This window comes from Photorhabdus thracensis, from assembly GCF_001010285.1.
Classification (GTDB): Bacteria; Pseudomonadota; Gammaproteobacteria; order Enterobacterales; family Enterobacteriaceae; genus Photorhabdus; species Photorhabdus temperata.
Window position 1 is genome coordinate 1,841,856 of sequence record NZ_CP011104.1, and the last position, 57,671, is coordinate 1,899,526.

Consider the following 57,671-nt stretch of genomic DNA (forward strand, 5'->3'; position numbering starts at 1 on the left):
GCCGTAGAACGTATCCGCGAGCTGTTTGCTGTCAGCCTGGGTTATGCTAAACCCGCAGAGCTGGGCGATTATGGTATTGCCCGTCACTTTTTAAAGCAGCAATCAGAAAATCAAGGTGATTATCTGGTTTTTCTCCATGCCACTACCCGTGATGAAAAACACTGGCCGGAAAGCCATTGGCGTCAGCTTATTGCTGAAATTCAGCCGACTGGCATGCGAATTAAACTTCCCTGGGGAGCAGAACATGAGCACCAACGTGCATTGAGGCTGGCGGAAGATCTCCCTCATGTGGAAGTTCTGCCAAAACTGACTTTGGCACAAGTCGCTCAGGAATTAGCTGGAGCACAAGCCGTTGTCTCTGTTGATACTGGCCTGAGCCACCTCACCGCCGCACTGGATCGCCCTAATATTACGCTGTTTGGCCCAACCGATCCGGGCCTGATCGGAGGATACGGTAAGGAACAGATGTCCTTGAAAGCCGAGGATGGAAATATCAAAAGTATTACGCCATCGAAAGTACTCTCCTATCTCCGGCAAAAAATATAAAATTAATTTCAAAATACTGGCTAAATGCACCCTTTAACCAGTATTCAATCTTTTTTAATTTTATATATTTTTCTAACAAAGATTTTCCATAATATATTTTTAATCTTTACAGAAAAGGGCCTTCTTTTCCTTATTTCTTTCCAAATTTTTCCTGCCTTAATATTATGCTCACTATCCCGCCCCGATATGGTTGTATTAACAGCATCCTCACTTTCTGTAACCAAAGCGGGCACTGTACAACATAATTTTATAACGCCATTTTCCCTGAAAAATTCCCAGCGATCTGCAACCAACCATACAGGATAAAGGAAAGCAATGAGGTTTTTAGCTGCCTGATTATTCAATATATAACCACAAGCTAATGTGGCGTCTAATACCGATTTAATATCCACACCACAAGAAAGATTATATTTAGAATGTTCAAAATATTGACTGGCTTCACTCAAAAGAATAGCAGAAGGGGCTATTATCTTTTCTTGCTGAATTTCATTTAAGAATTCAGGCAAACGTTCATTTAAGATAACATCATCCTCTAATATTAATGCCATAGGAATATTATTTTCAACGATATTCCTGTAGATTTTTATATGACTTAAAGCACACCCAATCTCACCAGGCGTTATAGCATCACTTAATTCTCTTGTTTGCCTCTGTAACTCCTCCTGTGATAACAGGCGGCCATCAACAGCCTCAATAAATTCATAATCTAAGTTTAGTTTAATACATTGTTCTGCTATTCTTTTCCTTCTCTCTGTAGAATGTTTAAGATTAATAATAAAAGTTTTCATATCCTGTGCTAATGCTCCATTATTCGATTAAGGAAAAATCACTCTTTGTAAGTTGTCTCTATTGCACCACCTATTTTTATATTCAAATGTTGGCCGCCCGAAACTAAATCTCATCTCCAAATTATTTTCACGGCTGTATTCAATAGCATCCTTAACATTAACCCATGTAGAAACCGTTCCTAGCGATAGATTTGGATAGCTCAAATCCATTCCGCTATTAACATAGTCATAGCAAATCCATTTTTCACATTGTTTTTTAACAATAAATTGCATTGCGCAAGGATTTCCTTCTAACCATAAAATATTACCAAAATTTATAGCGGGTATTTCTTCAAGAATTTCCTGCATTTCATTTTTATATGCATGTTCATTCCTGCGTTTAAAATAGAGATAATCATAAATATCTGTTAATTCTTTCGCATCATAATGATCAACATTAACAACACTCCCCCCACTTTTTATAAAACGATTCAACTCTCTATTTCTTGTTTCTCTTGTTTTTCTAGAGATATCCTTAACCAGACAGATCTGTCTTTTAGAATTTAATTTTTCCGAACAGTTAATAGTATTAACTTTATTTTTCGACGACATAAACTTTGATTTAAATGGAATAATAGATCTAACATCCGTTCTAATCGGCAATATTATCTCATCAAAATTAAGTGGATACTTATTAATTCCTTCTTTAATGACAATTTTCTGCTCACCAGCGAGGTAGCGATCTCTCCAGCTACAGATACCACCAATGATATTCCCTGAACCATCTCTTTTTATATAGAATTTCTCATTTAGCTGAAAACGCTTATGGAAAAATTCCAAGATTTTTGGAGAAGTGATCACACTTCCCCCGTATAAATTATAAGCCTCTTGATAATCATCAAAGGAACCTAATTTCCAACCAAAATTTAGTAGCATCAATTAATCCTGTCAGTTTTATTTTTTCAATTATTACGACTTCTTTAACTGGTAATATTCAGCCAATGTCATCCCTTGAACCCGCGATTTCAAATAGTTAAATAATCCCTCCAAATCCTGATAAAGACTCTCAATTTGTTCTTCATTTTTAAATGTCGGGCTACCACCAGGCATAAATTCAGATGAATGCAGCATAAATTCAACATAATCACAGCCTTCTGCCAATGTTTGCTGAATAACTTTCTTCATTTGCTCCAGATTACCACCTTTTGGCCGTAACCAGTTAACAGAAGGAGAACGCGGCTTTCCGCGCAAATTATCGTATTTCTGTTTCAGGGAATTCATCAACGGCGAGTGCTTATATTGGATGCTCATTGGTACTTCCAGCAAAGAAGAACCGCCTTCTTTGGAGATATCCTGCAAATCCATAAAATAGGCATAAGATGGAAAGTGGCTATAATCAGTTCCACCGTTACCATTAGGATCACCTTTTGTGAAACGCCAATTAACCCGCGGCGTTACCGAACAATCGACTTGATAGCCATATTCCACCAACAATTCAGCATAATATTCATTAAATGCCCAACGACCCGCCCGATGGCTTAACATTTTAGTTTGCAGTTTATCTTCTAATAACTGAGTCATTAGACTAACTTTGGCTCTGACTTGTTCTTTTGGAAATTCAATCAGATAAGGTTTATAGCGCATATCATCGTCGGTAAGAGGAGCAAGAGGTGGATTATTCCAGGCATGTAAATGCATACCTATTTCACCTTGACCTCTGGCAATAACATCTTTAGCAAAGTCAATGTATAAATCATCCATAGCCATCTCATAGTTCGTCAACCAAACTGGTTTAAAACCAAAACGTTCGCATAGACTCTGAAATCTTGGTAAATAACGCGTATTTTCTGTCGAAATCTGACTGTGGTTTTGCCACAGGTCATCACCTTCAGTATCAATCGTAATAATAAATGCGGGTAAAGTCATTAGAGATGTGCCCAAAACAGACCCAAAATAATGGCGTTATGGTACGCAGGTCAGCGATACAGCGCAATTAACTTATCGCTAAAAGAGTAGCTATGTGCAACTTTATTTACTCATAGTAAACAATGAGTTAGCTTATTCAGCTTTACAAAGATAAATATTTTGCCAAAACAATATCTAAATCAAACTTCTTATACATATCCTCTGTGATGGCAGGAGATTCCTGATAAACAAACCTCATTTTTTCTGCAAGTGAGTCAACTGTCAGTTCTGATTTATATTTTTCCAATTCACCGACCATAATTTCATTCACACCACCCGGACATGCCACACTGATAATTGGAGTATCGCAAATCAATGATTCAATCAGTACATTACCCAGCCCTTCACTGTCAGAACTCAAGACAACCGCTTTAGCTCCACGAATAACAGGTAATGGGTTTTCGAGGAATCCGGTTAGGATGACTTTAGATTGTAAGTTTAAATCCACAATCTTTTGTTTTATCTGTTGAGTAATAGACTCATCGCCATGTCCAACAATCAATAACTTACATGGCAGAGCTGCTTTCGCAAAAGCCTCTAATAAACGATCATGCCGCTTAACCTGATGAAATCGGCCAACATGTAATAAATACGTTTCATCCGAATAAGGATTATTTTGCAAAGATTTTTCTTTAATGTCAGGAATGTTGAAAGGATTATAAATTGTCACCATTTTCTTAGACATGAGTGACAGATTAATGGCTAAATCTTTCCCAACGGCATCAGATACACAAATTAGATTTCGGTTATTATATGTCCATTTAATTTTCTGTTTCTTGATCCAACGGGGTAATCCGCTTTTATTGCCAAGGTACGAACTCGAGAACACACCATGAATACAAAACCACACATTTAATCCCGCCAGTACCTTTGATTTCACGACAATGCGATCGGTTTTATGCAAATTTGATACAATCAATGAGGGGATTCCCTTCCGAAGAAATATTTTTTCTAAAACCTTATCCATAGATTTAGCCCTACGGCAAATCTCAGTCTGTCTTCTGAAAGGCCCATTGTACTCGTCAGCATCAATAATCAGTTCAATACCACCAGGCACTAAATACTCACATTTTTCCGCCAGAGAAAGCAGCGTAATATCATACCCTTTCTGTTGCAGACCATCACAAAGCCGGATAGTGACATTTTCTGCACCTCCACCAGGTAATCCATCAATGATAAATAATATGTGTCCTTTCATGATGAGAGCACCCTTTCGTATAGTCCAATCAGCTGTTGTGATAAATGTTCCGGTGTATAAGGCAGTACCTTAGTTCTCGCTAATTCCGACATTTTATTATTCAAATGATCAGAAGGCGTATTTTGAATCGCTTCTGTAATATCCCGGATATTCAAAGCATCACATATAAACCCGTTACTTCCAGAGGTAACAAATTCAGCACCACCGCATGTTGTACTAGTTATGACCGGAAGCCCACAAGCCATTGCCTCCAATATCACATTTGGGAATGGATCATATAAGGTAGGCAACAATAAGCCATCTGCAATCTGATAAAAAGGCAGTGTCTTTTTCTGAATGCCCATAAATCTGATTCGCTCATTGCACCCCAGAGAATTGGCTAATTGCTTATATTTCTTCTCTTCTTTATCCTGACCCACAACAATTAAATATGCATCAGTAGCACTCACTGCTTGAATCGCTACTCTTAGCCCCTTTCGCTCAAACCCGGAACCGACATAAACGAAACATTTCGCCTGTTGGGGAAGATCATATTCTTTCCTTAACAACATTCTCTGAGATTCTATTGCCGGAAAAAATTGCTTATGGTCTATCGCATTATAAATAACCGATATTTTTTTCTCCGAAAGGCCAAAATCCGCCATGACTTCCCGTTTTACCATTTCCGAGTTACAAATAACCATTTTTAGTTCTGGCGCCGAATACATTTTTTGCTCAGCATCCATAACATAACGATGGTAACGACTCGCAAAAAGTAATTTGCCTCTCCAAGAGGATAAAACCCGGGCACGCTGCTGCAACCACCGCTGATGAACACCATCACCCGCACGGTAAATATCGCAACCAGCAATGCGTTCGTGACTTTGAACAAGATCAAATTGCTCTTTTTCCCATACTGCTCTGGCCGCTTTAGCAAATCCTCTCTCACGGCTGATTCTTCCCCATTTATGAGGATTTGCTAAATGAACATACCAGTCAGGGCTAATGTCTCCCTGCCAAGAACGAGTAATAACATTAAGCTCCAGATTTTCATTACCTAAAGCTTCTAAGGCGCGGGAGACAAAACGTTCTGCACCACCATCCGGGCGATATTTCTGCCGAACAATAGCAAGACGTACTGATTTCATAATAAATTTCTCCGGGCAGCAGCAATAACTACATCACTGGGAATGACATTCAGATAACGTATGCCCGTTTTAGTATCAACATCATCAGGATCAGGTAAATCACCATAATCACCAGCCCAAATTACTTCACCCTTCGCTTCCCATGGGTGCCAGAATACTAACTTTGATGGCCCAAATAAAGCAATACAAGGTGTTTTCAATGCTGCGGCCATATGCATAGAAATAGAGTCTACCCCTATGAATAAATTAGCTTCATCAATCAGCGCTGCAAGTTGAGGCAAGGTTAATAGGCCAGCAAAAGAAATAACGCTTTCTTTTGGGCAGCTTGATAAAATAGTCTCGACCATATCTTCTTCCTTACGATCTGGCCCGGAGGTAACAACAATTGTCCAACCATCAGACTGTAACGCACTAATCGTTTCACCCATCTTTTTCTCATCCCAACATTTGAAAAACCAGCGGGATGTTGGCTGCACCACAATATATTTTTGACTCACCCCGTGCTGCTCAAGAAGTGCCCGGACAGCGTCTCTATCCTCCTGACGGTAACTCATTGTCACTTTAGTACTGGTCGATGGAAGATTTAACAGCGAAAGAGTTGACAAATTTTGCTCAACAACATGCAAAAATTCACTATGCTCTGTCGGCACTAGATTTGTGAAACATTTTTTCCAAAACAGGCTTCGTCGTTTTGCTAAATCAAACCCAATACGTACTTTTGCTCTGGTAAATCGTGTCACAAACGCACTATACCATTGATCAGAGAGATTAATAACTATGTCATATTTACGATTCCTTAATTGTTTAAGTAGTCTCCATTCATGACTAAAATGTGCTCTAGCGCCTTGCTTCTTCCATTGCCTGTCCATAGAAAATATATTCGCCACAGAAGAAAAATTAGCCAGTATCGGTTCTGTTTCTTTGTAGAGTAAAACATCAATTTCTACTGAGGGATAATTATCCTTCAGAGTATTAATAACAGGTGTCACTAATAGCACATCACCATGATGTCGTAACTTTATTATCAGAATACGGCTAAATTGAGTTGGTAATTTACTCATGGCATTCCCAGTATAAAGATACAGATAATAAGGAAAAAGCTGTCTCTATATGTTCGGAAGCTGCAAGAAACTCCTGCTACTTTTATATATAATAGAAGCACAATTTTACCCCAAAAACCTAATTTACCGTTCCTATTCTGTTCAGATTCTAGAAGCCATACGCATTTTCATACTTTCTTTGAAGCAGTGTGGTACTATTGGCGCTAATTTATATAAATGAATTTGATAGAATGTTACTGCGTTTATATCAGGTACTTCTCTACCTTATCCAACCTCTGATTTGGTTGCGCTTATTACTTCGCAGCCGCAAGGCTCCTGCTTACCGTAAACGTTGGGGTGAACGTTATGGTTTCTGTGCCGGTAAAGTTGCCGCTGGGGGCATTCTGCTTCACTCAGTGTCCGTCGGTGAGACATTGGCTGCAATCCCTTTAGTTAGAGCTTTACGCCATCATTACCCTTTTTTACCGATTACGGTGACGACGATGACACCAACGGGTTCAGAAAGAGTCCTCTCCGCGTTGGGAAATGATGTCAATCACGTCTATTTGCCATACGATCTTCCCGGCTCCATGGAGCGTTTTCTCAATCAAGTTAATCCAAAGTTAGTCATCATTATGGAAACAGAACTTTGGCCTAATCTGATTTTTCAACTCCATCGACGTAACATTCCTCTGGTTATTGCCAATGCCCGTTTATCTGCACGTTCAGCAGCGGGATACCAGAAAGTCGGTAATTTCGTAAAAATAATTTTACGAAAAATTACCCTGATTGCGGCGCAGAATCAGGAAGATAGCGAACGTTTTATTGAACTGGGTTTGCGGCGCTCTCAACTGGCTGTCACCGGTAGTTTGAAATTCGATATCTCAGTAACACCTGAATTGGCCGCTAAGGCCGTAACATTACGACGCCAATGGGCTGCTCGCCGTCCTGTCTGGATAGCGACCAGTACTCATGATGGAGAAGAGAGCATTATTCTGGATGCTCATTGCAAGTTACTAAAACAATGTCCAAATCTGCTGCTGATCCTGGTGCCACGCCATCCTGAACGTTTTGCTAAAGCTGAAGAATTAACAAAGAAAGCCGGGCTAAGTTATATCCTTCGCAGCTCCGATAAAATTCCTGACGCCAATATTCAGGTTGTTATCGGCGATACTATGGGTGAGCTAATGCTGCTCTATGGTATTGCTGATCTGGCTTTTGTTGGTGGCAGCCTGGTTGAACGCGGTGGGCATAACCCACTGGAAGCCGCAGCTCATGCCATTCCAGTGTTGATGGGCCCACATACCTTTAACTTTAAAGATATCTGCGCCAAACTGGATCAGGCTAATGGTCTGATTACCGTTACGGATAGCCAGTCTTTGTTCACCGAAATCAATAGCTTACTGACTGACGAAGATTATCGCCTGTATTATGGCCGCCACGCAGCGGAAGTATTACATGAAAATCAGGGAGCGCTTCAGCGTCTGCTTAAATTACTGGAACCCTACCTCCCATCCCGGAGTCACTAAATGAATGAGAGAAAGCGCCTTTCCGTTGTAATGATTGCTAAGAACTCAGCGGATCTGATAGCAGATTGCCTGGCCTCAATCAGTTGGGCTGATGAGATCATCGTGCTTGATTCTGGCAGTTCAGACGATACCTGCCAGATAGCACAGGCAATGGGGGCAAAAGTATTCTCTAATATTCACTGGCCGGGGTTTGGTCGTCAGCGTCAACTGGCTCAGCAATATGCTTCTGGCGATTATATTTTTATGATTGATACCGATGAGCGTGTGACGCCAGAACTGAGAGTATCCATAGAGCAGGTTCTGGCACATGCTGATGACAACAAGGTCTATAGTTGCGCCCGCCGGAATCTGTTTCTTGGCCGCTTTATGCAACACAGCGGCTGGTACCCGGATCGAGTTATTCGCCTCTACGCCCGCAATCGTTATCAATATAATGATAATCAGGTTCATGAATCCCTTGAATCTCATGGAGTTCCAATTGTTATTTTGAAAGGGGATTTACGCCATCTTACTTGCCGTAATCTGATTGAGTTTCAGACAAAACAGCTGAATTACGCTAAAGCATGGGCAAAACAGCGTTATGAACAAGGTAAACAGTGCAGTTATTTTTCGATTTTCAGTCATACTTTTGGGGCTTTCTTTAAAACTTGGCTGTTGCGTGCTGGCTTTCTTGATGGTAAACAGGGATTAGTGCTGGCTATCGTTAACGCTCAATATACGTTTAATAAGTATGTTGCGTTGTGGGAAAAGAGATTGCAAAAGGGTAAAAATTGATGACAACCAAAGCTATTTATCCCGGAACATTTGATCCTGTTACCTATGGGCATATTGACATCGTTACCCGCGCTGCAAATATGTTTGACCACGTCTTATTTGCTATCGCCAATAGCGCCAGAAAGAACCCAATGTTTACTCTGGATGAGCGCATTACCCTGGCGAAAGAGGTGACCTCACATCTGGATAATGTAGAAGTGGTCGGTTTTTGTGAGCTGATGGCTAATTTCGCCAAAAAACAACAGGTCAATGTTCTTATCCGTGGTCTTCGTTCAGTATCTGATTTTGAGTATGAATGGCAGCTCGCCAATATGAACCGCCACTTTATGCCTGAGTTAGAAAGTGTCTTTTTATTGCCATCACAAAATCTCTCGTTTGTATCTTCATCCTTGATTAAAGATGTCGCCCGCCACGATGGCGATATCTCATCATTTCTGCCAGAACCTGTTGCACAAGCCATGCTAAAAAAACTCGGCAAGTAATTTACTGAGCTTACTGGGAGCGACGCACAGTAGGATCTCTCCCTATGCTACGCCTCCCCAAGTTTCCGGTATCAACTAAGACTGACAGCGACGACAAAAGAAAGTACTGCGCTGCCCAAGTTTAATACTCTCTATTTTCTCACCACAAATCCGGCATGGCTCTCCTGCCCTGCCATACACAAACAGTTCCTGAGCAAAATACCCCGGTTTACCATCAGATTGCAGGAAATCCCTGAGTGTTGTCCCTCCCTGCTCAATAGATCGTTGCAGGACCTTTTTAATCGTTTCTGCCAATAAATCCGCCTCACGCTCAGTCAACGTATGTGCCGGGCGATCAGGCCGAATATGAGCAGTAAACAACGCTTCATTCGCATAGATATTACCGACACCGACAACCAGTTTATTATCCATTAACCAAGGCTTAATCAATGTTCTTTTACTATTTGATCGAGTGTAGAGATAAGCACCGTTAAAATCATTAGAAAGTGGTTCAGGCCCCAAATGCGTTAATACTGAACACTGATTGAGATCATCACTCCATAGCCACGCTCCAAACCGTCTTGGGTCGGTATAACGCAAAACCTTGCCGTCTGCCATGACTAAATCCACATGATCATGTTTCTCCGCAGGGCGTTCCTCCAACAAGATCCGCAAACTGCCCGACATGCCCAAATGGACAATAATCCAACCATCTGCCAATTCAATCAGCAAATATTTGGCCCGGCGTTGAACACTGAGCACAAGCTGATCACTCAGCTTCATAATTTCTTCCGCTACCGGCCAACGTAACCTCCCATTCCGGACTAGCGCATGTTGGATCACGTTCCCTACCAGATGTGGTTCTATCCCTCTCCGGCTGGTTTCTACCTCTGGTAGTTCTGGCATGATAATAACTCCTGTATTATGTCTGTTTGTTTCAACTCTATTGCATCTCAGCAGATTAAGATAATCTTTTCATGTATCATTTCCAACCAAGTTCAACCGAAATGAAAACAGATTGATGAATATGTTTAATCTTAGAAATTGTAATAAAAAATCATTATGGAATTTATCCCTTATTGGGATTTATATAGCCCTTGTTTATCTGCCTGATATAACAAGATATAAAAACCTGGTTATTATCCTGATTGGCATTACCGCGCTGACCTATCTGGTAACAGATTTTCGTCAGGTAATGCACTCTATGCGTAATTCGCTATTCCTATCTATTTTGCTGTTCATCTTAGCAATGTTCTATTCAATCGCGATTTCAGTCGATCCCGCATTGAGTTTTCAAGAGATGAATAAACCTATTCTAAATGGATTGCTGCTGTTCAGTTTTACTTTTCCGGTTGTATTGTACAAAGAGAATAAAGAAAGCATTGCCAAGATGATTCTGTTCTCATTCGCCATTGGGATGCTGGCAATATGCCTGACTGATATCGGTAGATACATTATTAACTACAATCGGGGTGAAATGCCTTTTACCGACTACAACCACCGGGAATTTTCTTACGGTTTTATTTTCTATTTCCCAATATTACTTTGCACCTGGGCATTGTGGAAAAAGCACACCTTAGTTAGCTGGCTGATATTGGCTGTTGCTTCGGCTATCAGCCTGTTTCTGTTGTTAGGCACCTTAACCCGTGGTGCCTGGGTAGCTGCTGTTGTTATAACGACCTTTATCATCACTATTAACCGGGAATGGAAACTAATTATAGTGGCAGGTTTAAGCCTTAGTCTTTTGGCCGGAGTTAGCCACCTCACTATGACAGATAATGCAAATACCAAATTACTATTTAAACTTACCCAAACAGATAGTAGCCACCGCTATACCAACGGCACCCAAGGAGCTGCTTTTGCTTTAATTCTAGAAAATCCAATTAAAGGTTACGGTTATGGCAATAAAGTCTACCATAAGGTCTACAATGAACGAGTTAATGACTATCCAGACTGGATATTTCGCACGTCTATCGGCCCCCATAATATCTTTCTGGCGCTCTGGTTTGCAGGTGGAATCATCGGCCTAATCACAACTTTATTGATGACTATCTCAGCGCTGTACACCGGTAGTCATATTATCACCCGTAACAGCGGAAGGATAAAGCAGGCAGGCATTATTCTACTGACCGGGTTTATCGGGCTATTTATTGTCCGTGGCGCCTTTGAAAATACCTATATCAATGAAATAGGTATTTTATTTGGCTTGATGATTGCGCTGTATAAAAAGAAAAGTGACTAGCAAAATATCCCAGCTATATCATCAGTGGCTGTATATCGCCTATCTCTACACCGATTATTATGCAGAAATATCCTTTGATATCGTCTGCATAATAAGCCTGGCCCGTCTATCCCAGTTAAGATGCTCTGTTACCAGCATTTTTGCATAACCGACTTGCGCTTTAACTCTCTCTGAGTTGTCTCTCAATAACTGGATTTGCTGAGCAAAACTTTCCGCATTCTCACTGTCAGCAAAACTGACCGCGTTTTCATCAACCACATCACGAATAGAAGGAAAATCGGAAATAACCACAGGTTTCCCCATCGCCATATACTCAAATAGCTTCAGTGGTGAGGTATAGCGGCTACCAATACTGGTTTTAGTTAATGGCAACAGACAAATATCATTATCTGCAATTATCTGGAAACGCAATTTAGGCTGAATAAACCCAAGAAAATTGACTCGGTCACAAACACCAATCTGCTGAGCAATCTGCCGTAACTGTTGAATCTGTTCTGGTTCACCACCCGCAATATTCAGTACTGCATCTTCAAGATGACTCATCGCCTTAATCGCCGTCGGAACCCCCTTCCAACGATGCAAACTTCCCAGATAAAGAATTTGGGTTGGTAATTTGTGGTTAGTTGATGCGAGTTTATTTGATGATATCGACTCTACTGCCAGCATATCTACACCATCTGGCGTAACAACAATAGATGTATCGACATGATATTCATTGATAATGTCATCACGCAGTAGCGACGTCAGAACAAAAACAACCCTGGACTGACTATAAACAAGATGTTCAGTTTCTCTTAACTTCTCATATTTATGCTGATCTTTATTTTTACTCAAATCATGTGACTCTTTAAACGACTGAGCAAAAACCTCATGACTTTCGAAAAAAAGAGGAATTTCTGGATGTTTACATAAGAGATACTTCGCCATTTTCAAATTACGGGTAAAAACGGCATCTACCCTGTTCTTTTTCAACCAACTGGAAACCTGAAAATAGAACATCTTTTGGGTATTCAACGGAAAGTACCATTTACGCCGGATATTGCGTAATGATATCAATTTAGCCGATGATGATAATGAGCGTCCAAGAATCTCCTCTGCGGTATTTTTACCTTCAGGCGTAACCAGATATACATCAGCCCCCTGTCGAGCAAACGCATCAACATTCTGCAAAATTTGTAATGATGCAACCCGATAGTCAGGAACCGGATAAGGATCAATATAGGCAATCTTCATTGTTTATTGCTTTCAGTAAACGATTTGCTGAATGTTCCCAGGTATACATTGTTTCAATCCGCTGGCGGGCTTCTTTTCCCATTCTTTGCCCTCTGTCTGGCTGAGACAATAAAAAATTAACTGCATCGACAATGGCTGAAGCATCCCCTGGCGTGACCAAAATACCTGACTTATTCTCGTTACCGACAACTTCCGGTATGCCTCCGATATAACTGGCAATAACAGGTCTGCCACACGCCATAGCTTCCGCGATCGTTATTCCAAACGCTTCATCACCAATACTTGGGAAGATCCCCGCATCACCAGCAACATAATATTCAGGCAATTGATCATGTCCTACAGGTGGGTGAAAAATTACCTGCTTTTCCAATCGCAGTACCGCAACCCGTTTTTCCAGACGTTTCAGGTCTTCACCCGCTCCGATAATCAGTAATTTAACATCTTTATCCTGTAGCTGAGCCATTGCATCAACCGCCACATGCATACCTTTCCAACCAACCAAACGCCCGGCAAAGGTCAGTAAAAATGTTTTATCACTGATTCCAAGACGAGTTCTGACAGAAGAGTCAGTCGGCCTGAATTTATTAATATCAACTCCGTTGTAAATAACCTTTGGGAATTGTTTAAAATGGTGCTGAATCTGCCAGGCATTAAAATGACTGCATGCCACCCAGGCTGAAATTCGTTTACTCAGCGTTCTGTCACCCTTGAAGAAACTGGTACCACCGCTCATATAACAAAACTTAGTACGACTCCCTTTTGGCATCATTCGTGGCCAGAGAAAATCAAATGGTTTAGTCAGAATAATCCAATCAAAATCTTCAGTAATAACCGTATTACGGGCATGGCGGGCAAACGAGTAGCGCTCAATAATACGCTGAAAACGCCGGCCGATATTAATCACTTTCTCTCTGGGAGTGAATGGAAAAGTATGAATCTGTATTGTTCTCCCATTTAGCTCTGGCCGGACATCACCCGTCCCCCCCAAAATATGTATCTCATGACCAGCATCAGTCAACGCTTTCGCAAGTTCCCAGACTGCCGTCTGAATTCCACCGTAAGACATAGTCACAGTGACATCAATTAAACCTATTTTCATCTGTCTATTACCCTGCTGACCTGGTTGCCAATAATTTCTGAGTTGCCTGCCAGACTTGTTCAACAGATATAGCAGACATCGGATCTTCACGTGTGGCTTGCATATAATGAACAGGATGCTCAATCACTACCAAATGTGCATGCTGTTGAGGCGCTAAAAAACGGCCCGGATGAAAACTGTGATACATCGCAACCATCGGGATACCTAATGCGCCTGCTAAATGTGTCGGCCCAGTATCAACGCCAACGTACAAATCAAGTTTGCTCATCATTGCCGCATTTTGTCGCATTGTCAGTCTCCCTACCAGCGAAGTACATTTTTCAGCACCGAGTCTTTCTGCCAATGATTGAGCCACAATTTCACCATCAGTGCTGCCTAATAACATAATATGCGAATGTGGATAACCGCGATAAATGCATTGCGCTAATTTATAAAAATGTTCAACCGGCCAGTCACGATAAGCTTTTGCCGGGAAGCTTTGTAACTGAAAACCAATCAGGATCTTATTATTCAAATGATGCTGCCGCATAAAATCATCGGCAAAACGGAGTTCCCCTTCACTAACACAATAATTCAACCGCCAATCACTCACCTCAACATCTACCGCATTAGCCAGCATCGCCCGCTCCTGCTGAGCTGGCATCAATACTTCTGGCTTTTTCACTGCCATCCAACCCGATTGCAACGAAGATTCATCTGAAAATGAAACTGTTAAACGTGATTTGCGTTTTGCATACTGTAATAATGGCTTATCGTCGCTATATACTAAAGCCAAATCATAATGTCTACCGGTAAACCAACCACACCACTTTGCTTTACCTTTTGAAAAAGCAGTCAATCTATTGATATCACTTATATTTTCAAGGATCTGTTTGGTTCTTTTATGCGCCATAACATCAATATTCGCACCAGGCCATTTCTGCTTTAAAGCACGAAGTACCGGTGTCACCAGTAAGGTATCACCGAAACGCGCTATGACAATGACCAGAATATTTTGGATTTGCATAAGACAATTATCTGATTAATCTGCTATAAAATTCAACAAAATATACAACAAAGCTTTTTTGTATGCTATCGTTCGGGATAGGATAATTAAACTACAATCAACTTTATAGCCATTTAATATCAACAAGTTATTTTTCGTCCAGAACCATAAATCAAAGGATAGCACCGAGAATAATCTTAAAGAATGTTAATGCTTTTTACCTTTAATGCTGTGAAAAAAGATCTTTTCCATTTTATCCAGCATATTATCCATTCCAAATAAAGCAATTGCCCGCTCTAATGAAGAATGACTGAATTGCAAGCGCAGTTCATTATTATGAATCAACAACGCTAAACTTTCTGTCAATAGCTCTACGTTTCTGGGTTCCACGATATAACCCGTTTCACCATCAACTACTGCCTCGGTAATCGCGCCAACCGAGGTTGATACAACAGGTATCCCACACGCCATTGCCTGCATAATCCCTTGTGGCACGCCTTCATTACCAAAAGAAGGTAATGCAAATAAATCCATCGCATTCAGGCAATCAGGAACATCCTGACGGTTACCTAAAAAAATGACACTATCCGACAAACCTTCTCGCTTCACCAACGGTTCCAGTGACTTACGTTGTGGACCATCACCAACAAACAAAAGCTGCCAGTCAGGATATTTCTGGTGCAGAACTTTCCAACTTTCTAACAGATAACGATGCCCTTTCCAGGTTCTCATCGTCGCAACGACACCTAATGTCGGTTTATCCTTAATACCAATCCGCTGACGGCAAACCTTCTTATCTTCCGGCCGAAAACGATCCAAGTTGATACCGGTGGGTACCGATGTCATATGTTGTAATGGATAACGATTATTGGCATGCAAATGCTGGCGTAGTTTTTCACCTGTAGTCGCAATATGCCGGCATGCTTTCAGATACAACCAACGGGTTGTCATTGAATTAGAAACCTGGGTTGAGACATGCCGGGTTCTGATCATCGGCGGCATATACCTTAACGTTGCACAAGCCAAAGCAACCAACCATGAATCTGTCGAGCTATGGGTATTAATAACGTCAAACTGACGGCCTTCTTTTTTCAACCAGTTACGCATAGCAAGAAAGCTGGACCGCCGTTTTTTCTCAATAGGCAAGGCTACAACTGGCACACCATAAGATTTTGCTTCACGGTAGATGTTAGAATTTGGACAGCAAACAATAACCACCTTGTGCCCACGTTTTATCATTCCCTGGGATTCCGTCAGAATACGAATTTCCTGACCTCCCCAACCACAAGAAGATTCTGTATGTAAAATATTCAGTTTTTCTTTAGCCATTTCGGCTCCATATCCAGCCTGCCGGAAGACGTTAGTATAGCGAAACAGCATCTTACGTCTATGAATAACCGGATATATATGAAACGTTGAGAAGAATGAGTGAATATCGACTATAAAATCTATAGGCAACAAAAAACCCGGCCTAAGCCGGGTTTTTTATCAAATCAGCCAAAGTTATTTAATCTTAGCTTCTTTGTACATTACATGCTGACGAACAACTGGATCAAACTTTTTCATTTCCAGTTTCTCAGGCATAGTGCGCTTGTTCTTCGTAGTGGTATAGAAGTGACCAGTACCAGCTGAAGAAACCAGCTTGATTTTATCGCGAATACCTTTAGCCATTTTTCAGCTCCTTAGTACTTCTCACCACGGGTACGAAGTTCAGCCAAAACTGCATCGATACCCTTCTTATCAATCACACGCATACCTTTAGCAGATACACGCAGAGTTACAAAGCGCTTCTCGGACTCAACCCAGAAACGGTGGGAATGCAGGTTAGGCAGAAAACGACGCTTAGTCGCATTCAATGCGTGAGAGCGGTTGTTACCACTCATCGGGCGTTTGCCAGTAACTTGGCAGACTCGGGACATGTCTATTCTCCAAAAATCAAATCAGCTCGAGCTTTGTATTGGGTATGGCCGCCTCGTCAGGCTTAGGAGCCCATCTCAGCAAATTCTACTGAAAAGACTCACACTTACTCAGAAAATGTGCTGAGATAGGCTCTTCTCGCCAAACCAAAGATCCTCAAAGGTGGCGTAGTATACGCCCTCAATCGCTGACGCTCAAGTCCCGCACAACTAAAGATCCCCAAGGAGCTTGAAAAAGTTGGCTAAATCCAGCCTCGTTCAGCAAATGAGACACAACATTGCCGACCAATAACCAGATGATCCAGCACTTGTACACCAACCAAATTGCAGGCATCAATGACTTTGTCTGTAACAATTTTATCCGCCAAGCTAGGCTCCGCATGACCAGATGGGTGATTATGCGCCAAAATAATAGATGAAGCATTTACCTTTATCGCCGATCTGACAATTTCACGAGGATGAACTTCAACTTTATTGATTGTGCCTTTAAACATCTCCTCATGACAGATGACCTTATTTTGATTATTGAGAAACAACACAACAAATACTTCCCTGTCACGCCCTGATAACAAGTTTTGCAAATACTCTTGGGTCACACTTGGGCTGCTCATAATATCTTCATGAACGAACTGACTGGAGAAAAAACGCTTTGCCAATTCTGCAATAGCCTGCAATTGTGCATATTTGGCTAATCCCATCCCTTTATGAGAACAGAAAGTGTCATAATCAGCAGAGAGTAAATGGTACAGAGAGCCAAATTCTTTCAGCAAAAATTCAGCCATCCGTAAAACTGGAATCCCTCTGGTCCCGGTACGCAGAAAAATAGCCAGTAGCTCCACATCCGTTAGAGAAACTGAACCATATGCCAGTAATTTTTCTCTGGGAGCTAAATTTGAATATATTTCTTCTGTATTTTCAGCAATGCCAACTTCCATATATTCATCTCCCTGCCCCTGTTTCATCTGATACAAACAGTATTCCATGCCTTAACAATAAGGACGAACGTCATATTCATAAGCTGCGTAGCCGCTCGCAAACTTACCCTTTTTCACTATCAAAGTTCAGACTATCCTCAACTCTGTAATCTCTTGTGATAAAATCCAGAACCCTTGCAACTTAATATTCGGACAACCACGATGGCAGGACTTTCCGGCAAACAGATTGTGCTCGGTATTAGCGGAGGGATCGCCGCTTACAAAACACCCGAACTGGTACGCCGCCTGCGTGGTCGCGGCGCACAGGTACGTGTAGTGATGACACCGGCAGCAGAAGTGTTTATTACCCCACTGACGTTGCAGGCAGTTTCCGGTTACCCCGTCTCCGACAACCTGTTAGATCCGGCCGCGGAAGCTGCTATGGGGCATATAGAACTTGGCAAATGGGCTGATCTCATTATTCTCGCCCCAGCTACGGCTGATTTACTGGCTCGTCTGGTAGTTGGTATGACAAATGATCTGGTGACAACTGTCTGTCTGGCTTCCGCGGCACCCATTGCCGTGTTACCTGCAATGAATCAACAAATGTTTCGTGCTCAAGCAACACAACACAATCTCAAGATTCTTGAAGAGCGAGGGGTTTTCCTGTGGGGTCCGGACAGTGGCAATCAGGCTTGCGGTGACGTTGGCCTTGGAAGAATGCTGGAGCCAATGGCGATTGTTGAACTGGCTGAAAAACATTTTCAAGCAAGCCACGATTTAGCTCACCTAAAACTTGCTATTACCGCCGGACCAACCCGTGAAGCACTGGATCCTGTCCGTTTTATCAGCAATCACAGCTCCGGCAAAATGGGGTTTGCCATCGCCCAAGCCGCAGCGGCACGTGGCGCAGAAGTCACCCTTATCACAGGCCCCGTCAATTTACCGACCCCACCGGGTATCAAACGAATCGACGTAACCAGCGCCTTGGAAATGAATGAACAAGTACAGGCAGTAGCCGGTTCACAGGACATTTTTATTGGTTGTGCTGCGGTTGCAGATTACCGCGCTAAACAAATTGCCCCAGAAAAAATTAAAAAACAGGGGGAAGAAATTACTTTTACTCTGATTAAAAACCCGGACATTGTTGCCAATGTAGCCACAATGCAAGAAAATCGCCCTTTTGTTGTTGGATTTGCGGCTGAAACCCAGAATGTGGAAGAATACGCACGTAAAAAACTGGACCAAAAACATTTGGATCTGATTTGTGCGAATGATGTATCCCTTACTGGTCACGGCTTTAACAGTGATACTAATGCACTACATTTGTTCTGGCATGAGGGGGATATCCGCTTACCTCATAGTAATAAGTTATTACTCAGCCACCATTTATTAGATGAGATAGTCAGACGCTATGATGAAAAAAATCGACGTTAAAATCCTTGATCCACGTATTGGGCAGGAATTTCCTCTGCCAACTTACGCGACTCCCGGTTCCGCAGGTTTAGATTTGCGGGCTTGCCTCGACAACGCGGTAGAACTAGCTCCAGGACAAACTGAACTTCTTCCAACCGGGCTTGCTATTCATATTGGCGATGAGCAACTGGCAGCGGTTATTCTGCCCCGTTCAGGCCTTGGACATAAACATGGCGTCGTTCTGGGTAATCTGGTTGGTTTGATTGATTCTGATTACCAAGGTCAGCTGATGGTTTCGGTCTGGAACCGTGGTGATAAAACTTTCACTATCGAGCCAGGCGAACGTATCGCTCAGATGGTTTTTGTACCCGTCGTTCAGGCTGAATTCAATCTGGTGGAAGATTTTGAAACCAGCGAAAGAGGCAACGGTGGTTTTGGTCATTCCGGTCGCCAATAAATCTCTGTAAAACCTAATATCATTAACCAATTATCATATTCTTTGCTCAAAATACCCTTGGGCAAAGAATTGCTGATTTGTTTATTTTACTGTTCTTAGCAGAGGTCTTGTCAGACATGGCAGAAAACGAAAATACGAAGAAAAGAAACAGGCGCGAGGAGATTTTGCAGGCCCTTGCGCATATGTTGCAATCCAGTGATGGCAGCCAGCGGATAACTACCGCTAAACTGGCTGCCAACGTAGGCGTTTCCGAAGCTGCACTGTACCGGCATTTTCCCAGTAAAACCCGGATGTTTGACAGCTTGATCGAGTTTATTGAAGACACATTAATTTCACGAATTAACCTGATTCTGCAAGACGAAAAAGACACCATTACTCGTATCCGCCTGATATTGGTTCTGATTCTGTGCTTCTCAGAAAAAAACCCAGGTCTGACCCGTATCATGACAGGCCATGCTCTGATGTTTGAACAAAATCGGCTGCAAGGGCGTATAAATCAATTATTTGAACGAATTGAAGTACAGATCCGTCAAGTTTTGAAAGAGAAAAAATTACGTGATGGGCAAGGTTTCAGTTATGATGAGTCGTTATTAGCTTCTCAGTTACTGGCGTTTTGTGAAGGAATGCTATCACGCTTTGTTCGCTCAGAATTCCACTATCGTCCAACACAGGAATTTGAAGCACGCTGGCCATTGTTATTAGCTCAGTTACAATAAGCTATTCTACTACTACTCACCCCGCCCGTTATTGGGCGAGGGCTTTTTTTTAAAGCTTACCTGTCAGATACCGTACTGCTCACGATATGCCTTCACTGCATCCAAGTGATCTTTCATCTCTGGCTGACTATCTAAATAACTAATCAAATCATTCAGGGTAATAATGGAAAACACACTGCAACCATAATCTCTTTCAATTTCCTGAATTGCTGAGATTTCACCCTTCCCTCGTTCCTGGCGATCAAGACAAATCATCACACCGGCAAGCGTCGCATTATGCTGCTTGATAATTTCCATGGATTCACGGATAGCTGTGCCTGCGGTAATAACATCATCAACCAGAACAACATTTCCTTTAAGTGGACTACCGACCAAAGTGCCACCTTCACCATGATCTTTAGCTTCCTTGCGATTAAAACAATATGGCATATCAATATCATGATGATCTGCCAATGCAACCGCCGTTGTTGTTGCGATTGGAATCCCCTTATAAGCTGGTCCGAACAACAAATCACACTGAGTACCGCTATCCAACAATGCTGCCGCATAAAAACGCCCGATTAACGCCAAATCACGCCCGGTATTAAACAGCCCGGCATTAAAAAAATACGGGCTTTTACGTCCTGATTTCAGGGTAAATTCCCCAAACTTCAGTACCTGTTTTTTTAGCGCAAGCTCAATAAATTCGCGCTGATAGGCTTTCATTGGTGTCTCTCCTCTCTCTTAGCTATGGTTATCCGCCATACAACAGGCACAAAAAAGGCGACTAATACGTCGCCTGATCAACTTATTGTTTTAACGCGTTTCTCTGCGCTTCAAAAATGTCCTCTAATCCCCCCTTGGCAAGGGACAACAAGGACAACAACTCATCATGACTAAACGGCTCGCCTTCCGCGGTGCCTTGCACTTCAATCATCCGGCCATCTTCCATCATCACAACGTTCATATCAGTTTCTGCTGCTGAATCTTCAACATATTCCAGATCGCAACGGCCTTCACCACCCACAATACCGACAGAGACCGCAGCAACCATTGATTTCAGCGGACTTTCTTTTAGCTTACCCGCTGCAACTATTTTATTCAGCGCATCAACCAGCGCTACACAAGCACCCGTTATAGCAGCTGTACGGGTACCGCCATCAGCCTGAATCACATCACAATCCAGGGTAATGGTGTATTCACCCAGTTTTTTCAGATCAACAGCAGCACGCAGTGAACGGGCGATTAAACGCTGGATTTCCATAGTACGCCCCCCCTGTTTTCCTCTGGCTGCTTCACGGGCATTTCGGGTATGAGTAGAGCGCGGCAACATGCCATATTCAGCTGTAACCCAACCTTGTCCCTGGCCTTTCAGGAAACGGGGAACCCCTTCTTCAACGGATGCATTACATAACACTTTGGTATCCCCAAACTCCACCAGAACCGAACCTTCCGCATGCTTAGTGTAATTACGGGTTATAGTGATAGGCCGCACTTGCTCTGCCGCTCTTCCTGCTGGGCGCATAGTGTTATCTCCGTTGTTAAATCATTATTGGGGGCGCATTATACGGCCTAACAGGGCTAATGCCTATCCTGCATCTACAACGAGCGTTATAATCCCTTAATCTTTTATTTAAATGAGAACGAATCATGATTCGTAGTATGACGGCTTTTGCACGGCGAGATATCAAAAGTGAATGGGGCAATGCGGCTTGGGAACTGCGCTCCGTTAATCAGCGTTATTTAGAGACTTATATCCGCCTGCCAGAACAATTCAGAAGCTTGGAACCAGTGATCCGTGAACGCATTCGTTCCCGTCTGACTCGCGGAAAAGTTGAGTGCAACCTGCGTTTCGAACTGGACTCACGCACTCAAGGCGAACTCATTCTAAATGAAACTTTAGCGAAACAGCTGGTAAATGCGGCGAATTGGGTTAAACAACAGAGTAATGAAGGTAAAATCAATCCTGTTGATATCCTCCGCTGGCCAGGTGTCATGGCCGCGGAAGAGCAGGATTTGGATGCTATCAGTACCCAACTGCTGGAAGAGCTGGAGAAAACACTGGATGCTTTTATTCAAAGCCGTGAAACCGAAGGTACTGCACTTAAAACCATGATTGAACAGCGTCTGGACGCTGTCACCGAAGAAGTCAGTAAAGTTCGCCAGCAAATGCCTGAAATCATGCAATGGCAGCGGGAACGCCTGCAAACTAAACTGGAAGAAGCTCAGGTACAGCTCGAAAATAACCGTCTTGAACAAGAGCTGGTCCTGTTGGCTCAACGCCTTGATGTGGCGGAAGAATTAGATCGCCTTGATGCCCATGTTAAAGAAACCCACAATATTCTGAAGAAAAAAGAAGCCGTCGGCCGTCGTCTGGATTTTATGATGCAGGAATTTAACCGCGAGTCTAATACTCTGGCATCTAAATCTATTAATGCCGATATCACCAATTCCGCTATTGAATTGAAGGTGCTGATTGAGCAGATGCGGGAGCAGATTCAGAATATTGAGTAAGTTTTCATAGCATTCCACATCACTACACGAAGCCAGTATAGATACTGTTTTTACTGGCTTTCAATTCAAATAAAAGGGTAGAAATTTGCCACTACGGTATTACCGGTAGGTTGGAATATTATCTGTCATTGATTGCCAAAGTTTTACACCCAAAAAACTACTAAATTATGAACTGTTAGCGACTAAGCCTTGATTGTAACCAAAACCGAGTATCTGAATTTCAACTGCCCCAGTTTTATTTTTTCATAGCACCGAATAGTAAAAACATTGTGAATACATACATTTTTTTAGGAGCCATCGAAACTGTTCATAATTAAAATTCTTTTCGTTTTACCCACGCATTTTTATATCTATTAGCTATTTACATAATACGTAAAATCATTATTGTCCTGCGTTATCAAGTGCATCAGCTTTGGATGGACAAACAGTTTCTCTTTACCAACAGTTTTCTCTTGTAATACCCCAATGTCGACCAACTGTTTTAAGTACACCGAGGCAGTTTGACGCTTAGCGATGTCACGCTCAACCAAATTACTAATGCGGCAGTAAGGTTGTTCAAATATCACCTGCACCAACTCATGGCTGTAAATTTTAGGCAGACTCTGTTTTATATACTCGCTGGTGTGTTCAATCAGAACTCTTACTACGGCGATTTTATCAGTGGTCCATTTCGCAGTTTGCTCTACCGCAGTCAACATATAGATTACCCACTCTTCCCATTTTCCAGCGACAGTGACTTGAGTGAGCAACTGATAATAATCACTTTTATGTTGTACGATGTATCGGCTTAAATAGAGAATTGGCAACGTCAAAAGCTGCTGTTCAATGAGATAGAGGATATTAATGATACGGCCAGTACGCCCATTGCCATCGGTAAATGGATGAATAGCTTCAAACTGGTAGTGAGCAATAGCCATCTTGATTAGCGGATCGATGCAATCTTCCGCATGTAGAAACTGCTCCCAATTGCTGAGTAAATCGCGGATGTGAACCTCACCCACTGGTGGCGTATAAATAATTTCACCAGTTGCCTGATTACTAAGCGTTGTACCGGGAATTTTACGAATATTCATATCAGCAGCTTTTAGTCGGCTACAAACTTCAATGGCTGTATTCATACATAGTGGTCGCCGAGTTAATTGTATGAACCCTTCATAAAGTGCAGTACGGTAGCGTAGTGCTTCTTTAGTCGCAGGATCAGCCAGACTGTCTTCTTGTGCATATTGGAACAATTTGTCTGAAGTAGTGACAATATTCTCGATTTCTGAGCTGTCTTTTGCTTCCAGTAGTGGCAATAAATTAATGAGCAAACCCTGATTAGGCAACAATTTACCGGCTTGCTTAAGCTCAGCCAGTGCAGCTCTGGCAGGTATACAGGCTTTTAGTACCGCAATGGACTCCATCACCTTTATGGTTGGCGGCAATAAGGGAATAGCATTAAAAGGCGCATCTGGCTGCCATGTCATGTTTACATTTCCTATTTTTTTCGATACGTTGCGAGTATATGTTGATGACATCGACACGTAAAGATTTTATGTCGATAAAATTGAGAAATTTCGACACATTTTAGCAATATGTCGATGATGTCGACATATAAAAACCATGGGTCGAAAAAATAAGAGAATATCGACGTGTCATCAACAAACGTCGATACAATCGGCACTATTGCATTCATATTCATGTTGTTTAAGCACAACAATATGCTTTTCCATAATATTATTCATATTGGAATTAATTGTTACCGGGGCGCTCTTTCTTATCTGTAATTTTTGCAAATTGGCTATTTAAACTGGATAAGTCCTGTTCATCCGCAGTTATTGCCTCTGTTATTAACCATTGCTGATGAAATTTATCATATTCAAACTCAGCCAGTTCCTTCGCCATTAGATGCGATATCTTACCAGCATGATTAAGCACATCCCGATCATTCAATGTTAAAAATCCATCTAACTTCTTCACCCAATCAGCCATATGCATAGGAATTCGACGCATGGCCTGTCCTTCCGCAAATACCAAATATTGCTCTATTAGATTATTCAATGCTTGTAACTCTTCTTCTGTCAGATAGTTTTTAGCATTCACTACATCACTTTTACGAACTTTAGTACCACGCCAGTTCGTCAATCCCATATTAGGGAGACGGCTATCAACACGTTGATGAATGATTTCCGCTGCGGTCTGCCCTGTAATTGCCCAATGAATTTTGTTCTGTACTGTTTTAAAGAAGTTAATGCTGATGGCCTGTGTTGGATCATAATCCACACTGGTCGCATAAATATCAGTGATTTTTTGATAGAAACGTTTTTCGCTGGTACGAATATCTTGAATACGTCGAGTCAGCTCTTCAAAGTAATCAAATGGCTGATCCGGGTTTTTCAGACGTTCATCATCCAGCACAAAGCCTTTGACAATATATTCCCGCAAACGACGGGTTGCCCATTGGCGAAAACGTGTTGCGGTATGGCTCTGCACCCGATAACCAACTGAGATAATAGCATCCAGATTATAATGTTTAAGACTTCTTCTAACTCGCCTTAAGCCTTCTTTTCGAACTACTAAGAAATCCTTAGTTGTTGAATTTTGCTCAAGCTCTCCTTCTGTAAATATATGTTTCAAATGCATTTGCACATTTTCTGGACTTGTCTGAAACAACTCCGCCATCAATGCTTGCGTCAGCCAAACTGTTTCATCCTGAAAACGAACATCCAATCGGGTTTCCCCATCTTCGGTTTGATAGATAATAAACTGTGAATGATTATCTGTTGTGTTTTCCATTTTTTTCTCTTCAAACAAGTACCGGGTATTGCACAAAGCAAACAATGAACACGATGTCTTTGGCAATACCAGCTTTATTAAACTGCTCTGCTACTTTCTATATTCTCTTCTCCGTTAAACATAAAAAATATCCCGCCAGTCAGTAATATCAATACACCGGATATCATTAAAAGGAGTTGAATATTAATATAGTCAGCAATTGGACCAAATATCACCATACCTAACGGCAGAGAGCAGGACATAGCAATTTGAACCAAACTAAATACTCGCCCCATCATCTCCGGCTCAACTTTTTCCTGCATAACAGAGATCATTGGTGCGTTAAAACAAGGCGTTATCGCGCCCAAAGAGATGTTTAATGCCAGATACAATGGAAACCAATATGCATTGCCAAGAGCAATCATAAATATACCGAACAGTGTGCAAGCTATTCCCGTTATACGCAGTTTATTTTTATATTCACTCCAAAAAGAGATCAGCAATCCACCTAACAATGCTCCGGCACTAAATGTCATTTCGTTAACGGCTAAACGCCATGACTCTTCACCAAATGTCCTGTTAACCAATAGAGGTGTCAAAAAAGCAGCCGGACTAATCAGGAAGCAAACACAAATCAGAAAAATCAAAATATTTCTGATTAGCTTATTCTCTTGCAGATAGCGAAAACCCGCTAGCATCGCCTGAAATTTATTATCCGGTATGGAATCAGAAGCTATTTTGGCAATAGGAATAAATGCAACAATACTGATACCAATAACAGCAGTAGCAACATCCACTAAAAGAATATTCTCAATCGAAGTCTGAGAATACAAAAAACCACTAATGGCTGGAGAAGCCAGCATCGTCAGTGAATTCAGAGAAGTATTAAGACCATTAACCCGCAACAGTTTCTCTTTCGGGACCAGTTGTGGAATGATAGCACTAGCCGCCGGAGCCTGAATACCCGTACCAAACGAGCGGATAATCAGTGCCACAAATAGCAGCTCAATACTCTTAAACCCAAGCATAAAAGAGATCGCCAAACCAAGGGTCACTAATGCAATCAGCGCATCAGAGGCAATACAGAGTAACTTACGGTTGTAGGTATCAGCCCAAACACCGGCAAATAAAGAGATTAATACCTGTGGAAGAAATGCGCAGAGTACCGCGATAGCCAGCATTTCTCCTGATGAAGTATTTAAGGTGATATACCAGACAATCGAGAATTGGACAATAGAAGAACCAAGCAGAGAAATTGTCTCAGCTAATAAAAAAAGAGTTATTTTTCGTTTCCAACCTGTATGTAATGCATTCATTTTAATCACACCTTTAGAAACCTAAATCCCTTGTATTTGATTGATAATTATTCAAACACAAATTCCTTTAGTTCTTTTATGGTCGGCGCACCCGCAGCACCAGAACGACTGACAACAATGGCAGCAACGCGATTGCCAAGTTCAACAGCATCTTTCAGCGACATTCCCTGTGATAAACCAGCCAGCATACCACTACTATGAGCGTCACCCGCACCGATGGTATCCACCACTTTCACTTTATAGGCAGCAACATATTCTGGGTCACGATCAGGCAAACATATCCATGTACCCTGTAAACCTAACCGACAGATAATAGTGATTTTTCTTTTGTTGGAATAATTGCTGGCCTGAACGACAGGATCACCTTCCCCACACAACATAGTCATTTCATCACGATTCAGTGTCAAAATAGTTCGGCCAACAGGCAATGCATCAATGAAAGCAGAATCTATATTGGGTAAACGGGGACCAAAATCCAGCAATAATGTCTGCCCAGGTGGTGATGCCAATAACCAGTCACACAAAATCGCTGTTGTTTTGCTCACCATGACATAACCACTGGAGTAGATATACCCCTTTTCCGGCAAAGCAATAGCCGAGAGCATTGCCGAACTCCAGTCAACCTCACAACCACTAACAGAGACAAAACTTCTTTCACCATCCGGTTCAACCATTGCCAGACACCAGCCATTATCAAGCAATGAGTTGGTTAATGTAACCTCAAGCCCAAGAGCCTGCATCTCTTTAGTTATCCGCTTCCCCCAGTACCCGTTACCAACGGGTATACCATTAACCACCGGGATTTGCAGGCGAGCCAAAGCCCGGGCAACATTAAAACCTGAACCGCCGATCTGTTGATCAATCTCTTTGGCTTCCTGGTCTTCACCACTGCGAGGAAGCCTTGGTAAGCTGAGAACAATATCTCCTGCGGCAGCGCCAATTACAGTAATCGGCAGTAAATCCCCCATTAGTCCCTCCTTTTACTGGTCAAATATAAGCCATAATTCCATCAGACTGACAAAGAAAGAGGCAAATAATCCAGAGCTGGGATCCACATCAACAGACCATCAATAAATCCACTGTTGATAATCCTATTTACGGCAGATAAAGATCGCTTCCCAGAAATGGCCCCGGCCATGGTACCGATGGCATCCGCATCTCCCCCGAGGTTGGCGCAAAAAATCACACACCGAACCGAATGACCATCAACTCAATCCACCATGACCAGAGCACAAGGAACAGACTCCAATGATGTCCATTCTGGCACCAATAAAGTCATAAAGTTCTTTCAGTTTATCCAGCCAAAATGCAGCCACTTATTGCAAGATCCATCGTTCAGAAGACATACCTGTTGCATCACCAATTGCCTGACCATAGCCATAGAAATAACCTAGAGTGGTATCTGATACGGATTTAGTCATCCTTAATATCCGAATCAAATGCATAAGAAATATTTATACTTTAACATCAATCAGCCTCAATAAAAGTCGGCCTGTATAATTATGTGATATCAATGTGACTGCTCCCTATCAGATCGGGCCAGACTGATTACTTCATCCGTTGTTGCTCGCCTCTGACACGTCTGACATAGGTATGCCAACAGCCCGATAAGAAAAATGATTGAGAGTGAAATTGAAAAACAGTTGCAGAAAGTTGAAATTGGAGAGTGTTTACCAACATCTGAAGTGCGGCAAGCGCCATATTCATATGGCACCCACCCACTTATTATTTTATGGCTTACTTTTTACTTGCCACTTCTAGTTGCTGATAAATATAGTGTTTGTAACTATCCACCAGCGCTTTATCCTGACAATCATCCAGCGCCCCCCGACAAAGGTGACGCATCGTCATATTCGCCCGGTAAAAAGGTGAAGCATCCAATTTAGCCCTCTCCATAATCATTCCACCAAGGAATGAAATATCCGTCAGCTCATTAGTCTGGACAGGGTTTCCCTGTTTTAGGTTATCCCGCATAGTGAACTGAGTGATATAACCCGGATTTGAAAATACGCTATTGTACTGACCTAGTTCAATATTGGGTTGATGATCACCAAAATAGAGAAAAATGGTAGGCTTTTCCCGTTTAGCGACAAACTCACTGAAATCTTTGATTGCCGGGTCAGAAGCCTTGATTTTCTCCATATAGTGACTGAATTTACCAACCGCCTGTGAATTTTTCACATGCCCGGAAAGTCCGTAATCATCTGAATGATCTTCATCATATGGGCCATGTTCATACATAGTCAGTGAGAAAATAAACAACGGCTTATCGGTTTCCTGTGCCAGAATTTCTTTCACATAACTCAACATCTCTTGTGTAGAGATGGTCCACAGATTTTCATCAGGGCTGGCGGGATACCCTAACTCCTGCGGCTGGATAATACGGTCAACACCCAGTGTCTGATAAGCATGACCAGAATGATAGGAGGATTTATTAAATGGTGTCAGAACAACAGTGTAATAGCCATGCTGTTTCATCTCACGGAATAAGCTGTATTTCAGGTGATCAACGATAAAATAAAAAACAGCATTTTTGCGCGAGCCAAAATCATCGGTATTCAACCCCGTCAGGGCAGAGAATTCAGATAACCAGGTACCCCCACCGAAAGTTTGTACCCGCATTGGACTTTGTGCGCTGACCCCGAGATCCCGCTGGAACATATAAAGATCCGGCAGATGGGCATCATCAGGCAACTGATAGATATGCGGAGTAACAGTAGACTCCTGCAATAACAACACCACATCGGGTTTGATTTCTGACTGAGGCACAGGCAGCGTGACATTCTTAGCCTGTTGCAGGAAATAATCGGATGATTGCCCAAACTGAGGCACACGATGTTTGGCATCTTTAGCTGACATCACCATATTGGTCACTGTACCACGCCCTTTTGGCAGTGAAGATTCCCATTGATCTCTAAACGCGTTGGCAGTAACGCTCACTTCCCATGTACAGAACGCAACCAGCACCAGGCTGGCAGTACGCCACCATTTGAAACTACGTAAAGGTGATGATTTTTTCCAGCTCAGAGTCATATTAAACATCAACCAGATAAGCATAGCGACAATTCCCAGGCCAGCCAGCCAATAGTGTCGCAATGTTTCCTGATTAGAAGGATCAAACATCAGGTTAAGGTCAGAGAACATCAACTGTTCTTTGTAGTAATGAACCTTTATCTGATTAAGGAATTTAAAGATAATAAACAGTGTTCCGGTAAAGGCGGCAGAAAACAGCAACCGAGCTGACACAAAAAACACCAGACCAAATATCACACCAAACACACCGACAGCTATCAGCGCCGGGTAAATCTCTTCACTTTTTTCAAAAACCAGTATTAAAGTTGCAATAAACAATAATGCCAGATAAACACCCGATATTATCTTTCTTTTCATACCGTACCAAATCCCGTTAATAGAAAGCTCACGCCGATAACAGTTAGCAAAAATAACACAGGCTGGTTAAATCAACAGAAACAAAACTGTAATTCTGCTGAAATTGCCCATATTCTAGGCAAGAAATTATCAGAACAATCCATTATCCCTAAGAATATGTGATTCAGCCTGACGGCGGGTAAAACCACTGTGATCAAAGAATTCCAGGATCTGAATAGCCAATTTACGGCCAATACCTAATTCATCACGAAAATCGGCGGCAGTAATCGCACCATGATTTTGATTAAACTTGCGGATAAGTTCCGCGAACTGCTGAATTCGTTGGCTACAGTAATAGCGATCCGGAACAATGGCGGTAATATGTCCCAATTGAGCTGATTTTTTCAACAAACTGCGAATTGTCGCCTCTTCTTCCTTTAAATCAGAAGCCAAGTCACGTACCCACCAGGGATCATCTGTAAAATAGGGGGCTACTCGTTGCCACAGTTTTGCCTGTTCATCACTGAAAGCCAAACCCTGCTCAGGAAGATATAACCAACCATGTGACTGTTTTAATTGCCCATCCCTGAGCAAGAGATCTATCAGAGTATAAACCAGCGCTTCATTCAGCGCTGGCAGCGCCATCCGTTTCAGACGAGCCCTTCCCAAACCCAGTTGATCAGCATGTTGCTGGTGGTATTTAGCCAAAACCTGTAACAATTTCTGTTCCGCCAATCTGGCATTGCTCTGTGATAACACCATACCATCGGCAATAATCACATCCATATCAGCCAGTAACTGATGGAGATCCGCTTCCGTTAACTGGCGCGCCCAGGAAAAATGGCTGAGAGAAAGTGCACCTCGCAGCAAATGGAGTGTTAAGTTAGCCGCATGGTCCGATGTTTTGGCAAGCTGGGTGAGCCAATGCAAAAATTCTGGCTGGCGCTTACCACGGCGGGGAGAATTGAGGTTTATCACCCGTGCCCCAGCAAGTGTTTTTCTGGCACTGATATCACGCAATATCAGCCGGTCATGCTCAACCAACCATAATGGGCTATCAAGCACTAATTCAGCCAGACGAGGCGTATCAGAAGGCTGATTCAGTAATGAAATCCGACCCGTTATATGGCTAGCGGCATGATGAATATGCAGAGATTGCCAATTTCGCAAAGGTTCATCAGTTTCCACTTCCACCAGTACCCTCTCCACATTTTCAAAAGGTTTTTGGGAAAGTAGCCAGTCACCGCGAGAAACCTGTTCTTTACTCACATCACCGATGATATTCAGTGCAATACGCTGCCCGGCCTGAGCCATACTTGTCTGTTGATTCTGAGCGTGCAGGCCACGCACTCTGATTTGTTTATCACTACCGGTCAGCCAGAGAATATCTCCTGCACTAACCTGGCCGGCCAATGCCGTTCCCGTCACCACCAGACCCACGCCTTTTACACTGAAAGCGCGATCGATTGCCAAACGAAAACGCTGATGTAATTTTTCATGCTGCTTATTTTGCTGATGTAACTGCAACAGATGTTGCCTCAGAGGGACAACACTTTCTTCCTCAGTGGCAGCCGTGACAAACAGAGGGGAACCAATCCAACCTTGAGTTACCAGCTCATATTCAATCTGTTGGCGAACGTCAATTATTCGTTGCGGTTCCACCCGATCTGTTTTAGTGAGCGCAACGATCACCACCGGGCAGCCAATCAAACGCAGAATAACTAAATGTTCTCTAGTCTGAGCCATTACCCCATCATCACAGGCGACCACTAACAAAACATGATCGATACCACCGACCCCAGCCAGCATATTGGCGAGGAATTTCTCATGTCCAGGCACATCCACAAAACCAATCGAAGATCCATCCGACTGCGGCCAATAGGCATAACCGAGATCGATGGTCATACCCCGTTTTTTCTCTTCCGGCAAATGTGCCGTATTAACACCGGTAATAGCTTGAATCAGTGTGGTTTTACCATGGTCAACATGACCTGCTGTGGCAAAAATCATAGTAGTTTTAGAAAATTATGGTAGTTCCAGAAGATTATAGTAATAGTGCCTGCAATAATTCCTTTCCATCTTCAAGGCAACGTAAATCGAGCCACAAGCGCCCTCCAGAGATACGGCCAATAACGGGTTTCGCCAATCCACGCCAACAGCGGGCCAGCTGTTCCAGTGTACTCCCTTGACCATCAGCGGCAGCGAAAGTTAAAGCCCAACTAGGCAAACGATCAATCGGCAGCGAACCACTGCCAATCTGTGAATAACATGGCTCACTACGAACAATAAACCGGTCACCATAATATGCCTGAATCTCAGGCAATAGCTGTTGTGCCATATCATGCATTTCTTGCTGTTGGCGGGTTAACAAACGCAACGTTGGCAACTGCCGGCAGAGTTGTTCAGGGCGCTGATACAACCGTAAAGTCGCTTCCAGAGCTGCTAAAGTCATTTTGTCTGCCCGCAAAGCACGTTTCAGTGGATGATGCTGGATAGCTTCTATCCATTGTTTTTTACCGAGAATAATTCCAGCTTGTGGCCCCCCCAATAATTTATCACCAGAGAAAGTAACCAAATCGATGCCTTGGTCCAGATAATCCCGGGGCATAGGTTCAGCCGGCAACCCATATTGCGCCATATTAATCATGGAGCCACTACCCAGATCAATTGCTGTAGGAATTTGAGATTTCACCCCCAAAGCGGCTAGCTCACTAACAGAGACTTCCGCAGTAAAACCTTCGATGCTGTAATTACTGGTATGCACCTTCATCAGAAGGGCAGTCTCTTCATTGATAGCCTGCTGATAATCTCTCAGGTGAGTGCGGTTAGTCGTACCGACTTCAACCAACTGGCATCCTGCCTGAACCATCACATCAGGAATACGGAATGCGCCACCAATTTCCACTAGCTCACCACGGGAAACGACAACTTGCTTACCTGACGCCACCGTTGCCAACAATAACAACACCGCCGCTGCATTGTTATTAACGATACAGGCATCTTCCGACCCCGTTAATTCACACAGTAAATTCGCCAAAGCGCGATCACGGTGCCCACGCCCAGCGCCATTGAGAGAATATTCTAACGTTACCGGTGAACGCATCACTTGTGTTACCGCTTCAATAGCCGGTTCGGCCAGTAATGCCCGGCCAAGATTGGTATGAAGCACAGTGCCACTAAGATTAAACACCGGCTTTAAAGCCAAGGCTTGCTTCCGCTCCAGTCGCTGACCAAGTGCCACAGCCCAGTTATCACACCAATCAGGCAATTCCTGATACTGCTTGATATTTATTCTAACCTGCTCCTGCATTCTTCTTAATGTCGCAGTGATTAACGTCTGTCCATATTGTTCCACGAACGGTGCTATCTGTGGCTCATGCAACAGGCGATCAATAGCGGGGATCTGACTGTATAGCGGGCACGGTTTTTGTGTCATGGCAATTCCGTCAATTAACACTTACTCATTTGAAAACAAGAATGGATTGATGCTACTGCGGGCAAAACCTTCCTCTTCCATTTTGGCATCAAGGATCAGTGAAGCCAAATCATCAGCAATCGCCTCAACTTTTGGATCCTTTTCCTGATAGAGGATTTTCAGATAACTGCCACAATCACCGCAACTTTCCGCTTTCACTGCGGCTTGCTCACTCTTTAATGACCAATAACTCAGATCGCGGGTCTGTTCACAGTTACTGCATTTCACCCGTACCATATGCCATTCACTTTCACACAAGCTGCAATGCAGGTAACGCAGCCCGTTGGTTGTGCCAATCTGAACAACACTGGCGACGGGAATACTGCTGCAAACCGGGCAAAACTGACGATGCTCACCATATTCTGCCCTCGCCTTTCCTGGAATTTGATTTGCCATTTGTGCCCAATACAGGGAAAGTGCAGCCCAGATAAAGGGGGATTTTTCAGAACTGACTTTACTGAATTCATTTTTCAGCAAAGCATCAGCCATCTGTTCCAGCTCCTGCTCTGACGCTTTTTCCAGATTATCCAGAGCAACACTGACGTGTTCCGGTGCATCCGGCAGTAATTCTGCTATCAGAGAGTGAAACAGTTTTTGCCAATGCTTCGTGCGTGGAAATGTTTTGCAATCCAGAGGTGGTTTGCCTTCAGCGGCAGATTTTTCCAGAATATCCACTATCTCCATTTTCAATGGATTGTCATGTAATACTTTTTGTTGAGCCTGAGCAACTTCTGCTGCAAAGTTAAGATAGTCAGCAAATGGGTTATCTTCTGCCAGTTGTTGCAAACGTTCAGCCCGGCGCTGATAGAGATTTTTCAGATTAGCAAAAAGCAGTGGCGGGATATAATCTGCTGCTTTTTCATTGGTACGATCTTTGCTCAATTGTTCTTTAGGAACGATGCGAATACTCATTAAGCTCTATCTTCCTGTTATCTGCTTTACGGCTTTTAGGCTAATAATAATCTTAAGCCTGTTTTTAGTACTCAGCATAGATCAAAAGCGGGCTCTGAGCCACAGAGAGAATTAGAAAATTACAGTAAAAATTTAGGTAATGATATAGGGAGTTGTGTACTCAATAGCAACCAATATATTCAAAAAACACCTATAATTTTTCAGGTTTTATAATTATTAATTTTTTCCATAAATTAATTTATAAAGAAACATCCCACTATGTTATTTCCTACTATTTGATTGTAAAAACAAAAATAGTTAATTGTGATCTTCGTCATTTATTTTTATTCGATTTAATATAATCTTTAGTTAAATAAGATTCCAAAATGGCGCTACATCTTATACTACTCATAATTCTATGTATAACAATGGGTTGAAGAAGTCCATGTGTGGCAGAATTATGAAACGTTATTTAATCACTTACTCCTAAAAATGAGTAATTAAGGCGATGGATGCAATACTTTAATAATGCATTGTTGATTTACTGCTCTGTTCATGTAATTCTGACATCCCAAATGTTATGCTATCTTGATATTGGATAAATTAACCATGATCAACCAAATTGAGTTAACCAATTGGGAAGCAAGCCGAATTAAAACCTCATTACCTAATAAGGAAAAAAATAGCAAAGTTAATAATTACATTTAGGTTAAAGTATGTTCCAAAGAGTTCTAATTAGTCATAATGATATTTCCTAAACTTTAGATAAAATACTTTATTTATAAAATAATCACATAAAGGATAACTCAATGCTAATCGACCTGATTACATCACATAGAAAAACAGCCGCAATTTACGCTCTTGTTGATACAGGATTATCTGTTCATTTTAAAGATGGGGCCTGCGTAGATATAGATGAGCTTTCCCGTAAATCCGGCATTGACAATTCTCGCCTTAATCAATTATGTGATTACTTAATTGAAATAGGCGTATTGATTAGCAACAATCACGGAATAACACTTTCTGATGAATGCAGTGCACTTGCAGATCCAGAGAGTATAGAATCACTATTGATAAAATATGAAACTAACCAAGAACATTGGAACTCTTGGGTAATGTATTCAAAATCTCTACGTGAAAACAATGGTAAATCAGCATTTGAAATGGTATATGGAAAGCCAATTTTTGAACATCTAGCGAATAATAAATCGCTCAGAGAAGATTTCGATGCTTTAATGACAAAAAACTCTAATACATTAATTCAAAATTTGCTTAATGTTTATGATTTTAATAAATATAACAGAATGTTAGATGTTGGAGGTGCAAAAGGACATCTTCTGGAAAGAATTAATGAGAAAGTAAAAGGGAAACATTATGCTGTATTGGATAGATATAATGAACTTCCTGTTTCAGAAGATATAGATTTCATAAATGGAGATTTTATGAAATCAATTCCATCAGGTTATGATTTATATATCTTAATGAATATTATCCATAATTGGAATGATGATGGCGTAATATCAATCTTAAAGAATTGCCGAAAAGCAATGGGTGATGATGCAACTGTCTTACTGATAAGCGTGATGAAAAAACCACAATCCCCAATAGCTAACTCTATGAGCATATTAATGGATATGCTATTTTTATCGAAAGAGCGTTATTTGACTGAAGTCGAAGATTTGGCTAATCAAGCAGGGCTCACCATTAAAGATACTAAAGATATAGATGAAACATTTTCAACTATTGAACTAAAGGTAAAGTAAATTATAGGTAGTTACGGATTACTTCCAAATATAATTATATGGATATTGCATTATTAAAAAATTTATATATAAAATTGGCATCATAATCTTTGATGCCAATCTTTATTTTACATCGCCGTGACATATGGATATTAAAATAAAATCTGAACTCAACTTTAATATTAACAATAAAATAGACCTAATTCCCGGAGAAGATCCTTTCACCCAGAATGTCCCATAAACATAAACAACAATAGTTAGAATTAAACCGCGGGCTAGCATTGTTTAGGTAAAAATATCGATACTACGTTATTCTCTCCTATCTAATTCTTAAAAACCCTACAAAGAGTTAATTGTGATCTTCATCATTTTTTTTTATCATATTTAATATAGTCTAGCCTGATGATCGACGACTGATGCCTAAAAGTTCTGAAGCAGAGTGAATTAAATATTTACATGAAAATATAACAAAGCTAATAGTTACATTTTGATTTAAATAGAGTGTCAATACATCTACTCAATCATAATTATATTTTGATAATAAATTTAAATTCTTCATAATATAAAGGATAACTCAATGCTAATTGAACTTATTACGTCATATAGAAAATCAGCTGCAATTTATGCTCTTGTTGATACAGGATTATCTCTTCATTTTAAAGATGGAGCCTATGTCAATATCAGAGAGCTTTCCCGTCAATCTGGCATTGATCATTCCCGGCTTAGTCGATTATGTGATTTCTTAATTGAAATAGGCGTATTGGTTAGCAACAACGAGAGAGTCACGCTTTCTGATGAATGCAGTGCACTTGCAGATCCAGAGAGTATGGAATCACTATTGATAAAGTGGGAAATTAGATCAGATTACTGGAACGCTTGGTTAATGTATCCAAAATCTTTACTTGAAAATAATGGTAAAACAGCATTCGAAATGGTGCATGGCAAGCCATTCTTTAACCACCTGAATAATAATGAATTTATCAAATCAGCTTTTGATTCTTTAATGTCAAGTCTCTCTAATACAATGATTGGAAAGTTATTCGATGTTTATGATTTTAATCAGCACAACAGAATATTAGATCTTGGAGGAGGAGAAGGAAATCTTCTGGTAAAAATTAGTGAAAAGGTAAAAGGAAAACATTACGCCGTATTGGATAGATACAACGAGGTTCCTGTTTCTGAAGATATGGATTTTATAGATGGAGACTTTCTAAAGTCAGTTCCATCTGGTTATGATTTATATATTCTCAAAAATGTTCTCCATAATTGGTCTGATAATGATGCAATATCAATCTTAAAGAATTGTCGAAAAGCGATGGATGATAACGCCACCATACTATTGATATCCGTAATTAAATCACCACTATCTCCAATGGTTAAATCTCTCGATCTATTCATGGAGATACTATACTTAGGGAAAGAACGCAACTTAACTGAATTCGAATATTTGGCTAACCAAGCTGGGCTTATCATTCAAGAAACCAAAAGTATAGATGAATTATCTTCAATCATCAAACTAGGGGTAAAATAAACAATAGGCACTAAGAATTATTTCTAAAGATGATTATATAGATATTGTATTTTTGAGAAATGAAGATATAAAGGATAACTCAATGCTAGTCGAACTTATTACATCATATAGAAAATCAGCCGCAATTTATGCTTTTATTGATACAGGATTTTCAGTTCACTTTAAAGATGGGGCTTAAAGAATGAAATCTACGGACATCGCAATGGATGTGCTGTTATCAGGAAAAGAGCGTTACTTGGCTGAATTCGAATATTTGGCTGACCAAGCAGGGCTCGTTATTTAAAAACACTAAGAGCCTATCCCAAAAGGAATTGTCATATTGTATAATATTCTAGAACGGATAATTTCTGAAGGTATAGAGAGTATGGCAAACAACAAATGGCGGCTCAGTGATGAACTTTGGGGAAAAATGGCGCCACTTATTCCCGAACATAAAACTCAGCATCCGCTGGGCACACATCGTAAACGGGTTGATAACCGCGCCGCTATGGATGCCATCTTCTTTGTGCTCAGAACGGGCTGCCAATGGAACGCCCTGAATGCAACAGGAATATGCTCGTCAAGTTCGGCTCACCGTCGTTTTCAGGAATGGCGTGACGCCGGCGTTTTTGAACGCTTCTGGCAAAACGGTTTACTGGCCTGCAAGCATCTCGCGATCATCGACTGGTCGTGGTTATCACTGGATGGCTGCATGACCAAATCCCCTTTAGCGGGGACAAAAAAACAGGTCGTAACCCCACGGACCGGGGGAAACAAGGCGTAAAACGCAGTCTCATGACCGAGGCTAACGGGCTTCCTCTTTCACTCGTTGTTGCCGCGGCAAACACGCACGATATCAAATTGGTTGCAGATACGCTTGATGCACTTCAGACAGGCAAGCCCGGTAAAAAGGTCAGGCTGTGTCTGGATAAGGGATATGATGCTGAATGGCTGAGAGGCTATCTACAGAGTCGGCACTACGAGCCGCACATCCAGTCTCGCAAGGAAGAATCAGATGCCTGCCAGAATACGGACTTTAAAGCTCAAAGATGGGTTGTCGAGAGGACGCATAGCTGGATGAATCGCTTTCGCCGGATACTGATCCGATGGGAAAAGAAGGTCGAAAACTATGAAGCTATGTTACATTTTGCGTGCGGGATTATAGTTTGGAACAAAACCCTATTGGGATAGGTTCTAAAAATATAAATGAGTTATATTCAATTATCGAACTGGATGTAAAATAAATTACAAGTCAGTCAGGACACCTTTAAAGATAATAATATGGATATTGTGTTTTTAAGAATTTATATATAATAAATGGTATCGAAATATTTGATACCATTTTTATTTTAATATTTAATAACTTCCTGCATTATTAAAACTTAATTAACAATAGGCAGGATATAATTACCCTACCAAAATGCCGCATAAGCATGTGAGTGGCGGAGCGACGAATAATGTCTTGAGTTTGCAATGACATAATTTTTCCCCTTATACCTTTTCCACATTAACCAGAAACGCTTTGAATTCAGGCGTTTGTGTGTTCGCATCACCAACAAATGGTGTCAGCGTATTAGCAATAAAGCCTTTTTTAGCGGCCCCTTCAAAGCCCCAGTGAATGGGAATACCGATAGTATCCACTTCACGTCCGTGTACATTCAGAGTACGAATACGCTTGGTGACAACCGCTTTTGCCTTAATGTAACCACGGTTCGAACTGACTTTGACAGTATCACCGTGCTTGATACCTTTCTTCTCTGCCAGTCTTTCACCGATTTCCACAAACTGCTCAGGTTGGATAATCGAGTTCAGTAATGCATGTTTTGTCCAGTAGTGAAAATGTTCTGTCAGACGGTAAGTGGTTCCCACATAGGGGAATTTATCTGCCTTACCCATAGCCTCAAAGTCACTTTTGAACACACGGGCAGCCGGATTGGATACCACATTCGGATGCAGCGGATTGGTACCCAACGGCGTTTCAAAGGGTTCGTAGTGTTCAGGAAACGGACCTTCCGCCATCTTATCAATAGCAAACAGACGCCCCACGCCTTCAGGCTGCATGATAAACGGACCAACATCGGTTTCCGGTGCAGCCACACTGTAATCAGGAATATCAGCCCCACCCCACTTAGTTCCACTCCACGCCAATAACTGACGTTTCGGATCCCACGGCTTACCCTGCGGATCAGCCGATGCTCGGTTATACAAAATACGACGGTTTAGCGGCCACGCCCAGGCCCAACCTAGCGTATTACCCAAACCTGACGGATCAGAATTATCACGACGGGCCATCTGGTTACCTTCTGGCGTCCAGCTTCCAGCAAAGATCCAACAACCACTGGCAGTAGTGCCGTCATCACGTAGTTGAGCAAAAGAGGTCAATTGCTGGCCTTGCTTTACCATAACGTTGCCATCAGCATCAATCAGATCAACCAGTGCCCGACCATTACTCTCCTGAGCCACCTCTTCCGAAGTGGGACTATCCGGGTTGAAGTAATCCCAGGTCATATTCAGCACCTGCTCTGGTAATATTCCACCTTCTGCACGATACATATCCCGCATACGTTTGAAGATACCAGAGAGGATTTCGCCATCACCGATAGCTTCCCCTGGAGCATCAGCCCCTTTCCAGTGCCATTGCAACCAGCGGCCAGAATTAACAATTGAACCGTTTTCTTCTGCGAAACAGCAACACGGTAAGCGGAAAACTTCTGTCTGAATTTTGGATGAATCAACTTCGTTAAATTCACCGTGGTTCTGCCAGAAAGTTGACGTTTCAGTATTAAGCGGATCAATGGTGATCAGGAATTTCAATTTCGACAATGCATCAACCACTTTGTTTTTATCCGGGAATGAAGCAACCGGGTTAAAACCCTGGCAAATATAGCCATTCACCTCACCTTTCGACATCATTTCGAAAAATTGCAGGACGTCATAACTTTTGTCCCACTTAGGCAACCAGTCAAAACCCCAATTGTTATCCTGACGAGCGTTATCACCATAGAAGCTCTTCATCAGACTGATAAAGAATTTCGGATAATTACCCCAGTAGTTAACCTGACCTGGCAACAAGGGTTTCGGTGTATTTGCCTGTAAATAAGTTTGCAAATCGGCCTGTTTCTCTGACGGTAGTGTCAGGTATCCCGGCAAGCTCTGCGACAATAGCCCCAAATCAGTCAATCCCTGAATATTCGAGTGACCACGCAATGCGTTAACACCACCACCAGCCATACCCATGTTGCCTAGCAACAGTTGGATCATTGCCATAGTACGGATGTTCTGTGCACCAACTGAGTGTTGAGTCCAGCCCAGTGCGTACAAAAAGGAAGCAGTCTTGTCTTTAACGCAAGTCTCTGCAATATATTCACAAACTTTCAGGAAATCGTCTTTTGGCGTGCCGCAAATATCACTGACGACATCAGGCGTATAGCGGCTAACGTGCTCTTTTAGCAGATTCCATACACAGCGTGGATGACTTAGTGTGATATCACGTTTAGCAAAACCGTTTTCATCCAGAGCATAGTTCCAACTGGTTTTGTCGTATTTGCGGTTTTCTGCATCATAACCGCTGAATAAACCATCATCGAACGAGTAATCTTCACGCACGATAAAACTGGCGTTGGTGTACGCCTCAACATATTCGCGATTAATCTTATTGTTGGTTAACAGGTATAAAATCACACCTGACAAAAAGGCAATATCGGTACCGGAACGGATTGGCGTATAGAAATCCGCTACAGATGCTGTACGGGTAAAACGTGGATCGATCACGATTAACCTGGCGTTATTATGGATTTTCGCTTCCATTGCCCAACGGAATCCTACCGGATGGGCTTCAGCTGCATTACCTCCCATCACGACAATCAGATTCGCGTTCTTAATATCAACCCAGTGGTTGGTCATCGCACCGCGACCAAATGTTGGAGCAAGACTTGCTACCGTTGGTCCGTGTCAGACACGCGCCTGGTTGTCTACGGCAAGCATACCGAGAGCACGACTAAACTTTTGAGTCAAATAGCCTGTTTCATTACTGGAAGCGGATGCACATAGCATCCCCGTTGTCAGCCACCGGTTGACTGTGACACCCTCTTTGTTGGTTTTAACAAAATTAGCATCACGATCGGCTTTCATTAACTTAGCGATGCGATCAAATGCCTCATCCCAAGAGATACGTTGCCATTTGTCGGAACCAGCAGCACGGTATTCTGGATATTTCAGACGACTTTCGCTATGGATAAAGTCAATCAGACCTGCTCCTTTAGGACAAAGTGCGCCTCGATTCACCGGATGATCAGGATCACCCTCAATATGGAAAATACTTTCTTTCGCATTTTTTGCGCCATCGCCAAGGCTGTACATCAACAGTCCACAACCGACAGAGCAGTACGTACAAGTATTCCGGGTCTCACGCGCACGCAGCAATTTATAGTGCCGTGTCTGTGCAAGCGCTGCCGCTGGAGCAAAGCCCAACGCTGCTACCGTCGTACCCGCCATACCACCAGCGCAGATCTTAAAGAACTGCCTTCTGCTGACTTGCATGGGGAATCTCCTCACTCACATTGTTCTAAACATACATCCATTCCCTCATGGGAAAGATCTTGAATGTGTTCTCTATTTATTAATCACTTTCCATAGCGGGATCAGATTCATTGCCTGATAAATAGTATAGACTCTTTTTTCCACATAATTATTATGTAGTAACACTATTAGGTATTTCGTCTAATGCATATGCATAACACAAGATCAGGGAAGTTGTTACAACTTGATGCAATTGAGGGTGCAAAACAAACAAATGTGCAACAAAAGCATCAGCTCAATACACTCAAAGCCGATTGGGTTGCAGAAGAAGTTCCTGTGGCTTTGGTCTACAACGGTATCTCACATGTCGTAATGATGGCCAGCCCTAAAGATCTCGAATATTTCGCTGTTGGGTTTTCGCTTTCTGAAGGCATTATTGAATCTCAACAAGAAATTCGTGGCATTGATATTCTCGTCAATTGTCATGGCGGAATTGAGTTACAAATAGAACTTTCCGGTCGCCGTTTTGTTGGTTTGAAAGAGCGCAGGCGCAATATGGCCGGACGGACGGGCTGCGGGATCTGCGGTACAGAACAACTTTCTGACATTTTCCGCCCGATTGCCCCATTACCTTTCACTCAAACCTTTTCATTAAGCCATCTTGACTATGCTCTCTCCCAATTGACCAATGTTCAGGATATTGGCGCACTGACAGGTTGTACTCATGCGGCAAGCTGGATCAATCCAGAAGGTGAGTTATTGGGGGGGTGTGAGGATGTAGGCCGTCACGTGGCGTTGGACAAGATGCTGGGAATGAAAGCAAAAACAGGCTGGCAGCAAGGCGCTATTCTGGTATCCAGCCGTGCCAGCTATGAAATGGTACAAAAATCTGCCGCTTGTGGTGTTGAAATTTTGCTTGCCGTTTCAGCAGCGACTTCACTGGCTGTAGAAGTCGCTGAACGATGTAATCTGACACTGGTTGGTTTTTGCAAACCCGGCAGGGCAACGGTTTATACTCATCCTGAGCGGTTAATAGATTAATCATTCAGGCTGTAAAACATCCATAAGTTAGGTTCAATGTAATAACCTGTTTGCTGTTGTATATCCACTACCAGCGGGACTAAACCACCAGGAATAACATACTGCCCACTTTGCGGGAATTTCATTTCTGTCCATTCCTGCCATTTATCAAGAGTAGCGTATATATACATTGAACGCATGGCAGGTTGAATAATTCTCGCTCCCAACCGCCAATGTGTCCGAATCCAAGGATCAAAAGGTTCATTTTTGTCATTTTTCCATTCACAGTATTGTGTAAAATCCTGTAATGGATAGCACTTCCTCAACGTTGGTCTGACAGGAACAACCAACCCTTTCAACCCGACCTCAACAGCCACTTGCTTTAAACCACCAATAAGCAATGCCGGTAAATTCTTACCCCGAAATTCAGGAGATACCGTTACTGATAATGCCGACAACATTTTCGTACCGGTCTTTCCACGGGCAAGCATACCTAGACGTAAAACTTCATCCCAGCCACTATCCGGCAGCTGTTCCAATGAACCGCCTTCCCAAGGGAAAGGCACTGAATTAGCAACACCAATTAACCGCTGTTTTTCCCCTTGCTGTAAAATAGCAAATTGTTGAAAATGGCTAAAGTCTGGCTTAAATAATTCGTCCCAATACTCATATCCCATTGGAGAATTCTGCATAAACAAAGGCCAGTTATGATAAATAATTTCATCAGCGGCATCTTTTAAATCAGGTCGTTGTGCTGCGGACTGAATAATAATTTGTGCTTTCAAAGTAGGATTTCCGGTAAATATAATCTGTAAAATTTATAAAAATCTCATAGTTAAACATAACAGCAAGAACCTCATAACCAAGCAATCAATAAACCAGATGTTATTAAGGTAATAATGATTAATAACTTTAAATTATATAAAAAATTTTTCCACCTATAATGAATTAAGTAAAGAGATAATGAAAACTCGATTCAATTAACTTCATAACAACGAAGTCAACAAGAAATGGTATATTAACATAAAATTGACTACAATAACTTATTATTCAATAAATTATACAACATTAACTTAGTTATATGATTAAATCGTACACCTTAGTCTTCTACATCATTAATCTAATGAGAATTAAATGAAATTTATATTTTTAACGGATATTCATGGAGTTTCAGAGCACATAAAATTAATTGCAAAACGTTTAGGTGGTGATGGATCATTCATTTCCCCTTACGAAAAAGAAAATGAAACTCCAAATAATCAAGAAGCGATGTACGAATATTTTCATAACGTTTCATCAATAGATGAATATACATGCAAAGTAAGAGACGCCCTTACACGCATCAATTCTCCAGTGATACTGGTTGGATTCAGTATCGGCGCGACAGTAGCATGGCGACTTTCTAATGACAGAGATTTACCAGTGCAGCATTTTATCTGCATCTTTGGTTCACGTATCCGCGATTACCTGGATGTGAAACCAATAAAATCGACATCATTGTTTTTCTCCAACGATGAAAAATACTTTATCGACAAGCTAAAATGCTCCGACAGAATAACCGTAGAGTTGGTAGATTGTGCACACTCAGAAATATCAAAACCCAATGGTTGTAATATTGCCACTAGGTTAATAAACAAAGCATTGGGTCGTTAATATTCCCTTATCCCCCAGAATGATATTCTTTGGGGGATAACTATTTCTGTGCTTCATCAGCATTACCACTCCTCTTTCCACACTTGGTCTGACACTGTGCGGTCATCTTCCAATGATAAATTTATCTCAGTAGATACACGCTGAAACCGTTAAACTGATTTTACCAATTCACTTCCCAATACAAAAACTCGAAAAAATCCTGCCCAACAGATCATCAGAAGTAAACTCACCGGTGATCTCACTCAGTGCCTGTTGTGCCAAACGTAGCTCTTCCGCCAGCAATTCACCTGAACGGGCAACCACCAGCTGTTCATGGCCTTGTTGCAGATGCTCTGCCGCCGTATTTAATGCCTGTAAATGGCGACGGCGGGCCAGAAAACCACCTTCCGTATTGCTGTTGAAACCCATCGTTTCTTTCAGATGATCGCGCAGTAAATCTATTCCTTCACCACTACGGGCAGAAAGACGGATTAGTGAGTAACCACTTACTTTAGTAATATCCACCTTTTCATCTGTCATATCCGTTTTATTACGAACGACGGTGATAGGAAGTGATTCAGGCAAACGAGCCATAAATTCAGGCCAGATTTCCACCGGTTCAACCGCATCAGTTGTCGTACTGTCCACCATAAACAGTACGCGATCAGCCTGTTCAATCTCCTGCCATGCCCGCTCAATACCAATACGTTCCACTTCGTCACTGGCTTCACGCAGCCCCGCAGTATCAATGATATGTAACGGCATACCGTCAATATGGATATGTTCACGCAGCACATCACGAGTCGTGCCCGCAATATCTGTCACAATTGCCGCTTCACGGCCTGCCAGTGCATTAAGCAGACTGGATTTCCCTGCATTAGGACGACCCGCGATAACCACTTTCATCCCCTCACGCAAAAGGCTACCCTGACGAGCCTGAGAACGTACACGCTCAAGTTCAGCCATCACTTTATCCAGATTGGCTTCGATTTTTCCATCAGAAAGAAAGTCGATCTCTTCATCTGGAAAATCAATAGCGGCTTCCACATAGATTCGCAAGTGAGTAAGTGCTTCCACCATCTGATGAATCTGAGCAGAAAAGGCACCCTGTAAGGAATTCATCGCTGAACGGGCAGCCTGCTCCGAACTGGCATCAATCAGGTCAGCAATGGCCTCCGCCTGAGCCAAATCCAGTTTGTCATTAAGAAAAGCACGTTCAGAAAATTCACCAGGATTAGCAATTCGCACACCAGGCAAAGTCAGAATACGTTTCAGCAATAAATCGAGAATAACCGGCCCACCATGCCCTTGAAGCTCCAGTACATCTTCCCCGGTAAAGGAATTGGGACCAGGGAAATAAAGAGCAATCCCCTGGTCAAGCACACTGCCATCTGCATCACGAAATGGCAGATAATCTGCATAACGGGGTTTGGGTAATTTCCCTAATACCACCTCAGCCACTTGTACTGCTTTCTGGCCGGAAACGCGTAAAATGCCAACACCGCCTCTTCCTGGTGGGGTAGCCTGAGCGACAATCGTATCAGTGGTATTCATGGTTATCTCTCTTTTGCTTTTTAACTCAAATAGTTAAGGCGGCCAATGACCGCCTTTTCTATTATAACTGCCAGAACGCATTCTGACTGAAGTTATACTTTATTTCGCCGGCTTTTTCTCACGGCTATGCAGACCACGTTTTTCCAGCCCACGATAAATCAGTTGCTGCTGAATAATGGTCACCAGGTTGCTGACGATATAGTACAGAACCAAACCTGACGGGAACCACAGGAAGAATATGGTAAACATGACAGGCATGTAGGTCATAATCTTCTGCTGCATTGGGTCAGTGATGGTTGTCGGAGACATTTTTTGGATGACGAACATCGTCACACCCATCAACAATGGCAGGATGTAATAAGGATCTTGTGCAGACAAGTCATTAATCCAGCCAGCGAAAGACGCATGACGCAATTCAACAGAACCCATCAGCATGTAATACAGAGCAAGGAAGATTGGCATCTGGATCAACAGAGGCAAACAACCACCCAGTGGGTTCACTTTCTCTGCTTTATACAACGCCATCATTTCCTGACTCATACGCTGTTTATCATCACCAATACGCTCACGCATAGCCGCTAATTTAGGCTGCAACAGGCGCATTTTCGCCATTGAAGTGTATTGCGCTTTGGTCAGCGGGTACATGATACCACGCACGATAAAGGTAATAACGATAATGGAGAAACCCCAGTTACCGATGAAACCATGCAGGAATTTCAACAGCTTAAATAACGGCTGAGAAATAAACCACAACCAGCCATAGTCCACTGACAGATCCAGATGAGGTGCTACAGCGGCCATTTCATCTTGAATTTCTGGGCCAATCCACAGCGTAGAAGAGATCGTTTTTTCACTATTAGCCGCAACAGAGATTGGTGCACTTTTATAACCAATCGCAGCCATCTCTTTACCTAACGCGGCAGTATAGAAGGTGCTGGTTTCATTAGCCGCGGGAACCCATGCCGTAGCAAAATATTGCTGCAACATTGCAATCCAACCACCTTTGGTGGTGACAGATAACGGTTCACTTTCAATATCGCTAAAGCTGTATTTTTTATATTTAGTTTCGTCTGAAGAGTAAGCCGCACCACGGTAAGTATGCAATGCAAAGTTATTGCTGCCGGTATCACGATGTTTCGGCAATTCAACACTCTGTTTCAGTTGACCAAAAAAGGTCATCTGCAACGGGTTTTCTGTCGTGTTATGAATGCGGTAATCCACACTAATCGCGTATGTACCACGTTTCAAAATAAACGTTTTGACATAAACAACGCCATCTTTAGCGACGAAATTCATTGGGATACGTAATTCATCCTGCCCATCAGCCAATACATAGCTATCCTGTGCTGCGGTATACAGCGGGCGCTCACTATTTGCCGGGTTATCCGGGCCATCTTTACCAGTCAATCCACTTTGTGCCTGATAAGTGAAAGCAGATGTTGTTTCCAGTAATTTGAATGGGTTGCTTGAACCCAGGGTATCAGGATGGGCTAACAGGTCAGCCTCTTCAATATCACCGCCACGAGTATTGATGGTCAAAGAGAGCACATCAGTTTTAACCGTGATCAGTTTACCTTTTCCACTGCCTGGCACTGCCTGATTCTCACTGCTGCTAGGCATATCCGTTTGTTGCGTGGCCTGTACTGTAGCTGGTTGCGGATTTTTATCTGCTTCCCATGCTTGCCAGACCAAGAAAGAAACGAACAGCAAAGCGATGAGAAGAAGATTACGTTGCGAATCCATCGTTAGTGTTCTCTGTTATCGTTGTTTTTTTCAGGTGGGACAGGATCATCACCACCTTCGTGTAAAGGGTGGCATTTTAATATGCGTTTCACCGCTAACCAACCGCCTTTTATCATCCCAAACCTGCATAGCGCCTCAATTCCATATTGAGAGCACGTAGGATTGAAACGACAACGAGGTCCCAGCAGTGGACTTATCACTAACTGGTATCCCCGAATTAATGCAATCAGGAGGCGCGAGCCAAGCGACAGTGACGACGCCATAGTTTACCCAAAGCTTCCGTTAACTCACGGTTATCAAGCTCAGCAACCCCTTTCTTAACCAATACCACAAAATCCATAGGAGGCAAATTATGTTGGTTCAAACGAAAACTTTCACGGGCCAACCGCTTAATCCGGTTACGCTCATGAGCACGTTTAACATTTTTTTTGGCTATAGTAAGACCGATACGGGGATGCCCCAGCTCATTAAGGCGACCAAGGATAGTAATCTCTGGTGAACTTGCCCGTTGGGGTTGCTGGAAAACATATGTGAAATGCTTGGGAGTTAACAAGCGTAACTCCCTCGGAAAAGCGAGCGTAACCACTAGATGGTTAGCTTTATTACTTAGAAACGGTCAGACGAGCACGGCCTTTTGCACGACGGCGAGCCAGAACCTGACGACCATTTTTGGTGGCCATACGAGCGCGGAAGCCGTGAGAACGGTTACGCTTCAGTACGGACGGTTGGAAAGTGCGTTTCATAGCGATTTCTACCTAACTTAAAATTATTACTGATTCAGTAAACGCGTTGGCAACCAGTGAGAAGTAGACACCGATGCCTCAATCGCAACATCAATATAAAGAAGCGGGATTGTAATAAAATGTACAGCTATGAGTCAATTGACATGACACAAGCCGGCCGGCTTTTCTACTGAGTTGAATGTTTACCAACAACCTGCCCGTGCTTACACCGGAACCCCTCACCAGCTACTACCCGGCAAAAAACCCCTAGCATTGCACGCAGGGTGCAATATTATACGGACTGTTGAGCAAAGCGCAATGATCACCCGCTGATCTTCATTTTCTATTATGATCATAGGCCGGTTTTCTTAAAGCACCTTTTACAGGCCCTTACTTCACAGGCGATTTTATCCTGTGGATAAAAAGCGCTTAAACTGTGTAAAAGAATGAAGATCTATATCGTCTTTTGCGCTATGATCCCAAGTCATGATCTGGATCTTATCTGCGGATCATGGGTGAGCGATGACATTAAAAATCGCCATAAACATGACAATTGATCCTTCCTTGTCCTGAAGGAATTGTTGTTTTGTACCCAATTTTAATGAGCTAACCACTCCGATTTCTTTAATTGTTAATTGGCCTTGTTTTAGGGGAGTCCGCCGTGTCACTTTCGCTTTGGCAGCAATGTCTTGCCCGATTGCAGGATGAATTACCTGCCACAGAATTCAGTATGTGGATACGCCCCCTTCAGGCAGAGCTAAGTGGTAACACTCTGGCACTTTATGCCCCAAATCGGTTTGTTCTGGATTGGGTAAGAGAAAAGTATATCAACAATATCAATGGGTTGTTGAATGACTTTTGTGGAGCAGAAGTACCGTTATTACGTTTCGAAGTTGGCAATAAACCTGTTTCCCAAAACAACAACCCACCACAGAGGGTTGTTGCTCATACACCGGTTACACCTGCACCACAGAACGCATCAGTACGTCCCAGTTGGGATAACACTGCGGTACAACCAGAGCTGTCTTATCGCTCTAATGTTAATCCCAAACATACTTTTGATAACTTTGTTGAAGGTAAATCCAACCAACTTGCCCGCGCTGCCGCAAGACAGGTAGCCGATAACCCCGGAGGCGCCTACAATCCACTATTCCTTTATGGCGGTACAGGTTTGGGTAAAACCCACTTATTACATGCCGTAGGTAACAGTATTATGGCACGTAAGGCCAACGCCAAGGTGGTTTATATGCATTCTGAACGTTTTGTTCAGGATATGGTCAAAGCATTACAAAACAACGCAATAGAAGAGTTCAAACGCTATTACCGCTCTGTCGATGCATTACTGATCGATGATATTCAGTTTTTTGCCAATAAAGAGCGCTCTCAGGAAGAGTTCTTTCATACGTTCAACGCATTATTGGAAGGTAATCAACAGATTATTCTGACATCAGATCGCTATCCAAAAGAGATCAATGGGGTAGAAGATCGGTTAAAATCCCGTTTTGGCTGGGGGCTAACCGTTGCTATTGAACCACCGGAACTGGAAACCCGTGTCGCTATTTTGATGAAAAAAGCGGACGAAAACGAAATCCAGTTGCCAGGAGAAGTCGCTTTCTTTATCGCCAAACGCCTGCGTTCTAATGTTCGCGAGCTTGAAGGCGCATTGAACAGGGTAATAGCGAATGCCAATTTTACCGGCCGGGCGATTACTATTGATTTTGTACGTGAAGCATTACGTGACTTGTTAGCACTGCAAGAAAAACTGGTTACCATTGATAATATTCAGAAAACAGTCGCTGAGTATTATAAAATCAAGGTGGCCGATTTGCTTTCCAAACGGCGCTCCCGTTCCGTTGCCCGACCAAGGCAAATGGCAATGGCGCTGGCAAAAGAGTTAACCAATCACAGCTTGCCTGAAATCGGGGATGCCTTTGGTGGACGTGACCATACAACCGTGCTGCACGCTTGCCGTAAAATCGAGCAACTGCGCGAAGAAAGTCATGACATCAAAGAGGATTTTTCTAACTTAATCAGAACATTGTCTTCCTAGCGCTATGAAATTTATCATCGAACGTGAGCAATTGTTAAAACCACTGCAACAGGTCAGTAGCCCACTGGGTGGGCGCCCTACTCTGCCGATTCTGGGTAATTTATTACTACAGGTCACGGAAGGTTCTCTATTGCTGACCGGCACAGATTTAGAAATGGAAATGATGGCGCGTGTCGCGCTTTCATTGCCACACGAAGGAGGTGCAACCACTGTACCGGCACGTAAATTCTTTGATATCTGGCGCGGTTTGCCGGATGGTGCCGAAATCAGTGTGGAACTGGATGGAGACCGCCTGCTGGTACGCTCAGGCCGCAGCCGTTTTTCGCTTTCTACATTGCCCGCTGCTGATTTTCCAAATCTTGATGACTGGCAAAGTGAAGTAGAATTTTCGCTGCCACAAGCCACACTGAAACGTCTTATTGAATCGACGCAATTCTCAATGGCCCATCAGGATGTCCGCTATTACCTCAACGGTATGTTGTTTGAAACCGAAGGCGAAGAACTACGGACAGTGGCAACGGATGGTCACCGTCTGGCCGTCTGCTCTATGGGAATAGGTCAAAATCTGCCTTCCCATTCGGTGATCGTGCCACGTAAAGGCGTTATTGAGCTGATGAGATTGCTGGATGGTGGCGATACGCCGTTACAGTTACAAATCGGCAGTAACAATATTCGTGCCCACGTTGGCGACTTTATTTTCACCTCTAAACTGGTAGATGGGCGTTTCCCTGATTATCGCCGCGTATTACCAAAAAGCCCGGATAAAACCCTGGAAGCCAGTTGCGATATGCTGAAACAGGCTTTTTCACGTGCGGCAATTCTCTCTAATGAGAAATTCCGCGGAGTTCGCCTCTATTTTAGTGAGAACCAGCTAAAAATCACAGCAAATAACCCTGAACAGGAAGAAGCCGAAGAGATTGTCGATGTCAGCTATCAAGGTACTGAAATGGAAATAGGCTTTAATGTCAGTTATGTTCTGGACGTACTCAACACATTAAGATGTGAAGAGGTTCGTTTACTACTGACCGACGCTATTTCCAGTGTTCAGATAGAAGACTGTGCCAGCCACAATGCGGCTTATGTCGTGATGCCAATGCGCCTGTAACAGGATTTACATTTCAGGTATATGACTCTTACGCGTTTACTTATCCGCGATTTTCGTAATATCGCCGCCGCAGATTTGCCTCTGGCTACCGGATTTAACTTTCTGGTTGGCTCTAATGGCAGCGGTAAAACCAGTGTACTGGAAGCGATTTATACTCTGGGTCACGGGCGCTCTTTTCGCAGCATTCAAGCTGGGCGCGTCATCCGCCATAACTGTGATGAATTTGTTTTGCATGGACGACTAGGACAACAGAAGAATGAGCGGGAATTGTCTATCGGTCTGAGCAAAAACCGTCATGGCGATAGCAAAGTCAGAATTGATGGCAATGATGGTGGTAAAATTTCAGAACTAGCCAAGATGCTGCCTATGCAGCTTATTACCCCAGAAGGATTCACCCTGTTAAATGGCGGGCCAAAGTATCGCCGAGCCTTTATTGACTGGGGTTGTTTCCACAATGAGCCACGTTTTTTTTCTGCATGGGCAAACTTGAAACGGCTGCTTAAACAACGCAATGCAGCACTGCGACAAGTTACCCGCTACAGCCAGATACGGCCCTGGGATCAAGAATTGGCGCCCCTGGCTAATCAGATAAACCAGTGGCGAGCTGAATATGTTACAAACATCACTCAGGATATTGCTGATACCTGTAAACAGTTCTTACCTGAATTTATATTGAGTTTCTCTTTCCAACAGGGATGGGACAAAGAGAGTGATTATGCTGAATTACTGGAGCGCCAGTTTGAGCGTGACAGAGCGTTAACCTACACGGCTTCTGGCCCGCATAAGGCGGATCTGCGCATCCGTGCAGAAGGAACGCCAGTAGAAGATATGCTATCCCGCGGTCAATTAAAATTGCTGATGTGTGCACTGCGACTAGCACAGGGTGAATATTTCACCCGACAGAGCGGACAACAATGTCTGTATCTGCTTGATGATTTTGCCTCCGAATTGGATGCCGGCCGCCGTCAGTTATTGGCCGAACGTCTAAAATCCACGCAAGCCCAGGTCTTCGTCAGTGCGATAAGTCCCGGTCAGGTAACAGATATGCTTGATGGAAATAGCAGGATGTTTCGCGTGGAAAATGGCAAAATAGAGGTTCAACCACAGGATTAAAAATGAGCGAGAAACGTTGATGTCGAATACATATGACTCCTCAAGTATCAAGGTATTAAAAGGGCTGGATGCGGTTCGTAAACGTCCGGGCATGTATATCGGTGATACAGACGATGGTACCGGCTTACACCACATGGTCTTCGAGGTTGTCGACAACGCTATCGACGAAGCCCTCGCAGGCCACTGTAGTGAAGTTATCGTCACTATCCATGCCGATAACTCTGTCTCTGTACAGGATGATGGCCGCGGTATTCCTACCGGTATACACGAAGAAGAAGGTGTTTCAGCAGCTGAAGTTATTATGACTGTGCTGCATGCGGGGGGTAAATTCGACGATAACTCTTATAAAGTTTCCGGCGGTCTGCACGGTGTAGGGGTTTCTGTTGTTAACGCCTTGTCTGAAAAGCTGGAACTGATTATCCGCCGTGACGGCAAAGTTCATGAACAGACTTATCACCTTGGTGTGCCGCAAAACCCACTAAAAGTTGTCGGTGAAACCGAACAGACAGGTACCCGTGTCCGCTTCTGGCCAAGCATGGATACTTTCCGTGACAACACTGAATTCCAGCACGACATTCTGGCTAAACGTCTGCGTGAATTGTCCTTTCTGAACTCAGGTGTATCTATCCGCCTGCTTGATAAACGCACCAATATTGAAGACCATTTCCATTATGAAGGTGGTATTAAGGCGTTTGTCGAATTCTTAAATAAAAACAAAACACCAATCCATCCCAATGTTTTCTATTTCTCTACAGAAAAAGATAGCATCGGTGTTGAAGTCGCATTGCAATGGAACGATGGTTTCCAGGAAAATATTTACTGCTTTACCAACAACATCCCGCAACGTGACGGTGGTACTCACTTAGTGGGTTTCCGTACCGCGATGACCCGTACCCTCAACAGCTATATGGACAAAGAAGGGTACAACAAGAAATCTAAAGTCAGCGCCACCGGTGATGATGCCCGTGAAGGCTTAGTCGCCGTTATTTCCGTTAAAGTACCTGATCCAAAATTCTCTTCTCAGACCAAAGACAAACTGGTTTCTTCCGAGGTGAAAACGGCGGTTGAAACACTGATGAACGAGAAGCTGGTGGAATACCTGCTGGAAAACCCGAATGACGCTAAAACCGTCGTCGGTAAAATTATCGATGCTGCCCGCGCCCGCGAAGCAGCCCGTAAAGCACGCGAAATGACACGCCGCAAAGGGGCTCTTGATCTGGCTGGTTTGCCCGGCAAACTAGCAGATTGCCAGGAGCGTGATCCGGCACTGTCCGAACTCTACTTAGTGGAAGGGGATTCTGCGGGAGGTTCCGCAAAACAGGGACGTAATCGTAAAAATCAGGCAATTTTGCCACTGAAAGGTAAAATCCTGAACGTTGAGAAAGCGCGTTTCGACAAAATGCTCTCTTCTCAGGAAGTCGCAACCCTGATCACTGCGTTGGGCTGCGGTATTGGCCGTGACGAATACAACCCGGATAAGCTGCGTTATCACAGTATTATTATCATGACAGATGCGGATGTCGACGGTTCTCATATCCGTACTCTGTTGCTGACTTTCTTCTACCGTCAAATGCCAGAAATCATTGAACGTGGTCATGTATTTATTGCGCAACCGCCACTGTATAAAGTGAAAAAAGGCAAGCAAGAACAATATATTAAAGATGATGAAGCAATGGATGAGTACCAACTGTCCATTGCGTTGGATGGCGCATCACTTTACACCAACAAACACGCACCCGCCCTGAAAGGGGAACCACTGGAAAAACTGGTGACAGAATTCAATAGTGTGCAGAAAATCATTAAACGTATGGAACGCCTGTATCCACTAAGTCTGTTGAACAATCTGATTTATCATCCAAAGCTAACTGAAGAAGAGCTGTCTGATAAAACCAAAGTTGAAGAATGGATTAAAACGCTGGTTACTCGTCTGAATGACCGTGAACAAAACAGTAGCAGTTACAGCTATCGCCTCCATGAAAATCGTGAGCGCCAAATGTATGAACCCGTTCTGTGTGTTCGTACACATGGTGTTGATACTGACTATCTACTGGACTTCGATTTTGTCCACGGTGGTGAATATCACCGTATTACCCAATTGGGCGATAAACTTGCCAATTTGATCGAAGAAGACGCTTATATTGAGCGGGGTGAACGCCGCCAACCTGTCTCTGATTTTGAGCAGGCTCTGAACTGGCTAACCAAAGAATCACGTCGTGGCCTGTCCATACAGCGTTACAAAGGTCTGGGAGAAATGAACCCTGAGCAGTTATGGGAAACAACCATGAACCCAGAAACCCGCCGTATGATGCGTGTGACAGTAAAAGATGCTATTGCCACTGATCAACTGTTTACAACCCTAATGGGTGATGCAGTTGAACCTCGCCGTGCATTTATTGAAGAGAATGCCCTGAAAGCAGCCAATATTGATATCTAATTAATATTATTAACAATTCCAAAAGCGCTCATATTTATTCTCTATGAGCGTTTTTTTATCTGTTATTTATCACCAATAAAGTGTAATTTATCTAATGTTTCTGTAAAACATCACTTAAATATAATCTAAGGATATAATATGGCTGACATGATTTACATGACGGTAAAGGGAAAAAAACAAGGGTTAATATCAGCTGGATGTTCTTCTGTTGATTCTATTGGTAATAAATATCAAGCAAACCACTTTGATCAGATATTAGTTTATAGCTTAAGCCATGCGATAACACGGGCTCAAAACGTCGATCATCAACCCATTGTTATCCAAAAACCCATCGACAAATCATCACCATTACTTGGTGTTGCTATTTCTGATAATGAGTCTCTTGAATGCTCTATTGATTTTTACCGAACTAACTCAAATGGTGCTCAAGAACGTTATTACAATATAAAGATCACTGGTGCCACAATCACTGAAATAAGTGTTTTACATCCGCATTCGTTGAATCATAATGAGCTCCCACCACAGGAAAGTATTTCATTAAAATATACAAATATTACCTGGAATCACCTTATCGCAGGTACTGGTGGTTATAGTATTTGGGATGATAGGATTTATTAAAAGAGCAAAACAAGGCGTTTTAACTTCACGCCTTGTTTCATTAACGAACTTTTCTCGGTAGGACCAAAGCATATAAAACAGAGAATATCATACTTCCTATTTTAATCTCTTCACTATTTAAATTAATGAATTTCGATATAAAATCATGGTGTTCATTAAGGCCAACAACAAATAGTTGTATATAACCAAATATAATTATTAAAATAGAAACAAAAACAGACAAAATATAATTACGTTTTTTATCCACAATCTTTTTTATAAAATAAAATGAGATAAAAACAACTAAAGACATAATGTAATAAAGAGAAATATCCCACCAAGTGGGCTTGGTAGAAATTATAACATCGATATAATCCATATTTTTTCCTATCTTAATCAACAAATACTCAACAAGCATATTATGATTTTTTCAGTAATTAGATAGTTATTATAAGCTTATCCTATCCATTAACAAATTCATTTCATAATCATCTAATCTAAAACTAATTTCAATATTTTCTTGGTAACATGCAAGCATATAAAATAGAAAAAATCACACTACCCACTCTAATTACCTCACTATTTAAATTAATAAACATTGATATAATCTCATGATAACCACCATATTTAACAATAAACAATTGAATTGAACCAAACATTATTATAATAAAAAAACCAAGAACAGAGAGAATATAATTTCTTCTTTTCTCTATGGTAATTTTCATGAAAAAAAGAAAAAACAAAAGCGCTAATGATAAAAGATAGTACAGAAAAATATCCTGCCAAGTAGATTGAGTGGAAATTGTAACATCGATATAATTCATTATTTATCCTCTTGTAACTGATAAATACTCAAAATTGTAGAACTATCAACGATACCTTCTGTAGTTAAGCTCACAGTTCCCATTTCTCTCCACCCTCTGATAAAATCATTATCTATATTTCTGAATAACTTCCATGACTTTTCTCTTGGCTTCAAGACTTTTCTAAAAGCGCCATAACCTGAAAGAGCCAAATCAACAGTTGCATAAGCAATATCTGCATCTTTATCACTTAAACCGATTTTGTTAGCAATATATCTGTATCCTTCTCTGACACCACCATTAATATTTTCTCTGTACAATAGATAATATCCATTTTCAACAACATTATTGTACCCATGAGCCATTAATGGAGCACCGAATGAAGCACATGCTAACCCTAAAGAAGCCTTGCAGACTGTGTAACCCGCAAGAATCTGAGTACCAC

General features: G+C 42.3%; 52 protein-coding genes and 1 pseudogene (2 of these 53 cut by a window edge). 19 read left to right on the plus strand and 34 right to left on the minus strand.

Going from position 1 to position 57,671, the window contains the following annotated elements:
- Nucleotides 1–546, plus strand: the 3' portion of a protein-coding gene (rfaC, locus tag VY86_RS07760) for a lipopolysaccharide heptosyltransferase RfaC (RefSeq protein WP_046974535.1). Its footprint begins 417 nt before the window's first position; only the last 546 of its 963 coding nucleotides appear in the window; its start codon lies off the left edge, out of view; the stop codon is at nucleotides 544–546.
- Nucleotides 547–590: 44 nt separating this feature from the next.
- Here rfaC and VY86_RS07765 read toward each other — a convergent pair whose 3' ends face one another.
- From VY86_RS07765 to rfaQ, 6 genes are all read right to left on the minus strand, one after another.
- Complete coding sequence (locus VY86_RS07765) at nucleotides 591–1,334, minus strand: glycosyltransferase family 25 protein (RefSeq protein ID WP_046974536.1); 744 nt, start codon at nucleotides 1,332–1,334, stop codon at nucleotides 591–593.
- A 27-nt stretch (nucleotides 1,335–1,361) separates the two neighbouring features.
- Nucleotides 1,362–2,249: a GNAT family protein gene (locus VY86_RS07770; protein WP_046974537.1), complete on the minus strand. Its 888-nt coding sequence runs from the start codon at nucleotides 2,247–2,249 to the stop codon at nucleotides 1,362–1,364.
- A 33-nt stretch (nucleotides 2,250–2,282) separates the two neighbouring features.
- Nucleotides 2,283–3,239 carry a polysaccharide deacetylase family protein gene (locus VY86_RS07775; protein WP_046974538.1) on the minus strand — a complete coding sequence of 319 codons (957 nt, stop codon included), beginning with the start codon at nucleotides 3,237–3,239 and terminating at the stop codon, nucleotides 2,283–2,285.
- Nucleotides 3,240–3,381: 142 nt separating this feature from the next.
- Nucleotides 3,382–4,476, minus strand: a complete 1,095-nt coding sequence (locus tag VY86_RS07780) for a glycosyltransferase (RefSeq protein ID WP_046974539.1) — start codon at nucleotides 4,474–4,476, stop codon at nucleotides 3,382–3,384.
- On the minus strand, nucleotides 4,473–5,603 hold the full coding sequence (locus VY86_RS07785) for a glycosyltransferase family 4 protein (protein WP_046974540.1): 1,131 nt from the start codon (nucleotides 5,601–5,603) through the stop codon (nucleotides 4,473–4,475). Before VY86_RS07785 ends, VY86_RS07780 begins: the two co-directional genes overlap by 4 nt.
- Nucleotides 5,600–6,664 carry a putative lipopolysaccharide heptosyltransferase III gene (gene rfaQ / locus VY86_RS07790; protein ID WP_046974541.1) on the minus strand — a complete coding sequence of 355 codons (1,065 nt, stop codon included), beginning with the start codon at nucleotides 6,662–6,664 and terminating at the stop codon, nucleotides 5,600–5,602. Before rfaQ ends, VY86_RS07785 begins: the two co-directional genes overlap by 4 nt.
- A gap of 230 nt (nucleotides 6,665–6,894) precedes the next feature.
- On the opposite strand from rfaQ, the gene waaA reads away from it, so the two are divergent.
- Genes waaA through coaD form a run of 3 tightly spaced genes read left to right on the plus strand, consistent with a single transcriptional unit; the run spans nucleotide 6,895 to nucleotide 9,428 of the window.
- The gene (gene waaA / locus VY86_RS07795; protein ID WP_021324103.1) at nucleotides 6,895–8,172 is read left to right on the plus strand and encodes a lipid IV(A) 3-deoxy-D-manno-octulosonic acid transferase; all 1,278 of its coding nucleotides are present in this window, start codon (nucleotides 6,895–6,897) and stop codon (nucleotides 8,170–8,172) included.
- On the plus strand, nucleotides 8,173–8,946 hold the full coding sequence (locus VY86_RS07800) for a glycosyltransferase family 2 protein (RefSeq protein ID WP_046974542.1): 774 nt from the start codon (nucleotides 8,173–8,175) through the stop codon (nucleotides 8,944–8,946).
- Nucleotides 8,946–9,428 carry a pantetheine-phosphate adenylyltransferase gene (gene coaD / locus VY86_RS07805; protein ID WP_046974543.1) on the plus strand — a complete coding sequence of 161 codons (483 nt, stop codon included), beginning with the start codon at nucleotides 8,946–8,948 and terminating at the stop codon, nucleotides 9,426–9,428. Before VY86_RS07800 ends, coaD begins: the two co-directional genes overlap by 1 nt.
- Nucleotides 9,429–9,503: 75 nt before the next feature.
- Here coaD and mutM read toward each other — a convergent pair whose 3' ends face one another.
- Complete coding sequence (gene mutM / locus VY86_RS07810; protein WP_046974544.1) at nucleotides 9,504–10,313, minus strand: bifunctional DNA-formamidopyrimidine glycosylase/DNA-(apurinic or apyrimidinic site) lyase; 810 nt, start codon at nucleotides 10,311–10,313, stop codon at nucleotides 9,504–9,506.
- A 121-nt stretch (nucleotides 10,314–10,434) separates the two neighbouring features.
- On the opposite strand from mutM, the gene rfaL reads away from it, so the two are divergent.
- A complete protein-coding gene (gene rfaL, locus VY86_RS07815; RefSeq protein ID WP_046976759.1) occupies nucleotides 10,435–11,649 on the plus strand; it encodes an O-antigen ligase RfaL in 1,215 nt (404 codons plus the stop codon).
- Nucleotides 11,650–11,706: 57 nt separating this feature from the next.
- Here rfaL and VY86_RS07820 read toward each other — a convergent pair whose 3' ends face one another.
- The 7 genes from VY86_RS07820 to radC all read right to left on the minus strand — a co-directional run bounded on the left by VY86_RS07820 (nucleotide 11,707) and on the right by radC (nucleotide 17,817).
- The gene (locus VY86_RS07820; protein WP_046974545.1) at nucleotides 11,707–12,882 is read right to left on the minus strand and encodes a glycosyltransferase; all 1,176 of its coding nucleotides are present in this window, start codon (nucleotides 12,880–12,882) and stop codon (nucleotides 11,707–11,709) included.
- Nucleotides 12,863–13,981: a glycosyltransferase family 4 protein gene (locus tag VY86_RS07825; protein WP_046974546.1), complete on the minus strand. Its 1,119-nt coding sequence runs from the start codon at nucleotides 13,979–13,981 to the stop codon at nucleotides 12,863–12,865. The genes VY86_RS07820 and VY86_RS07825 overlap by 20 nt, the downstream gene beginning before the upstream one ends.
- 7 nt (nucleotides 13,982–13,988) lie before the next feature.
- On the minus strand, nucleotides 13,989–14,987 hold the full coding sequence (locus tag VY86_RS07830; RefSeq protein ID WP_046974547.1) for a glycosyltransferase family 9 protein: 999 nt from the start codon (nucleotides 14,985–14,987) through the stop codon (nucleotides 13,989–13,991).
- Nucleotides 14,988–15,173: 186 nt separating this feature from the next.
- Nucleotides 15,174–16,295, minus strand: a complete 1,122-nt coding sequence (locus tag VY86_RS07835) for a glycosyltransferase family 4 protein (protein WP_046974548.1) — start codon at nucleotides 16,293–16,295, stop codon at nucleotides 15,174–15,176.
- 174 nt (nucleotides 16,296–16,469) lie between these two features.
- Nucleotides 16,470–16,637 carry a 50S ribosomal protein L33 gene (rpmG, locus tag VY86_RS07840; protein WP_010847629.1) on the minus strand — a complete coding sequence of 56 codons (168 nt, stop codon included), beginning with the start codon at nucleotides 16,635–16,637 and terminating at the stop codon, nucleotides 16,470–16,472.
- Between the two features lie 11 nt (nucleotides 16,638–16,648).
- Nucleotides 16,649–16,885, minus strand: a complete 237-nt coding sequence (gene rpmB, locus VY86_RS07845) for a 50S ribosomal protein L28 (protein ID WP_004265123.1) — start codon at nucleotides 16,883–16,885, stop codon at nucleotides 16,649–16,651.
- 239 nt (nucleotides 16,886–17,124) lie between these two features.
- Nucleotides 17,125–17,817: a RadC family protein gene (gene radC / locus VY86_RS07850; RefSeq protein ID WP_046976760.1), complete on the minus strand. Its 693-nt coding sequence runs from the start codon at nucleotides 17,815–17,817 to the stop codon at nucleotides 17,125–17,127.
- A gap of 201 nt (nucleotides 17,818–18,018) precedes the next feature.
- Between radC and coaBC the strand changes: the two genes are divergently transcribed.
- The 3 genes from coaBC to slmA all read left to right on the plus strand — a co-directional run bounded on the left by coaBC (nucleotide 18,019) and on the right by slmA (nucleotide 20,385).
- Nucleotides 18,019–19,233 (plus strand): bifunctional phosphopantothenoylcysteine decarboxylase/phosphopantothenate--cysteine ligase CoaBC, encoded by a 1,215-nt coding sequence (gene coaBC, locus VY86_RS07855; protein WP_046974549.1) that lies wholly within the window; start codon nucleotides 18,019–18,021, stop codon nucleotides 19,231–19,233.
- Nucleotides 19,211–19,669 (plus strand): dUTP diphosphatase, encoded by a 459-nt coding sequence (gene dut / locus VY86_RS07860; protein WP_036838854.1) that lies wholly within the window; start codon nucleotides 19,211–19,213, stop codon nucleotides 19,667–19,669. Before coaBC ends, dut begins: the two co-directional genes overlap by 23 nt.
- Nucleotides 19,670–19,785: 116 nt before the next feature.
- Complete coding sequence (slmA, locus tag VY86_RS07865; RefSeq protein WP_021324114.1) at nucleotides 19,786–20,385, plus strand: nucleoid occlusion factor SlmA; 600 nt, start codon at nucleotides 19,786–19,788, stop codon at nucleotides 20,383–20,385.
- Nucleotides 20,386–20,448: 63 nt separating this feature from the next.
- Here the strand turns inward: slmA and pyrE are convergent, their stop codons facing one another.
- Nucleotides 20,449–21,090, minus strand: a complete 642-nt coding sequence (gene pyrE, locus VY86_RS07870; RefSeq protein WP_046974550.1) for an orotate phosphoribosyltransferase — start codon at nucleotides 21,088–21,090, stop codon at nucleotides 20,449–20,451.
- Between the two features lie 82 nt (nucleotides 21,091–21,172).
- A complete protein-coding gene (gene rph / locus VY86_RS07875) occupies nucleotides 21,173–21,889 on the minus strand; it encodes a ribonuclease PH (RefSeq protein WP_021324116.1) in 717 nt (238 codons plus the stop codon).
- Nucleotides 21,890–22,014: 125 nt separating this feature from the next.
- Here rph and VY86_RS07880 point away from each other — a divergent pair, with 125 nt between their 5' ends.
- On the plus strand, nucleotides 22,015–22,878 hold the full coding sequence (locus VY86_RS07880) for a YicC/YloC family endoribonuclease (protein WP_021324117.1): 864 nt from the start codon (nucleotides 22,015–22,017) through the stop codon (nucleotides 22,876–22,878).
- A gap of 353 nt (nucleotides 22,879–23,231) precedes the next feature.
- Here VY86_RS07880 and fic read toward each other — a convergent pair whose 3' ends face one another.
- The 8 genes from fic to fdhE all read right to left on the minus strand — a co-directional run bounded on the left by fic (nucleotide 23,232) and on the right by fdhE (nucleotide 34,704).
- Nucleotides 23,232–24,344, minus strand: coding sequence for a protein adenylyltransferase Fic (fic, locus tag VY86_RS07885; RefSeq protein ID WP_046974551.1), 1,113 nt, complete (start codon nucleotides 24,342–24,344; stop codon nucleotides 23,232–23,234).
- 265 nt (nucleotides 24,345–24,609) lie between these two features.
- Nucleotides 24,610–25,653, minus strand: coding sequence for a virulence RhuM family protein (locus VY86_RS07890; protein WP_046974552.1), 1,044 nt, complete (start codon nucleotides 25,651–25,653; stop codon nucleotides 24,610–24,612).
- A 77-nt stretch (nucleotides 25,654–25,730) separates the two neighbouring features.
- Nucleotides 25,731–26,948, minus strand: a complete 1,218-nt coding sequence (locus VY86_RS07895) for an MFS transporter (RefSeq protein ID WP_046974553.1) — start codon at nucleotides 26,946–26,948, stop codon at nucleotides 25,731–25,733.
- Nucleotides 26,949–26,995: 47 nt separating this feature from the next.
- Nucleotides 26,996–27,916, minus strand: a complete 921-nt coding sequence (locus VY86_RS07900) for a PfkB family carbohydrate kinase (protein ID WP_046974554.1) — start codon at nucleotides 27,914–27,916, stop codon at nucleotides 26,996–26,998.
- Nucleotides 27,917–28,685: 769 nt separating this feature from the next.
- Nucleotides 28,686–30,338, minus strand: a complete 1,653-nt coding sequence (locus tag VY86_RS07905; protein ID WP_046974555.1) for an LTA synthase family protein — start codon at nucleotides 30,336–30,338, stop codon at nucleotides 28,686–28,688.
- Nucleotides 30,339–30,467: 129 nt separating this feature from the next.
- A complete protein-coding gene (selB, locus tag VY86_RS07910; RefSeq protein ID WP_046974556.1) occupies nucleotides 30,468–32,327 on the minus strand; it encodes a selenocysteine-specific translation elongation factor in 1,860 nt (619 codons plus the stop codon).
- Between the two features lie 34 nt (nucleotides 32,328–32,361).
- A complete protein-coding gene (gene selA / locus VY86_RS07915; protein WP_046974557.1) occupies nucleotides 32,362–33,753 on the minus strand; it encodes an L-seryl-tRNA(Sec) selenium transferase in 1,392 nt (463 codons plus the stop codon).
- 21 nt (nucleotides 33,754–33,774) lie between these two features.
- A complete protein-coding gene (gene fdhE, locus VY86_RS07920; RefSeq protein ID WP_046974558.1) occupies nucleotides 33,775–34,704 on the minus strand; it encodes a formate dehydrogenase accessory protein FdhE in 930 nt (309 codons plus the stop codon).
- 788 nt (nucleotides 34,705–35,492) lie between these two features.
- Here fdhE and VY86_RS07925 point away from each other — a divergent pair.
- From VY86_RS07925 to VY86_RS24025, 3 genes and pseudogenes are all read left to right on the plus strand, one after another.
- Entirely contained in the window at nucleotides 35,493–36,446 is a 954-nt protein-coding gene (locus VY86_RS07925; protein WP_046974559.1) for a methyltransferase, read from the plus strand.
- A gap of 556 nt (nucleotides 36,447–37,002) precedes the next feature.
- The gene (locus tag VY86_RS07930) at nucleotides 37,003–37,956 is read left to right on the plus strand and encodes a methyltransferase (RefSeq protein ID WP_046974560.1); all 954 of its coding nucleotides are present in this window, start codon (nucleotides 37,003–37,005) and stop codon (nucleotides 37,954–37,956) included.
- A 409-nt stretch (nucleotides 37,957–38,365) separates the two neighbouring features.
- Nucleotides 38,366–39,126 (plus strand): annotated as a pseudogene (locus VY86_RS24025) (IS5 family transposase).
- A 300-nt stretch (nucleotides 39,127–39,426) separates the two neighbouring features.
- On the opposite strand, the gene fdnG reads toward VY86_RS24025, so the two are convergent.
- Entirely contained in the window at nucleotides 39,427–42,474 is a 3,048-nt protein-coding gene (gene fdnG / locus VY86_RS07945) for a formate dehydrogenase-N subunit alpha (RefSeq protein WP_082111197.1), read from the minus strand.
- A 189-nt stretch (nucleotides 42,475–42,663) separates the two neighbouring features.
- On the opposite strand from fdnG, the gene fdhD reads away from it, so the two are divergent.
- Nucleotides 42,664–43,494, plus strand: coding sequence for a formate dehydrogenase accessory sulfurtransferase FdhD (gene fdhD, locus VY86_RS07955; protein ID WP_046976761.1), 831 nt, complete (start codon nucleotides 42,664–42,666; stop codon nucleotides 43,492–43,494).
- On the opposite strand, the gene VY86_RS07960 is transcribed toward fdhD, so the two are convergent.
- Nucleotides 43,491–44,258, minus strand: a complete 768-nt coding sequence (locus VY86_RS07960; RefSeq protein WP_046974564.1) for a hypothetical protein — start codon at nucleotides 44,256–44,258, stop codon at nucleotides 43,491–43,493. The genes fdhD and VY86_RS07960 overlap by 4 nt on opposite strands.
- 349 nt (nucleotides 44,259–44,607) lie before the next feature.
- Here VY86_RS07960 and VY86_RS22515 point away from each other — a divergent pair, with 349 nt between their 5' ends.
- Nucleotides 44,608–45,126 (plus strand): alpha/beta hydrolase family protein, encoded by a 519-nt coding sequence (locus VY86_RS22515; RefSeq protein ID WP_052760793.1) that lies wholly within the window; start codon nucleotides 44,608–44,610, stop codon nucleotides 45,124–45,126.
- Between the two features lie 168 nt (nucleotides 45,127–45,294).
- Here the strand turns inward: VY86_RS22515 and mnmE are convergent, their stop codons facing one another.
- The 5 genes from mnmE to rpmH form a co-directional block, all read right to left on the minus strand.
- Nucleotides 45,295–46,659: a tRNA uridine-5-carboxymethylaminomethyl(34) synthesis GTPase MnmE gene (mnmE, locus tag VY86_RS07970; protein WP_046974565.1), complete on the minus strand. Its 1,365-nt coding sequence runs from the start codon at nucleotides 46,657–46,659 to the stop codon at nucleotides 45,295–45,297.
- Nucleotides 46,660–46,758: 99 nt separating this feature from the next.
- Complete coding sequence (gene yidC / locus VY86_RS07975; protein WP_046974566.1) at nucleotides 46,759–48,402, minus strand: membrane protein insertase YidC; 1,644 nt, start codon at nucleotides 48,400–48,402, stop codon at nucleotides 46,759–46,761.
- A 2-nt stretch (nucleotides 48,403–48,404) separates the two neighbouring features.
- Complete coding sequence (gene yidD / locus VY86_RS07980; RefSeq protein ID WP_031280517.1) at nucleotides 48,405–48,665, minus strand: membrane protein insertion efficiency factor YidD; 261 nt, start codon at nucleotides 48,663–48,665, stop codon at nucleotides 48,405–48,407.
- On the minus strand, nucleotides 48,629–48,988 hold the full coding sequence (gene rnpA, locus VY86_RS07985) for a ribonuclease P protein component (protein WP_071789434.1): 360 nt from the start codon (nucleotides 48,986–48,988) through the stop codon (nucleotides 48,629–48,631). The genes yidD and rnpA overlap by 37 nt, the downstream gene beginning before the upstream one ends.
- Before the next feature lie 16 nt (nucleotides 48,989–49,004).
- Entirely contained in the window at nucleotides 49,005–49,145 is a 141-nt protein-coding gene (gene rpmH, locus VY86_RS07990; protein ID WP_000831330.1) for a 50S ribosomal protein L34, read from the minus strand.
- Nucleotides 49,146–49,785: 640 nt separating this feature from the next.
- Between rpmH and dnaA the strand changes: the two genes are divergently transcribed.
- From dnaA to VY86_RS08015, 5 genes are all read left to right on the plus strand, one after another.
- Nucleotides 49,786–51,174 (plus strand): chromosomal replication initiator protein DnaA, encoded by a 1,389-nt coding sequence (gene dnaA / locus VY86_RS07995; RefSeq protein WP_046974567.1) that lies wholly within the window; start codon nucleotides 49,786–49,788, stop codon nucleotides 51,172–51,174.
- A gap of 4 nt (nucleotides 51,175–51,178) precedes the next feature.
- Entirely contained in the window at nucleotides 51,179–52,279 is a 1,101-nt protein-coding gene (gene dnaN / locus VY86_RS08000; RefSeq protein WP_046974568.1) for a DNA polymerase III subunit beta, read from the plus strand.
- 21 nt (nucleotides 52,280–52,300) lie between these two features.
- The gene (recF, locus tag VY86_RS08005) at nucleotides 52,301–53,392 is read left to right on the plus strand and encodes a DNA replication/repair protein RecF (protein ID WP_046974569.1); all 1,092 of its coding nucleotides are present in this window, start codon (nucleotides 52,301–52,303) and stop codon (nucleotides 53,390–53,392) included.
- A gap of 19 nt (nucleotides 53,393–53,411) precedes the next feature.
- Nucleotides 53,412–55,826 (plus strand): DNA topoisomerase (ATP-hydrolyzing) subunit B, encoded by a 2,415-nt coding sequence (gene gyrB, locus VY86_RS08010; RefSeq protein ID WP_046974570.1) that lies wholly within the window; start codon nucleotides 53,412–53,414, stop codon nucleotides 55,824–55,826.
- Nucleotides 55,827–55,964: 138 nt separating this feature from the next.
- Nucleotides 55,965–56,444, plus strand: a complete 480-nt coding sequence (locus VY86_RS08015; protein WP_046974571.1) for an Hcp family type VI secretion system effector — start codon at nucleotides 55,965–55,967, stop codon at nucleotides 56,442–56,444.
- Nucleotides 56,445–56,484: 40 nt separating this feature from the next.
- Here VY86_RS08015 and VY86_RS08020 read toward each other — a convergent pair whose 3' ends face one another.
- The 3 genes from VY86_RS08020 to VY86_RS23180 all read right to left on the minus strand — a co-directional run.
- Complete coding sequence (locus VY86_RS08020) at nucleotides 56,485–56,802, minus strand: hypothetical protein (RefSeq protein WP_046974572.1); 318 nt, start codon at nucleotides 56,800–56,802, stop codon at nucleotides 56,485–56,487.
- 130 nt (nucleotides 56,803–56,932) lie between these two features.
- Nucleotides 56,933–57,247: a hypothetical protein gene (locus VY86_RS08025; RefSeq protein WP_046974573.1), complete on the minus strand. Its 315-nt coding sequence runs from the start codon at nucleotides 57,245–57,247 to the stop codon at nucleotides 56,933–56,935.
- Nucleotides 57,247–57,671 carry the 3' portion of a DUF4225 domain-containing protein gene (locus tag VY86_RS23180; protein WP_082111198.1) on the minus strand. It continues 331 nt past the right edge of the window, so 425 of the gene's 756 nt are visible here — the last part of the coding sequence; its start codon lies off the right edge, out of view — the gene reads right to left on this strand; its stop codon occupies nucleotides 57,247–57,249. Before VY86_RS23180 ends, VY86_RS08025 begins: the two co-directional genes overlap by 1 nt.

What these genes read in the sequence shown, in the direction of transcription:
- VY86_RS07765 (WP_046974536.1), bottom strand. Translation starts at nt 1,334, where the DNA reads ATGAAAACTTTTATTATTAATCTTAAACATTCTACAGAGAGAAGGAAA.
- VY86_RS07770 (WP_046974537.1), bottom strand. Translation starts at nt 2,249, where the DNA reads ATGCTACTAAATTTTGGTTGGAAATTAGGTTCCTTTGATGATTATCAA.
- VY86_RS07775 (WP_046974538.1), bottom strand. Translation starts at nt 3,239, where the DNA reads ATGACTTTACCCGCATTTATTATTACGATTGATACTGAAGGTGATGAC.
- VY86_RS07780 (WP_046974539.1), bottom strand. Translation starts at nt 4,476, where the DNA reads ATGAAAGGACACATATTATTTATCATTGATGGATTACCTGGTGGAGGT.
- VY86_RS07785 (WP_046974540.1), bottom strand. Translation starts at nt 5,603, where the DNA reads ATGAAATCAGTACGTCTTGCTATTGTTCGGCAGAAATATCGCCCGGAT.
- rfaQ (WP_046974541.1), bottom strand. Translation starts at nt 6,664, where the DNA reads ATGAGTAAATTACCAACTCAATTTAGCCGTATTCTGATAATAAAGTTA.
- waaA (WP_021324103.1), top strand. Translation starts at nt 6,895, where the DNA reads ATGTTACTGCGTTTATATCAGGTACTTCTCTACCTTATCCAACCTCTG.
- VY86_RS07800 (WP_046974542.1), top strand. Translation starts at nt 8,173, where the DNA reads ATGAATGAGAGAAAGCGCCTTTCCGTTGTAATGATTGCTAAGAACTCA.
- coaD (WP_046974543.1), top strand. Translation starts at nt 8,946, where the DNA reads ATGACAACCAAAGCTATTTATCCCGGAACATTTGATCCTGTTACCTAT.
- mutM (WP_046974544.1), bottom strand. Translation starts at nt 10,313, where the DNA reads ATGCCAGAACTACCAGAGGTAGAAACCAGCCGGAGAGGGATAGAACCA.
- rfaL (WP_046976759.1), top strand. Translation starts at nt 10,435, where the DNA reads ATGTTTAATCTTAGAAATTGTAATAAAAAATCATTATGGAATTTATCC.
- VY86_RS07820 (WP_046974545.1), bottom strand. Translation starts at nt 12,882, where the DNA reads ATGAAGATTGCCTATATTGATCCTTATCCGGTTCCTGACTATCGGGTT.
- VY86_RS07825 (WP_046974546.1), bottom strand. Translation starts at nt 13,981, where the DNA reads ATGAAAATAGGTTTAATTGATGTCACTGTGACTATGTCTTACGGTGGA.
- VY86_RS07830 (WP_046974547.1), bottom strand. Translation starts at nt 14,987, where the DNA reads ATGCAAATCCAAAATATTCTGGTCATTGTCATAGCGCGTTTCGGTGAT.
- VY86_RS07835 (WP_046974548.1), bottom strand. Translation starts at nt 16,295, where the DNA reads ATGGCTAAAGAAAAACTGAATATTTTACATACAGAATCTTCTTGTGGT.
- rpmG (WP_010847629.1), bottom strand. Translation starts at nt 16,637, where the DNA reads ATGGCTAAAGGTATTCGCGATAAAATCAAGCTGGTTTCTTCAGCTGGT.
- rpmB (WP_004265123.1), bottom strand. Translation starts at nt 16,885, where the DNA reads ATGTCCCGAGTCTGCCAAGTTACTGGCAAACGCCCGATGAGTGGTAAC.
- radC (WP_046976760.1), bottom strand. Translation starts at nt 17,817, where the DNA reads ATGGAAGTTGGCATTGCTGAAAATACAGAAGAAATATATTCAAATTTA.
- coaBC (WP_046974549.1), top strand. Translation starts at nt 18,019, where the DNA reads ATGGCAGGACTTTCCGGCAAACAGATTGTGCTCGGTATTAGCGGAGGG.
- dut (WP_036838854.1), top strand. Translation starts at nt 19,211, where the DNA reads ATGATGAAAAAAATCGACGTTAAAATCCTTGATCCACGTATTGGGCAG.
- slmA (WP_021324114.1), top strand. Translation starts at nt 19,786, where the DNA reads ATGGCAGAAAACGAAAATACGAAGAAAAGAAACAGGCGCGAGGAGATT.
- pyrE (WP_046974550.1), bottom strand. Translation starts at nt 21,090, where the DNA reads ATGAAAGCCTATCAGCGCGAATTTATTGAGCTTGCGCTAAAAAAACAG.
- rph (WP_021324116.1), bottom strand. Translation starts at nt 21,889, where the DNA reads ATGCGCCCAGCAGGAAGAGCGGCAGAGCAAGTGCGGCCTATCACTATA.
- VY86_RS07880 (WP_021324117.1), top strand. Translation starts at nt 22,015, where the DNA reads ATGATTCGTAGTATGACGGCTTTTGCACGGCGAGATATCAAAAGTGAA.
- fic (WP_046974551.1), bottom strand. Translation starts at nt 24,344, where the DNA reads ATGACATGGCAGCCAGATGCGCCTTTTAATGCTATTCCCTTATTGCCG.
- VY86_RS07890 (WP_046974552.1), bottom strand. Translation starts at nt 25,653, where the DNA reads ATGGAAAACACAACAGATAATCATTCACAGTTTATTATCTATCAAACC.
- VY86_RS07895 (WP_046974553.1), bottom strand. Translation starts at nt 26,948, where the DNA reads ATGAATGCATTACATACAGGTTGGAAACGAAAAATAACTCTTTTTTTA.
- VY86_RS07900 (WP_046974554.1), bottom strand. Translation starts at nt 27,916, where the DNA reads ATGGGGGATTTACTGCCGATTACTGTAATTGGCGCTGCCGCAGGAGAT.
- VY86_RS07905 (WP_046974555.1), bottom strand. Translation starts at nt 30,338, where the DNA reads ATGAAAAGAAAGATAATATCGGGTGTTTATCTGGCATTATTGTTTATT.
- selB (WP_046974556.1), bottom strand. Translation starts at nt 32,327, where the DNA reads ATGATTTTTGCCACAGCAGGTCATGTTGACCATGGTAAAACCACACTG.
- selA (WP_046974557.1), bottom strand. Translation starts at nt 33,753, where the DNA reads ATGACACAAAAACCGTGCCCGCTATACAGTCAGATCCCCGCTATTGAT.
- fdhE (WP_046974558.1), bottom strand. Translation starts at nt 34,704, where the DNA reads ATGAGTATTCGCATCGTTCCTAAAGAACAATTGAGCAAAGATCGTACC.
- VY86_RS07925 (WP_046974559.1), top strand. Translation starts at nt 35,493, where the DNA reads ATGCTAATCGACCTGATTACATCACATAGAAAAACAGCCGCAATTTAC.
- VY86_RS07930 (WP_046974560.1), top strand. Translation starts at nt 37,003, where the DNA reads ATGCTAATTGAACTTATTACGTCATATAGAAAATCAGCTGCAATTTAT.
- fdhD (WP_046976761.1), top strand. Translation starts at nt 42,664, where the DNA reads ATGCATAACACAAGATCAGGGAAGTTGTTACAACTTGATGCAATTGAG.
- VY86_RS22515 (WP_052760793.1), top strand. Translation starts at nt 44,608, where the DNA reads ATGAAATTTATATTTTTAACGGATATTCATGGAGTTTCAGAGCACATA.
- mnmE (WP_046974565.1), bottom strand. Translation starts at nt 46,659, where the DNA reads ATGAATACCACTGATACGATTGTCGCTCAGGCTACCCCACCAGGAAGA.
- yidC (WP_046974566.1), bottom strand. Translation starts at nt 48,402, where the DNA reads ATGGATTCGCAACGTAATCTTCTTCTCATCGCTTTGCTGTTCGTTTCT.
- yidD (WP_031280517.1), bottom strand. Translation starts at nt 48,665, where the DNA reads ATGGCGTCGTCACTGTCGCTTGGCTCGCGCCTCCTGATTGCATTAATT.
- rpmH (WP_000831330.1), bottom strand. Translation starts at nt 49,145, where the DNA reads ATGAAACGCACTTTCCAACCGTCCGTACTGAAGCGTAACCGTTCTCAC.
- dnaN (WP_046974568.1), top strand. Translation starts at nt 51,179, where the DNA reads ATGAAATTTATCATCGAACGTGAGCAATTGTTAAAACCACTGCAACAG.
- recF (WP_046974569.1), top strand. Translation starts at nt 52,301, where the DNA reads ATGACTCTTACGCGTTTACTTATCCGCGATTTTCGTAATATCGCCGCC.
- gyrB (WP_046974570.1), top strand. Translation starts at nt 53,412, where the DNA reads ATGTCGAATACATATGACTCCTCAAGTATCAAGGTATTAAAAGGGCTG.
- VY86_RS08015 (WP_046974571.1), top strand. Translation starts at nt 55,965, where the DNA reads ATGGCTGACATGATTTACATGACGGTAAAGGGAAAAAAACAAGGGTTA.
- VY86_RS08020 (WP_046974572.1), bottom strand. Translation starts at nt 56,802, where the DNA reads ATGGATTATATCGATGTTATAATTTCTACCAAGCCCACTTGGTGGGAT.
- VY86_RS08025 (WP_046974573.1), bottom strand. Translation starts at nt 57,247, where the DNA reads ATGAATTATATCGATGTTACAATTTCCACTCAATCTACTTGGCAGGAT.